General features: G+C 73.8%; 47 protein-coding genes and 1 pseudogene (1 of these 48 cut by a window edge). 35 read left to right on the top strand and 13 right to left on the bottom strand.

The genetic code is table 11. The features are described 5' to 3' along the window. On the bottom strand, positions 1 to 1090 hold the 5' portion of the coding sequence (locus ACZ6Y7_RS31035) for an alpha/beta fold hydrolase (RefSeq protein ID WP_465761264.1). The gene continues 224 nt to the left of window position 1, outside the view; 1090 of the gene's 1314 nt are visible here — the first part of the coding sequence; its start codon is at positions 1088 to 1090; its stop codon lies off the left edge, out of view. A 742-nt stretch (positions 1091 to 1832) separates the two neighbouring features. Here ACZ6Y7_RS31035 and ACZ6Y7_RS31030 point away from each other — a divergent pair. From ACZ6Y7_RS31030 to ACZ6Y7_RS30995, 8 genes are all read left to right on the top strand, one after another. After that, complete coding sequence (locus tag ACZ6Y7_RS31030) at positions 1833 to 3956, top strand: glycogen debranching N-terminal domain-containing protein (protein WP_465761327.1); 2124 nt, start codon at positions 1833 to 1835, stop codon at positions 3954 to 3956. A gap of 229 nt (positions 3957 to 4185) precedes the next feature. After that, complete coding sequence (locus ACZ6Y7_RS31025) at positions 4186 to 4944, top strand: NUDIX hydrolase (protein WP_402223295.1); 759 nt, start codon at positions 4186 to 4188, stop codon at positions 4942 to 4944. Between the two features lie 176 nt (positions 4945 to 5120). Beyond that, positions 5121 to 5441, top strand: a complete 321-nt coding sequence (locus ACZ6Y7_RS31020) for a hypothetical protein (protein WP_465761263.1) — start codon at positions 5121 to 5123, stop codon at positions 5439 to 5441. A 188-nt stretch (positions 5442 to 5629) separates the two neighbouring features. Then, a complete protein-coding gene (locus tag ACZ6Y7_RS31015) occupies positions 5630 to 7156 on the top strand; it encodes an ATP-binding cassette domain-containing protein (RefSeq protein ID WP_465761262.1) in 1527 nt (508 codons plus the stop codon). Positions 7157 to 7159: 3 nt separating this feature from the next. Further along, positions 7160 to 8065 carry a hypothetical protein gene (locus tag ACZ6Y7_RS31010; protein ID WP_465761261.1) on the top strand — a complete coding sequence of 302 codons (906 nt, stop codon included), beginning with the start codon at positions 7160 to 7162 and terminating at the stop codon, positions 8063 to 8065. Between the two features lie 127 nt (positions 8066 to 8192). Further along, on the top strand, positions 8193 to 9125 hold the full coding sequence (locus ACZ6Y7_RS31005; protein ID WP_465761260.1) for a FadR/GntR family transcriptional regulator: 933 nt from the start codon (positions 8193 to 8195) through the stop codon (positions 9123 to 9125). 468 nt (positions 9126 to 9593) lie between these two features. Further along, positions 9594 to 11246 carry an RNA polymerase sigma factor gene (locus ACZ6Y7_RS31000; RefSeq protein WP_465761259.1) on the top strand — a complete coding sequence of 551 codons (1653 nt, stop codon included), beginning with the start codon at positions 9594 to 9596 and terminating at the stop codon, positions 11244 to 11246. A gap of 294 nt (positions 11247 to 11540) precedes the next feature. After that, positions 11541 to 12338 carry a S1 family peptidase gene (locus ACZ6Y7_RS30995; protein ID WP_465761326.1) on the top strand — a complete coding sequence of 266 codons (798 nt, stop codon included), beginning with the start codon at positions 11541 to 11543 and terminating at the stop codon, positions 12336 to 12338. Between the two features lie 219 nt (positions 12339 to 12557). On the opposite strand, the gene ACZ6Y7_RS30990 is transcribed toward ACZ6Y7_RS30995, so the two are convergent. Continuing rightward, positions 12558 to 12788 (bottom strand): DUF7455 domain-containing protein, encoded by a 231-nt coding sequence (locus ACZ6Y7_RS30990; protein WP_395294126.1) that lies wholly within the window; start codon positions 12786 to 12788, stop codon positions 12558 to 12560. 537 nt (positions 12789 to 13325) lie between these two features. On the opposite strand from ACZ6Y7_RS30990, the gene ACZ6Y7_RS30985 reads away from it, so the two are divergent. From ACZ6Y7_RS30985 to ACZ6Y7_RS30960, 6 genes are all read left to right on the top strand, one after another. Then, a complete protein-coding gene (locus tag ACZ6Y7_RS30985) occupies positions 13326 to 15437 on the top strand; it encodes a DNA gyrase/topoisomerase IV subunit B (protein ID WP_465761258.1) in 2112 nt (703 codons plus the stop codon). 154 nt (positions 15438 to 15591) lie between these two features. Beyond that, a complete protein-coding gene (locus ACZ6Y7_RS30980) occupies positions 15592 to 16077 on the top strand; it encodes a DUF1453 domain-containing protein (RefSeq protein ID WP_465761257.1) in 486 nt (161 codons plus the stop codon). A 71-nt stretch (positions 16078 to 16148) separates the two neighbouring features. Next, positions 16149 to 17309 (top strand): sensor histidine kinase, encoded by a 1161-nt coding sequence (locus tag ACZ6Y7_RS30975; protein ID WP_465761256.1) that lies wholly within the window; start codon positions 16149 to 16151, stop codon positions 17307 to 17309. Further along, the gene (locus ACZ6Y7_RS30970) at positions 17306 to 18001 is read left to right on the top strand and encodes a response regulator transcription factor (protein ID WP_465761325.1); all 696 of its coding nucleotides are present in this window, start codon (positions 17306 to 17308) and stop codon (positions 17999 to 18001) included. The genes ACZ6Y7_RS30975 and ACZ6Y7_RS30970 overlap by 4 nt, the downstream gene beginning before the upstream one ends. Before the next feature lie 449 nt (positions 18002 to 18450). Then, on the top strand, positions 18451 to 18801 hold the full coding sequence (locus tag ACZ6Y7_RS30965) for a DUF485 domain-containing protein (RefSeq protein WP_465761255.1): 351 nt from the start codon (positions 18451 to 18453) through the stop codon (positions 18799 to 18801). Beyond that, on the top strand, positions 18798 to 20480 hold the full coding sequence (locus tag ACZ6Y7_RS30960; protein WP_465761254.1) for a solute symporter family protein: 1683 nt from the start codon (positions 18798 to 18800) through the stop codon (positions 20478 to 20480). Before ACZ6Y7_RS30965 ends, ACZ6Y7_RS30960 begins: the two co-directional genes overlap by 4 nt. Before the next feature lie 70 nt (positions 20481 to 20550). On the opposite strand, the gene ACZ6Y7_RS30955 is transcribed toward ACZ6Y7_RS30960, so the two are convergent. After that, the gene (locus ACZ6Y7_RS30955) at positions 20551 to 21237 is read right to left on the bottom strand and encodes a response regulator (RefSeq protein ID WP_465761253.1); all 687 of its coding nucleotides are present in this window, start codon (positions 21235 to 21237) and stop codon (positions 20551 to 20553) included. Continuing rightward, positions 21237 to 22832 (bottom strand): sensor histidine kinase, encoded by a 1596-nt coding sequence (locus tag ACZ6Y7_RS30950; RefSeq protein WP_465761252.1) that lies wholly within the window; start codon positions 22830 to 22832, stop codon positions 21237 to 21239. Before ACZ6Y7_RS30950 ends, ACZ6Y7_RS30955 begins: the two co-directional genes overlap by 1 nt. A 278-nt stretch (positions 22833 to 23110) precedes the next feature. Between ACZ6Y7_RS30950 and ACZ6Y7_RS30945 the strand changes: the two genes are divergently transcribed. From ACZ6Y7_RS30945 to ACZ6Y7_RS30935, 3 genes are read left to right on the top strand one after another with little or no spacing between them, the layout of a single operon-like run. Beyond that, positions 23111 to 23920 (top strand): ABC transporter ATP-binding protein, encoded by an 810-nt coding sequence (locus ACZ6Y7_RS30945; protein ID WP_465761251.1) that lies wholly within the window; start codon positions 23111 to 23113, stop codon positions 23918 to 23920. Continuing rightward, a complete protein-coding gene (locus ACZ6Y7_RS30940; RefSeq protein WP_465761250.1) occupies positions 23910 to 24794 on the top strand; it encodes an ABC transporter permease in 885 nt (294 codons plus the stop codon). Before ACZ6Y7_RS30945 ends, ACZ6Y7_RS30940 begins: the two co-directional genes overlap by 11 nt. 38 nt (positions 24795 to 24832) lie before the next feature. Beyond that, the gene (locus ACZ6Y7_RS30935) at positions 24833 to 25909 is read left to right on the top strand and encodes an ABC transporter substrate-binding protein (protein WP_465761249.1); all 1077 of its coding nucleotides are present in this window, start codon (positions 24833 to 24835) and stop codon (positions 25907 to 25909) included. Positions 25910 to 26016: 107 nt separating this feature from the next. Here the strand turns inward: ACZ6Y7_RS30935 and ACZ6Y7_RS30930 are convergent, their stop codons facing one another. Together ACZ6Y7_RS30930 and ACZ6Y7_RS30925 are read right to left on the bottom strand one after the other, a co-directional pair. Next, entirely contained in the window at positions 26017 to 26919 is a 903-nt protein-coding gene (locus ACZ6Y7_RS30930; protein WP_465761248.1) for a sucrase ferredoxin, read from the bottom strand. 96 nt (positions 26920 to 27015) lie between these two features. Next, positions 27016 to 29466 carry a DNA gyrase/topoisomerase IV subunit A gene (locus tag ACZ6Y7_RS30925; RefSeq protein ID WP_465761247.1) on the bottom strand — a complete coding sequence of 817 codons (2451 nt, stop codon included), beginning with the start codon at positions 29464 to 29466 and terminating at the stop codon, positions 27016 to 27018. 287 nt (positions 29467 to 29753) lie between these two features. Between ACZ6Y7_RS30925 and ACZ6Y7_RS30920 the strand changes: the two genes are divergently transcribed. The 3 genes from ACZ6Y7_RS30920 to ACZ6Y7_RS30910 all read left to right on the top strand — a co-directional run bounded on the left by ACZ6Y7_RS30920 (position 29754) and on the right by ACZ6Y7_RS30910 (position 33989). Then, positions 29754 to 31097, top strand: a complete 1344-nt coding sequence (locus tag ACZ6Y7_RS30920) for a M16 family metallopeptidase (RefSeq protein WP_465761246.1) — start codon at positions 29754 to 29756, stop codon at positions 31095 to 31097. A 20-nt stretch (positions 31098 to 31117) separates the two neighbouring features. Beyond that, positions 31118 to 32482, top strand: coding sequence for a M16 family metallopeptidase (locus ACZ6Y7_RS30915; RefSeq protein ID WP_465761324.1), 1365 nt, complete (start codon positions 31118 to 31120; stop codon positions 32480 to 32482). Positions 32483 to 32795: 313 nt separating this feature from the next. Beyond that, complete coding sequence (locus ACZ6Y7_RS30910; protein ID WP_465761245.1) at positions 32796 to 33989, top strand: RtcB family protein; 1194 nt, start codon at positions 32796 to 32798, stop codon at positions 33987 to 33989. Positions 33990 to 34093: 104 nt separating this feature from the next. Here the strand turns inward: ACZ6Y7_RS30910 and ACZ6Y7_RS30905 are convergent, their stop codons facing one another. Beyond that, positions 34094 to 34375, bottom strand: a complete 282-nt coding sequence (locus ACZ6Y7_RS30905) for an HPr family phosphocarrier protein (protein WP_402223254.1) — start codon at positions 34373 to 34375, stop codon at positions 34094 to 34096. A gap of 242 nt (positions 34376 to 34617) precedes the next feature. Here ACZ6Y7_RS30905 and ACZ6Y7_RS30900 point away from each other — a divergent pair, with 242 nt between their 5' ends. The 4 genes from ACZ6Y7_RS30900 (at position 34618) to ACZ6Y7_RS30885 (ending at position 40047) form a co-directional block, all read left to right on the top strand. Beyond that, on the top strand, positions 34618 to 37419 hold the full coding sequence (locus tag ACZ6Y7_RS30900; protein ID WP_465761323.1) for a bifunctional acetate--CoA ligase family protein/GNAT family N-acetyltransferase: 2802 nt from the start codon (positions 34618 to 34620) through the stop codon (positions 37417 to 37419). Positions 37420 to 37510: 91 nt separating this feature from the next. After that, the gene (locus ACZ6Y7_RS30895) at positions 37511 to 38110 is read left to right on the top strand and encodes a DUF5998 family protein (protein ID WP_465761244.1); all 600 of its coding nucleotides are present in this window, start codon (positions 37511 to 37513) and stop codon (positions 38108 to 38110) included. A gap of 31 nt (positions 38111 to 38141) precedes the next feature. Next, a complete protein-coding gene (locus ACZ6Y7_RS30890) occupies positions 38142 to 39329 on the top strand; it encodes an alkaline phosphatase family protein (RefSeq protein ID WP_465761243.1) in 1188 nt (395 codons plus the stop codon). A 61-nt stretch (positions 39330 to 39390) separates the two neighbouring features. Next, the gene (locus ACZ6Y7_RS30885) at positions 39391 to 40047 is read left to right on the top strand and encodes a thymidine kinase (protein WP_465761242.1); all 657 of its coding nucleotides are present in this window, start codon (positions 39391 to 39393) and stop codon (positions 40045 to 40047) included. A 52-nt stretch (positions 40048 to 40099) separates the two neighbouring features. Here ACZ6Y7_RS30885 and ACZ6Y7_RS30880 read toward each other — a convergent pair whose 3' ends face one another. Further along, the gene (locus ACZ6Y7_RS30880) at positions 40100 to 40843 is read right to left on the bottom strand and encodes a VOC family protein (RefSeq protein WP_465761322.1); all 744 of its coding nucleotides are present in this window, start codon (positions 40841 to 40843) and stop codon (positions 40100 to 40102) included. Between the two features lie 165 nt (positions 40844 to 41008). Here ACZ6Y7_RS30880 and ACZ6Y7_RS30875 point away from each other — a divergent pair, with 165 nt between their 5' ends. After that, a complete protein-coding gene (locus ACZ6Y7_RS30875; protein WP_465761241.1) occupies positions 41009 to 41884 on the top strand; it encodes a sulfurtransferase in 876 nt (291 codons plus the stop codon). A gap of 128 nt (positions 41885 to 42012) precedes the next feature. On the opposite strand, the gene sepH is transcribed toward ACZ6Y7_RS30875, so the two are convergent. Beyond that, the gene (sepH, locus tag ACZ6Y7_RS30870; RefSeq protein ID WP_465761240.1) at positions 42013 to 43092 is read right to left on the bottom strand and encodes a septation protein SepH; all 1080 of its coding nucleotides are present in this window, start codon (positions 43090 to 43092) and stop codon (positions 42013 to 42015) included. A gap of 511 nt (positions 43093 to 43603) precedes the next feature. Between sepH and ACZ6Y7_RS30865 the strand changes: the two genes are divergently transcribed. After that, positions 43604 to 44479: a hypothetical protein gene (locus ACZ6Y7_RS30865; RefSeq protein WP_465761239.1), complete on the top strand. Its 876-nt coding sequence runs from the start codon at positions 43604 to 43606 to the stop codon at positions 44477 to 44479. Here ACZ6Y7_RS30865 and ACZ6Y7_RS30860 read toward each other — a convergent pair. Both ACZ6Y7_RS30860 and ACZ6Y7_RS30855 read right to left on the bottom strand, forming a co-directional pair. Then, on the bottom strand, positions 44476 to 45798 hold the full coding sequence (locus tag ACZ6Y7_RS30860; RefSeq protein WP_465761238.1) for a D-arabinono-1,4-lactone oxidase: 1323 nt from the start codon (positions 45796 to 45798) through the stop codon (positions 44476 to 44478). The genes ACZ6Y7_RS30865 and ACZ6Y7_RS30860 overlap by 4 nt on opposite strands. Before the next feature lie 104 nt (positions 45799 to 45902). Next, positions 45903 to 47171 carry an MFS transporter gene (locus tag ACZ6Y7_RS30855; protein ID WP_465761237.1) on the bottom strand — a complete coding sequence of 423 codons (1269 nt, stop codon included), beginning with the start codon at positions 47169 to 47171 and terminating at the stop codon, positions 45903 to 45905. A 128-nt stretch (positions 47172 to 47299) separates the two neighbouring features. Here ACZ6Y7_RS30855 and ACZ6Y7_RS30850 point away from each other — a divergent pair, with 128 nt between their 5' ends. Both ACZ6Y7_RS30850 and ACZ6Y7_RS30845 read left to right on the top strand, forming a co-directional pair. Beyond that, a complete protein-coding gene (locus ACZ6Y7_RS30850; RefSeq protein ID WP_465761236.1) occupies positions 47300 to 48442 on the top strand; it encodes a ferrochelatase in 1143 nt (380 codons plus the stop codon). 32 nt (positions 48443 to 48474) lie between these two features. After that, entirely contained in the window at positions 48475 to 49293 is an 819-nt protein-coding gene (locus ACZ6Y7_RS30845; RefSeq protein WP_465761235.1) for an inositol monophosphatase family protein, read from the top strand. A gap of 226 nt (positions 49294 to 49519) precedes the next feature. Here ACZ6Y7_RS30845 and ACZ6Y7_RS30840 read toward each other — a convergent pair whose 3' ends face one another. Continuing rightward, entirely contained in the window at positions 49520 to 49705 is a 186-nt protein-coding gene (locus tag ACZ6Y7_RS30840; RefSeq protein ID WP_402223232.1) for a hypothetical protein, read from the bottom strand. Between the two features lie 443 nt (positions 49706 to 50148). Between ACZ6Y7_RS30840 and ACZ6Y7_RS30835 the strand changes: the two genes are divergently transcribed. The 4 genes from ACZ6Y7_RS30835 (at position 50149) to ACZ6Y7_RS30820 (ending at position 54185) form a co-directional block, all read left to right on the top strand. Then, on the top strand, positions 50149 to 50802 hold the full coding sequence (locus tag ACZ6Y7_RS30835) for a response regulator transcription factor (RefSeq protein WP_063349384.1): 654 nt from the start codon (positions 50149 to 50151) through the stop codon (positions 50800 to 50802). Between the two features lie 96 nt (positions 50803 to 50898). Then, a complete protein-coding gene (locus ACZ6Y7_RS30830) occupies positions 50899 to 52200 on the top strand; it encodes a sensor histidine kinase (protein WP_465761234.1) in 1302 nt (433 codons plus the stop codon). A gap of 229 nt (positions 52201 to 52429) precedes the next feature. Then, entirely contained in the window at positions 52430 to 53413 is a 984-nt protein-coding gene (locus ACZ6Y7_RS30825) for an acyl-ACP desaturase (RefSeq protein ID WP_465761233.1), read from the top strand. Between the two features lie 472 nt (positions 53414 to 53885). After that, on the top strand, positions 53886 to 54185 hold the full coding sequence (locus ACZ6Y7_RS30820; RefSeq protein WP_402223227.1) for a DUF4193 domain-containing protein: 300 nt from the start codon (positions 53886 to 53888) through the stop codon (positions 54183 to 54185). Between the two features lie 265 nt (positions 54186 to 54450). On the opposite strand, the gene ACZ6Y7_RS30815 is transcribed toward ACZ6Y7_RS30820, so the two are convergent. Beyond that, entirely contained in the window at positions 54451 to 54900 is a 450-nt protein-coding gene (locus ACZ6Y7_RS30815) for a DUF3093 domain-containing protein (protein WP_465761232.1), read from the bottom strand. A 135-nt stretch (positions 54901 to 55035) separates the two neighbouring features. Here ACZ6Y7_RS30815 and ACZ6Y7_RS30810 point away from each other — a divergent pair, with 135 nt between their 5' ends. From ACZ6Y7_RS30810 to ACZ6Y7_RS30800, 3 genes and pseudogenes are all read left to right on the top strand, one after another. Next, positions 55036 to 55614: a PaaI family thioesterase gene (locus ACZ6Y7_RS30810; protein WP_465761321.1), complete on the top strand. Its 579-nt coding sequence runs from the start codon at positions 55036 to 55038 to the stop codon at positions 55612 to 55614. After that, positions 55611 to 56145, top strand: a pseudogene (dut, locus tag ACZ6Y7_RS30805) (dUTP diphosphatase). The gene ACZ6Y7_RS30810 and the pseudogene dut overlap by 4 nt, the downstream one beginning before the upstream one ends. A gap of 2 nt (positions 56146 to 56147) precedes the next feature. Beyond that, complete coding sequence (locus ACZ6Y7_RS30800; RefSeq protein ID WP_465761231.1) at positions 56148 to 56951, top strand: DUF3710 domain-containing protein; 804 nt, start codon at positions 56148 to 56150, stop codon at positions 56949 to 56951. The last annotated feature ends 299 nt before the right edge of the window (positions 56952 to 57250 follow it).

The following is a 57250-nucleotide window of genomic DNA, read 5'->3' as shown; positions in this document are numbered from 1 at the left end:
GCCAGTCGGTACGGGCGGCGAGCAGCTCCGCGGTCTCCTTCAGCGGGCGCAGCGCCGGGTCGGTGTCGAACATCCAGGGGTAGATCATCTCCCCGGTGAACAGCACCGGTGCGTCGGACTCCAGCGCGGCCCGGGCGTCGAACTGCGGGAACTCCTTGCGGAGCCGCTCGGCCGACCAGGCGGTGCCGCCCTGGTCCGCCGACCGCTGGCCGTAGATCGACTCGTGCAGCACCGCGTACAGCGGGTTGCCCGCGAAGGAGAGCTGGGCCTGGGCGCCGGCCAGGAAGGTGTCGGAGAGCTCGGGCCCGGCCGCCCCCTCCACCCAGGCCTCCTCCAGCAGGTAGTGCAGGGTGCCGGAGCCGCTGCCGCCGCCGAGCAGCAGACCGAGGGCCTGGAACGCCTCGACGGTGAGTACCCCGCCGTCCGGCAGGGTCGCGGGGGAGTCCGCGAGGTGGGCGGCGATCCGCCGCACCGCCTCGACGTCCTGCGGGTACCGGGCGTAGTGGTCCTCGTTCTTGCGGACCACGCGCGGGTAGGCGGCGCGGTAGACGTCGTCCGCGGAGCTGCCGAGGCCGGCCAGGCCACCGGTGATGAAGGCCTCGGTCAGGCCCTCGGGGGCGACGGAGAGGTAGGTGAGGGTGCAGAAGCCGCCGAAGCTCTGGCCGAGCACGCTCCAGGGCTGGTCGGCGCCGAGCAGCCGGGTGCGGATCAGCTCGGCGTCCCGGACGATCGAGTCCGCGCGGAAGTGGGCCAGGTAGTCCGCCTGTTCGCGCGCGCCGCCCCGGCGGGCGAGGGTCTGCCGGTTGGCGGGCGTGGAGCGCCCGGTGCCGCGTTGGTCGAGCAGGAGCACCCGGTAGTCGTCCAGCGCGCGGTCCAGCCAGGAGTCCCGGCCGAGCGGACGGGCGGCCTTGCCGCCGGGTCCGCCCTGGAGGAAGAGCAGCCAGGGCAGGTCGTCCCGTTCGCGGCCGGCGGCCACCACCTCGCGGGCGTACACCTCGATCTGCTCGCCCTGCGGGGCGGCGTGGTCGAGGGGGACCTGGAACACGTGGTCGGTGGCGGCAATCCCGGGCAGCCGGCTGATGGTGGACATGCAACTCCTCGGTCTCTGCTGGTCACAGCACTGGCGTCGCGGCTCACGGGGTCACCGGGTGCGGGGGCGCGACCCCCGCACCGTATCCTGGCGGCGGTCGAGCGCCGGTTCGACCGCCACCGGCCGCGGGGTCGGGCGGCGGACACCGGCCGGAGCCCCCGCGAGCCGCGTCGGCGGACGGCCCGGCAGGCGCGGAGCCGGGCTTCGGCCGCAGACGACGAAGAGCCCGCGGCGGGCGCCGCGGCGGAGGCGGCGCGACCTCCCGGCGGGGCCGGTTCCGACCGGCGGCGGAGCGCCGGGCCGTGACCTGGCGGCCGTGCGCGGCGTTCACCCCGGGGGCCCTGCGCCCGGGCGGAGTCCGACCGGCGGCACGGTACCCGCCGACCCCGGGTGCCGACGGCGTTCGGCCGGATGCGGCGCCGGAGCCCGGTCGCCGCTCGGCCCGGCCGGCGCGCCGGGCGAGGGCCGCGGAGTGCGGGCGGTACCGGCGGGCCGGGGCACCGGGCCTGACGGGGCGTACCGGGCGGCGCGGAGGGCCCGGCGCGAAGGCGCGGAGGCGGTACCGGACCGGTGCCGGGCACCGCTTGGCACGACCCGGCACCGGGTACGGCCAGACACGGCACACCCGCCGACGGGGCACCCCGCCGGCCCGGCACCATCAGCACGCGATCGAGCATGCTCGCGGCCCACCGGCCAGACCAGGCCACCGGACCGCCGAGGGGAGGAGAGTCCGGTGACCGCCATGAGGCCACCACAGGCCATGCCGGCCGAGAGCGTGCTCGGCGCGCCGAGACCGGTCGGGCGTCCCGACCAGGTCCCGCCGACCGGCCCGGGGGGCGCCCCCGCCGGCCCGGGGCGCCCCGCGGTCCCGCCGCGCCCGCAGCCGCCCGCCGTCCACCACGCGGTGATCTGCGTCAACGCCCCGGCGATGGCCGCTTCCGGCCCCGACGGCCAGCTGCGCGGCCACGGTCTGCACGGCTTCTACCGCAACGGCGTCCGGGCGCTCGCCCGGATGGAGCTGCGGCTCGGCGGCATGGAGCCGCTCCCGCTCCAGGGCGCCCTGATCAGCACCGCCCAGGCCCGCTTCCTCGGCGCCGTCCGCCTCCCCGGCGACCTCGACCCGGACCCGGCGCTCACCGTCGAGCGGCTGCGCCACGCGGACGGCGTCGAGACCGTGGTCGTGCGCAACACCGGCGTGCGGCCGGCCCGGCTACCGCTGGAGATCGCCGTCGGCACCGACCTCGGCCCGGTCGCCGAGATCGCCGCCGGACACCGCCCGCCGGACCTGCCGGGCCAGGTGCAGTCCGCCGGGCTGCGCTGGACGGGCCCCGTGCACAGCGCCGTGGTGAGTGCCAAGCCCTCCCCGCACGCCGTGCTGGCCGGCGCCGGGGTGCTCCGCTGGGACCTGGAGGTGCAGCCCGGCGCCCGCTGGTCGGTCGAGCTGCGCACCGAGTTGGAGGGCACCGCCACCGGCCCGCGCCCGCCCGGCGGCCGCGGCACCGGCGTCCCGCTGCCCTGGTCCGAGCCGGAGGTCCGCAGCGACGACTCCCGGGCCGCCCCGCTGGTCTCCCGCTCCCTGGACGCCCTCGGCGCCCTGCTGTTCGCCGATCCGGACCGCCCGACCGACCTTTACCCGGCGTCCGGAGCGCCCTGGCGCTTCGGCCTCGCCCCGGCCGACGCGCTCTGGGCGGCCCGGCTGACCCTGCCGCTCGGCACCCGGCTGGCCGCCGGCACCCTCCGGGCGCTGGCCCGCCGTCAGCAGCTCACCGCCGCCCCGGGCCGCACCGAGGGCCTGCTGCCGGGGGCCCTGCGACACGGAGGCCCGGAACTGCCGCCCACCTGCACCGCGACCGAGGCCACCCTGCTGTTCGTCACCGTGCTGGCCGAATCGTGGCGCTGGGGCCTGCCGCGCTCGGAGGTCGCCGAACTGCTCCCGGCCGCCGAGCGCGCCCTGGCCGCCCTGCGCGACGGCCTGGTGGACGGCTTCGTCACCGACCTGAGCCGCCCCGTCGAGGAGCGCGCCGCGCACCCGGTCGCCGCCCGGGCGGAGGTCCAGGCGCAGGCCCACCGCGCCGCGCTGCACGGCGCCGAGCTGCTGGAGGCCTTCGGCCGCCCGGGCGCCGAGGGCTGGCGGAGCTGGGCGGCCGGACTGCGCGGACGCTTCCGCGAGCGGTTCTGGATCGACGACCTCTCCGGCGGCCGCCCCGCGGCGGGGCTCGCCCCGGGCGGCCAGCCGCTGCCCGCCGTCGCCTCCTCCCTGGTGCACCTGCTGGACACCGGGCTCGCCGCCGACGGCGAGCGGCACGAGAGCCTGCTGGACCGCGAGCAGACCAGGCTGCTCGCCCAGCGCCTGGTCGCGCCGGAGCTGGACAGCGGATGGGGCCTGCGCACCCTCAGCGCGAAGTCCGCCCGCTTCAACCCGCTGGGCCACCGCGGCGGCGCCGTACGGGTCCAGGAGACCGCGCTGGCGATCGCCGGTCTGGCCGACGCCGGTCACGAGAACGAAGCCGGCACCCTGCTGGAGGGCCTGCTCGCCGCGGCCGCCCACTTCGAGGGACGGCTGCCGGAGATGTACGCGGGGGAGCAGCGCACCCCCGGCTGTCCGCCGGTGCCGCACCCGGCCGCCTGCCGCCCGGCGGCGGTCTCGGCGGCCGGCGCCGCGCACGCGGTGTTCGCCCTGGCCGGGGTCCGGCCCGATGTCCCGGGGGGCCGGGTCCTGGTCCGTCCGGCCAGCACCGCCCCGCTCGGCGAGCTGGAGCTGACCGGACTGCGGGTGGCGGGCGAGCCCTTCTCCGTCCGGGTGAGCCGGATCGGCGTGGCGATGGTGGAGGAGGCGTCCGCGGACCTGCAGCTCGTCGCCCGCTGAGGCGGTCGCGCGGCCCCGCGGCTCTGGTGGCACCCCCGCCGGTCTGGTGGCACCCCCGCCGGTCTGGTGGCACCCCCGCCGCGCCGGCGGCACCCCCGCCGACGGCAGGGGGCCCGGGCCCCGGGCCCGCCCGTGCGCGAACCGTGCCGGGCGGGCGGGTCACCGGGCTCGCGCCCGCCCCTGCGCAAGGCCTGTGCTTATCGTCAGAGAGACGACTATGATCGTCGCCATGTCGCGTTACGATCCGTCCGCCTTCCCGCCGTTCGCCGTCACGGTTGACCTGGTGGTGCTGACGGTGCGCGACCACTCGCTCTGCGCCCTCCTGGTCAGACGGGGCGAGCCGCCGTTCCAGGGGTATTGGGCCCTGCCCGGGGGGTTCGTCCGCCCGGACGAGGGACTGGCCGAGGCCGCCTCCCGTGAGCTGGCCGAGGAGACCGGCCTGCGCGCGCACTCGGCGCCCGGCCACGAGGCGGTCGGCCCCGGCGCGGCCGGAGCGCACCTGGAGCAGCTCGCCACCTACGGCCATCCCCAGCGCGACCCCCGGATGCGGGTGGTCAGCGTCGCCTACCTGGTGCTCGCCCCCGATCTGCCGACCCCCCGGGCCGGCGGCGACGCCAGCAGCGCCCGCTGGGCGCCGGTCGGCGAACTCCTCGGCGACAACCCGGCCGACGGCGTCCCGCTCGCCTTCGACCACGGTCTGATCCTCGCCGACGGTGTGGAGCGCGCCCGGTCCAAGATCGAGTACTCCTCCCTCGCGACCGCCTTCTGTCCGACCGAGTTCACCGTCGGCGAGCTGCGCCGGGTCTACGAGGCGGTCTGGGGCGTGGTGCTGGACCCGCGGAACTTCCACCGCAAGGTCACCGGCACCCCGGGCTTCCTGCTGCCCTCCGGCGGCACGACGACCCGTCAGGGTGGCCGCCCGGCGCAGCTGTTCACCGCCGGAGGCGCGACCGTCCTCAACCCGCCGATGCTCCGCCCGGAGTCCTGAGACCCCGCCGGACGGGCCCGGGGTCGCACCCGGCGCGCCGCACTCGCACGGCGCTGCCGCGCGCCGCGTGGCGTCGCCCGCCTCGCGCGGCCGAACGGACCGGCGGCGGGGGCGGCGCAGAGTGCCGGTGGACGCTTCGGCCGCCGGGCCGATCCCTTCCGGCCCGCAGGAGCCCCGTGACGGCCCGCAAAGACCGCGCGCACCGCACACTCCTCGTCGAGGCTCTGGCCGCCGACCATCGGAGCCTCGACGCGACCACCACCGCCACGGAGAAGGAGCCGACCGCGCCCGAGTCGGTCGCCGCCGGGCAGGAGCGGCCGGCGGCCGAGCACGAGCGGCCGGGGCAGCGTGCGGTCGAGGGCCGGGCCGCAGCCGACGGGTTCCGGGCGGTACGCCGAGGCGAGGGCTCCCGCCGCTGCCCCGGCCGCCCGCTTGATCGCGGCGGCCGTAGCGCGCCGGGGGCTGTGCTCACCGCCCCGGAACGGCCGGTCCCGTGAATCGCAGGATCGGATTGTCCCCTGATCGGGTGAGGTGGGCAGCAGGCGGGCCCGCGCCGTTCCCGCAATGCCCGGAATAGCCCTCACCGCCCCCTAATGTGCTGGCGCGGAGCCGTCCGGGCGCAGGCCCGCCCGACAGGGGCGCTCCGCGTCGAGCAGGTCGGCCGAGGGCACGGGAGCAGCCAGCGATGATCCAGATCACCGGACTGACCAGGGTCTACCGCAAGGGCGCCCCGCCCGCGCTACTGGACCTCACCTTCGACGCCCGGCCGGGCATGGTGACCGTGCTGCTCGGCGCCGAGGGCGCGGGCAAGTCCACCGCGCTGCGGCTGATGGTCGACCTCGAACGCGGCCAGGGCGTCACACTCTTCGGCGGGCGCCCGTACCGCCGGCTGCGCCGTCCCGAGCGCGAGGTCGGCGTGCTGCTCCCGGGCCCGGGCGAGGGCGCGGCCGGGCACCCGGGCCGCAGGGCGCGCGGCCATCTGCGGATGCTCGCCGCAGCCGTGGGCGTGCCGACCCGGCGGGCCGACGAACTGCTGGAGCAGACCCGGTTGGCACCCGTCGCCGAGCAGCGGCTGCGCACCTTCTCACCCGGCATGCACCGTCGGCTGGCGCTGGCCGCCGCCCTGCTCGGCGACCCTGGCACGCTGCTGCTGGACGCGCCGACCGAGGGGCTGTCGCCGCGCAACGTCGAGTGGTTCCACTCCTTCCTGCGTTCGTTCGGGGTCGCCGGGGGCACGGTGCTGGTGACCGCCCGCACCCCGCAGGAGGCCTCGCAGCTCGCGGACCGGGTCGTCACCCTGGACCGCGGCCGACTGGTGGCCGACCAGCCGGTCGCGGAGTTCCGCCGGACCAGGCTCAGCCCCGAAGTCGCCGTCCGGGGGCCGCAGATGGCGCGGCTGGCGGACCTGCTGGTCGCTCAGGGCGCCGAGGTCCGCCGGGACGGCAACGTGGGCCTCGCGGTGGCCGGGATCGACCGCACCGAGATCGGCGAACTCGCGTACCGGCACGGGATCCTGCTGCACGAACTGGCCGACCGGGTGGTCGAGCAGCCGGTACCCCGGGCCGTTCTGCCGACCCCCTCGGGCCGCTCCGGCGGGCTGCTGCTCCGCCCGGTGGCGGACGCCGGACCGGGCCCCGCACCGAGCGCCGAAGCGGACACCGGAACGGTCTCCCCCCATGTCCCCGGGCCCGCCCGCCCCGCTGCCGCGGAACCCTCCGCCGTGGAACCCGCTGCCACGGAACCCTCCACCACGGAACCCGTCGTCGAACCCGCCGACTCGGCCAGCGGTGAGCCGGCCGTCGATCCCGACTCCGAAGTCACCACCCGGCAGCGCCGGGTGCCACGCCCCCAGGACGACGCGTCCCTGCCGACCCGTGCCCTGCCCGTCGCCGTGGTCGCGGCGCCCCTCCCCGTCCTGGCCGCGCCCACACGCGGGGCCGGCTCCGCCCGATCCGGCCCGACCGGCGAGCGCGCCGGGACCGCCGGGCCCGCCGAGCACGCCGGGCCCGCCGAGCCGGCGCCCACCGTCGCCGTCGACCGGCTGTTCCGCGACGACCCGGCCCCGGCGGCGGAGTCGCTCCGGCCCGAACCCCCGGGCCGCCGGGAGACCGCCGACCTGCTCACCGACGACACCGTCCGCCTCCGCCGCCTCACCTCGGGCGCGACCGCCGCCCCGGCCCCCGCCACCCCCGACGACCACCGGAGCGAGTGAACCGTGCGTGACCTGGCCTACGAGCTGCGCCGGCTGCGCGGCCTGCGTTCCACCTTGCTGCTGCTGGCCGCCGTCCTGCTCGGCGACGCGACGGTGGCCGCCGTCCTGGCGAGCCAGACCCCGGACGGCCCGCTGGGCGCCGCCGCCGGGGTACGGCTGCTGACCGCCGCCGTCCCGCTCATCCCGCTGCCGTTCGCCGCCCTCGGCGCCGGCGTGCTGGGCGCGCTCTCCTACGGCCACGAGGTGCGCCACCCCGGGTTGCCGGCCTCGCTGGTGTCCTACCCGCGCCGGGTGCGGTTGCTGCTGGCCAAGCTGCTGGTGGTCGGCCCGGTCGGGGCGCTGCTGGCGCTGGCCACCCTGGTGCTGGACACGGCGGCCGTGCACCTCGCGCTGCCGCACGGGGTGACGGTCGCGGCCTGGGCGGAGCCCGCCGCGCTGTCGGCCCGGGTCTCGGCGGCGGTGACCGGCGCCGGGCTGTCCGGGCTGTCCGACCTGCCGGGCGGCTTCGCCCCGCTCGGGCTGGTGGCCGGCCACGGGGTGCCGGCCGCCCTGCTGGCGTTCGTCCTGCTGACGGTCGTGGCCGCCTGGACCGGGGTGCTGACCGCCGCGCTGACCCGCAGCGCCGCGGCCGGGGTGCTGCTGCTGTGCGCGCTGCCGCCGGTGCTGGAGTCCGGTGTCGCCCTGCTGCTGCGCCGGACCGGCCGACCGTGGCCGGTGCGCGCGGCCGAACTGCTGCCGTTCCAGTCCGGCATCGAGTGGGCCTACGGCTGGGTGTACGGCGGAGCGCACGGGGCGGCGGCCGGGAGCGTGGCGCTGACGGACCCGGTGCTGCTCGCGGCGGTCGCGGCCCCCGCGGCCGTCCTGCTGCTCGCCGCCCTGCTCGTCCAGGCCCGCCGCCGGACGCTGTAGGGCCCGCCGCGGCGGGCGGTCGGGGCAGGCGCTGCCCGAAGTACCAAGATCGACCAGCAGTGACCGTAATGAGCGGTTCTTCCTGATAAGAAGTCAATTATCCAGTCACGGTCGATCACCCTTTCGTGTGCTTTTCACGAGAATTCTCAAGCCGCGCCTGCCGATCGCCGACAAAGGAGGCGTGAGTACCCTTGCGCACCCCCCCATGACCCCCGCCCGTTCCGCCGATGGGCCCATCCACGGTTCCGGCGATCTGGACCGCTTCTCGTACGCCGACCGGCCGACCCCGCCCGCGCCCCGCTGGGAGGGCGCCGAGTCCGACATCGGCCGGGTCGGCCGCAAGACCACCAGCAGCCGCGGCCGCGGCCTGCACGGCCAGCTGGTCCAGCAGCTCGGCCAGATGATCGTCTCCGGCGACCTCGGCGCCGACCGTCCGCTGGTGCCGGAGGAGATCGGCCAGCGCTTCGAGGTCTCCCGGACCGTCGTCCGCGAGTCGCTGCGCGTGCTGGAGGCCAAGGGCCTGGTCAGCGCCCGGCCGAACGTCGGGACCCGGGTCCGCCCGGTCGGCGACTGGAACCTGCTGGACCCGGACATCATCGAGTGGCGCGCCTTCGGCCCGCAGCGCGACGAGCAGCGCCGGGAGCTGTTCGAGCTCCGCTGGGCGATCGAGCCGCTGGCCGCCCGGCTGGCCGCCGGTCACGGCCGGGAGGACGTCCAGCAGCGGCTGGTCGAGCTGGTCGAGATCATGGGCCACGCCGCCGCCCAGGCCGACCTCTCCACCTACACCCGGGCGGACGTCGAGCTGCACGGCCTGGTCCTGCAGATGGCCGGCAACCGGATGCTGGAGCACCTGTCCGGGATCGTCGCCTGCGCCCTGCAGGTCTCGGGCGGCCCGGCGATCTCCTGCGAGCGGCCCTCCGAGTCCTCCGTCAGCCTGCACGCCCGGCTGGTCGACGCCCTGGGAGCCGGCGACGGCGCCGCGGGCGAGGTCGCGATGCGGGCGCTGCTCACCGTCCACCCCGAGATCGAGCCCTCCGTCCCCGCTCCCCGGGAGCACTGAGCGGGCTGTTCTCCGACGAGCGGAGGCGCCGGGTCCAGGTGGCCCGCTCCGCCCGGGCCCTCCGGCCGCACCGCGCGGCGCAGCCGGGGGGCCTCCGCATGCGGACGGTCCGCCGGGGGAGCGGGCGCGCCGGCTCCGACGGATGCCCTGATCATGACAACGACCTGCCCGCCACTGCGCGATGATGGAATCCGGCCCGTGGCCGCGGGCGCCGAGTGGTGTGACCCGCGACACGAACGCCATGCGTAACACTTGACGAGTAGCAGCGATGTGTCCTGAGCGGGAGCAGCTCCGGAATACTCCAACATGTCAGAATGCTGTGTTGGTCCGCGGCGCTGCTGCCGTCCTGCAAACCCAGTCCTCAAGCCCGAGTCGGTCGGAATCGACACCGCGCGCCCGACGCGCGATCTCTTTCCCCGCCCTCTCGGGCGGCCGGTACGGGTTCGAGTCCACTCATCGTCCGAGAGGTTGTTCGTGTCGGCCAGCACATCCCGTTCGCTTCCCCCCGAGATCGCCGAGTCCGCGGCTCTGCTGGCGCTCATCGAGCGGGGCAAGGCCCAGGGGCAGATCGCCGGTGACGACGTGCGCCAGGCGTTCGAGGCGGACCAGATCCCGGTCACCAAGTGGAAGAACGTCATGCGCAGCCTCAACCAGGTGCTGATTGAGGAGGGGGTGGACCTCATGGTCAGCGCGGCCGAACCGGCCGGCGCCAAGCGCAAGAGCGTTGCTGCCAAGAGCCCCGCCAAGCGCACCGCCACCAAGGCTGTCACCACCCGGACCCCGGCCGCCCCGTCGGCCCCGACCAAGCCGCCCGTGCGGATCGCCCCGGGCGCCCCCGTCGCGGCTCCGGCCGTCGCGGCCGCCGCCGCGGCCCCGGCTCCCACCGTCTCCGCCGAGATCACCGTCGAGGAGACGGCCGCCGTCGTCACCGAGGTGAAGGCGGTCGCGGCGAAGAAGGCCGCCCCGGCCAAGAAGGCCGCGGCCAAGAAGACCGCCGCGCCCGCCAAGAAGGCCGCCGCCAAGAAGACCGCCACCGCCAAGGCCGCCAAGGGCGGCGAGGAGGAGCTGCTCGGCGAGGAGGAGCTGCTCGAGGACGTGGCGCTGCCGGGCGACAAGGCCGAGGCCGAGGGCCCGGAGGAGGAGTCGGAGGGCTTCGTCCTCTCCGACGACGACGAGGACGACGCGCCGGCCCAGCAGGTCGCCGTCGCCGGTGCCACCGCCGACCCGGTCAAGGACTACCTGAAGCAGATCGGCAAGGTCCCGCTGCTCAACGCCGAGCAGGAGGTCGAGCTCGCCAAGCGCATCGAGGCCGGCCTGTTCGCCGAGGACAAGCTCTCGGCCGCCGACAAGCTCGCCCCCAAGCTCAAGCGCGAGCTGGAGATCATCGCCGAGGACGGCCGCCGGGCCAAGAACCACCTGCTGGAGGCCAACCTCCGCCTGGTGGTCTCGCTGGCCAAGCGCTACACCGGCCGCGGCATGCTCTTCCTGGACCTGATCCAGGAGGGCAACCTGGGTCTGATCCGCGCGGTCGAGAAGTTCGACTACACCAAGGGCTACAAGTTCTCGACCTACGCCACCTGGTGGATCCGTCAGGCGATCACCCGCGCCATGGCCGACCAGGCCCGCACCATCCGCATCCCGGTGCACATGGTCGAGGTAATCAACAAGCTGGCCCGTGTCCAGCGCCAGATGCTCCAGGACCTGGGCCGCGAGCCCACCCCGGAGGAGCTGGCCAAGGAACTCGACATGACCCCCGAGAAGGTCATCGAGGTCCAGAAGTACGGTCGCGAGCCGATCTCGCTGCACACCCCGCTGGGCGAGGACGGCGACAGCGAGTTCGGTGACCTGATCGAGGACTCCGAGGCGGTCGTCCCGGCCGACGCGGTCTCCTTCACCCTGCTCCAGGAGCAGCTGCACTCCGTGCTGGACACCCTGTCCGAGCGCGAGGCGGGCGTGGTCTCGATGCGCTTCGGCCTGACCGACGGCCAGCCGAAGACGCTCGACGAGATCGGCAAGGTGTACGGGGTCACCCGTGAGCGCATCCGCCAGATCGAGTCGAAGACCATGTCGAAGCTGCGGCACCCGTCGCGTTCCCAGGTGCTGCGCGACTACCTGGACTGATCGACAGCGATCGTCGTGGCGAAGGCCCGGAGCCGTACGGCTCCGGGCCTTCGCGGCTGTTCGGGCCCGGGCGCGTCAGCGTCCGGGTGGCGGTTGTCGCTCGTCCGGGTGGCGGCGCGGCGGGAAGTGGTCGCGCAGTGTAGCCGATCACCTACGCTGTGCCGGTTGCCTGCTGCCGAGCCTTCTGGAGTCACGGTGCCGACCGACCCGGACCGCACTGACCTGCCGATCCCCGCCGAGTCCCGGACGGACCCGGCCGTCGCCCGGGCGAACCGCCGCCGCCGGGCCGCCGTCCTGGCGCTGCTCGCCGCCGCACCCGTTCCGCTGGTCGCCTTCGGGACGGCGGCGCCGGCCGCGGCGCAGCGCCGGGTGGTCGGCGGCAGCGCCGTGAGCACCGCCGACCACCCGTGGATCGTGGCACTCGCCAGCCGCCAGCAGTTCGGCAGCGGCCGGTCCGGCCAGTTCTGCGGGGGCGCGCTGGTCAGCCCGACCAAGGTGGTCACGGCCGCGCACTGCTTCTACGACGAGGCCAAGGGTCGAGTGGACCGGCCGGGCCTCAGGGTGATCGTCGGCCGGGACGACATGCGCGGTACCTCCGGCCGGGAGGTGGCGGTGCGGTCGGTCTGGATCCACCCCGACTACTCCTTCGCCGCCAACATGAACGACGTCGCGGTGCTCACCCTCGGTGAGTCCCAGGGCTCTCGGCCGGTGGTCGAGCTGGTCGGGCAGGGCGAGACGGCGCCGTACGCGGCCGGGAACACGGCGCAGGTGTACGGCTGGGGCGACACCAGCGGGCGTGGGGACTACTCGCCCGTGCTGCGCGGGGTGGACGTGTCGATGATCCCGGACCAGACCTGTGCGCACGCCTACCCGGGCGGGCAGGACGGCAAGTTCGACGCCCGGGGCATGGTCTGCGCGGGCGAGGAGAAGGGCGGCAAGGACGCCTGCCAGGGCGACAGCGGTGGTCCGCTGATCGTCGGCGGCCGCCTGGTCGGCCTGGTGTCCTGGGGGACGGGGTGCGCCGAGGCGGCGCACCCGGGCGTCTACACGCGGGTGTCCTCGGTCGCGGACGCGGTGCGCTCGGTGCTGTGAGGGCGGGAGCACCCGCCGTGAGCGTCGCGCTCCGTGGTGCCGCGGTCGCGTCCTGACGCCGCGTCGGGGCCGCTGCGGCCGGCCCGGCCGAACGCGGGGGAACCGTCCGGAGAACGACGAAGCCGGGCGACCGGCCCTCGAAGGGGCTGGTCGCCCGGCTCCCCGGTCGCGCCCGGTGCGCGACCGGACACAGCTCGACGCTGGTGGTGGCGCCCGGGATCAGCGCTCGTCGTCGGCGGCCGTCGCGGTGGTGCTGGTGAGCCGGCCGCTCTCGTCCTGTATCTCCACGGCGATCTTCTTGAGCTCGGGTTCGAACTTCCGGCCGTGGTGGGCGCAGAAGAGGAGCTCTCCGCCGCTGGCGAGTACGACGCGCAGGTAGGCCTGGGCGCCGCAGCGGTCGCAGCGGTCAGCCGCGGTCAGCGGGCTCGCAGGTGTCAGAACAGTAGTCACGTCGCCTCTTCTCTAGCTCGACGAGCTGTCGTACCAGGGTCAACATCCAACCAGGCCGAAAACGTTCCCGCTCGTGGCTTTTCTTCTCTGAGGATTCTGCTGTGTTGATGAGGACGTGCCCCGGGCGCCGGTGGTTCATGCGTGCCGAATCCCGGGATCCGCCCCCGGCTCGAACGCCCGATCGGGATCGGGTTCGAGGTCCGCGTAGCATAATCCTCTGCCAGGTTGGAGCATAAGCCCCGTCCCGGGCCCCGGTAGCCTGCATAACGGCAGTTCCGGAGCCTGCGCCGGGCCCCACGATCCGCCAGGACCGGTGCTACCGGGAGGAGATGGTGCCCCCGGGGCCCGCACCCGGGCGCGGTGCTTGTTCGCGCAGCGCGTACAAGCTGCGCGGGACCTGCCCCTCGTGCTGCGCACCCGGCGGAGGGGTGCGAGCACGCAGGGCGACGGCTGTCGGTGCGGCGTGCTGCACTGGCGTTTGATCCGGATCCGTCCGGAAGTGACCGATGAGACAGACTTCACCGAGGAGAGTGCCGCGTGAGTGCCGAAACGACCGTGCCGTCCGCGCTGCTGGCCGGCGACGACGGTTCCAACTACACCGCGCGGCACCTGCTCGTCCTGGAGGGGCTGGAGGCGGTCCGCAAGCGCCCCGGCATGTACATCGGTTCGACCGACAGCCGCGGCCTGATGCACTGCCTCTGGGAGATCATCGACAACTCCGTCGACGAGGCGCTCGGCGGCTACTGCGACCGCATCGAGGTCGTGCTGCACCCGGACGCCTCGGTCGAGGTGCGGGACAACGGGCGCGGCATCCCGGTGGACGTCGAGCCCAAGACCGGCCTGTCCGGCGTCGAGGTCGTGATGACCAAGCTGCACGCCGGCGGAAAGTTCGGCGGCGGCTCCTACGCGGCCTCCGGCGGTCTGCACGGCGTCGGCGCCTCGGTCGTCAACGCGCTCTCCGCCCGGCTGGACGTCGAGGTCGACCGCAGCGGCCACACCCACGCGATCAGCTTCCGCCGCGGCACCCCCGGCATCTTCACCGAGACCAGCCCGGACGCTCCCTTCGAGCCCGCCAACGGCCTGACCAAGGTCCGCAAGGTGCCGAAGACCCGGACCGGCACCCGGATCCGCTACTGGGCGGACCGGCAGATCTTCCTCAAGGACGCCAAGCTCTCGCTGGAGACGCTGCACAGCCGCGCCCGCCAGACCGCCTTCCTCGTCCCCGGCCTGACCATCGTCGTGCGTGACGAACGGCTCACCGAGAGCGAGCAGATCGAGGAAACGGTCTTCCGCTACGACGGCGGCATCGCCGAGTTCTGCGAGTTCCTGGCGCCCGACAAGCCGGTCTGCGACGTGCTGCGGCTGCGCGGGGAGGGCACCTTCAAGGAGACCGTGCCGGTCCTGGACGAGCTCGGCCACATGACGCCCACCGAGGTCACCCGCCACCTCGGCGTGGACATCGCGCTGCGCTGGGGCGCCGGATACGACACCACCCTGCGCTCCTTCGTCAACATCATCGCCACCCCCAAGGGCGGCACCCACGTCACCGGCTTCGAACGCTCGCTGGCCAAGACCGTCAACGAGGCGCTGCGGGCGAGCAAGCTGCTGCGCGTCGCCGAGGACGACATCACCAAGGACGACGCCACCGAGGGCCTCACCGCCGTCGTCACCGTCCGGCTCGCCGAGCCGCAGTTCGAGGGCCAGACCAAGGAGGTGCTCGGCACCTCGGCGGCCAACCGGATCGTCGCGGCCGTCGTCGCCAAGGAGCTCAAGGCCTTCCTCACCTCGGCCAAGAAGGACGAGAAGCTGCAGGCGCGGGCCGTGCTCGAGAAGGTCGTCGCGGCCGCCCGCACCCGCGTCGCCGCCCGTCAGCACAAGGAGGCCCAGCGCCGGAAGACGGCGCTGGAGACCAGCTCGCTGCCCGCCAAGCTGGCGGACTGCCGCAGCGACGACGTCGACCGCAGCGAACTGTTCATCGTCGAGGGGGACTCCGCGCTCGGCACCGCCAAGCTCGCCCGCAACTCCGAGTTCCAGGCGCTGCTGCCGATCCGCGGCAAGATCCTCAACGTGCAGAAGGCCTCGGTGAGCGACATGCTCAAGAACGCCGAGTGCGCCGCGATCATCCAGGTGATAGGGGCCGGTTCGGGCCGCACCTTCGACATCGACCAGGCCCGCTACGGCCGCGTCATCTTCATGGCCGACGCCGACGTCGACGGCTCGCACATCCGCACCCTGCTGCTCACCCTCTTCCACCGCTACATGCGGCCGATGGTCGAGCAGGGGAGGGTCTTCGCCGCCGTCCCGCCGCTGCACCGGATCGAGCTCACCAACCCCAAGCGCGGCCAGGAGAAGTACCACTACACCTACTCCGACGCGGAACTGCGCTCCACCCTGCTGGAGTTCCAGCGCAAGGGGATGCGCTGGAAGGACCCGGTGCAGCGCTACAAGGGCCTGGGCGAGATGGACGCCGACCAGCTGGCCGAGACCACCATGGACCCGCGCCACCGCACGCTGCGCCGGATCAACCTCGGCGACCTGGAGCAGGCCGAGAAGATCTTCGACCTGCTGATGGGCAACGACGTCGCCCCGCGCAAGGAGTTCATCGTGGACTCGGCGGCCACCCTGGACCGCTCCCGCATCGACGCCTGACACCGGCCGTCCGCGCGGGCCCTCCACCCACGGGTGGAGGGCCCGCGCTCCTTCGTTTCCACCCGTGGTCCACCCCGGCTCCGATCAGCGGGAACGCCGCGGTCCGTAGCGTCGGAGAGGCCAGCAGAAGCCTTCCGTCGGGACGGAGATCCCCATGAGCGCCCTCGCCAACCTCCTCGTGATCGCCGTGGTGGTGGTCGTGGTGGTCCAGCGCCAGATGCGCGTCCAGCGACTGGACACCGAGCGCCGCTTCTGGCTGCTGCCGCTGATCCTGGGCGCGCTCGCGCTGCGCGACCCGCAGATCATCGACCACCGGCACACCGGACTCTCGGTGGCCCTGCTGGCCGCCGGACTGGTCACCGCCCTCGCCATGGGCTCGGTGTGGGGCTGGACCGTCCGGCTCTGGCGGGACGCCGACGGCGCCGTGCTGGCCAAGGGCACCAAGGCCACCATGGCCGCCTGGGGTGGGATGATCGCCGTCCGGGTCGGCCTGTACGGGATCGGCTCGGCGCTGCACGTCCACCAGTCGGGCAGCTCGCTGATGCTGGGCATGGCGGTCATGCTGCTGGTTCGCTCCCTCGTGGTGAACTGGCGGGCCCGGATGCTGGAGCCCGCCGGCCGGACCGCCGCGGTGCGGTGACCCCCGGCGACGGACCGCAGCGATCCACCACCGGTGAGCCCTGGGCCGCCGTGAGCACCGAGGAGGCACCCGTGGCCGGGTGGTACTGGACCCGCTGGCCGTCCCGGGAGGGGCTGGAGCGCGAGGCCGAGAGCCGGCCGCGGCGGGTCCTCACCGTGTTCGGCCGGGCCGTCCTGCTGGTCGCCGTCGGCTGGGGGACCTTCTCCGGCGGCAAGTACGCCGGCTGGGCGGCGGCGGCCGCGGTCGCGGGGCTGGTCGCGACCGTCGGGCTCTGCGCGCTGTACCTGCGCGCGACCCGGGAGCAGCACCCGGCGGCCTGCTACCTGCTGTCCGCCGCCCTGGTCGGCGGCGCGTGGCTCGCCAACTGGGGGCTGGCCTACACGCTGGCCGACTTCCTGTGGATCGGGCTGGCCGTCACCGTGCTGATCCGGCTGCCGCCCGCGCCCGCCGCGCTCGCCGCCGCGGCCGCGCTGGGCTCGTACACGGCGGCCTCCCCGGCGAGCTGGCTCAGCGTCTCCGCCACCCTCGGGGGTTCCGTCCTGGTCGGCTTCCTGCTGCGGCTGGACATCGAGGCGCGCGGCACCGCCCGCCGGCTGCTGGTCCAGGAGCGGGCCGCCCGGGCGGCCGAGGCGGAGAGCGCGGCGCTCGCCGAACGCGCCAGGATCGCCCGGGAGATCCACGACGTGCTCGCGCACAGCCTCTCCGCGCAGCTGGTCCACCTGGAGGCGGCCCGGCTGATGCTGGAGCGGGGCACCGACCGCGAGCAGATCCGCGAACGGGTCGTCGCCGCCCGGCGGATGGCGCAGGACGGGCTCGCCGAGACCCGGCAGGCGCTGTCCGCGCTGCGCGGCGAGTTCACCCCGGTCGGGGAGTTCCTGGTGGAGCTGACCGGCCGGGAACGCGCCCCGCTCACCGTCACCGGTACGCCCCGACCGCTGGCCGCCGAGGCCGCGTTGGCGGTTCGGCGCACCGCGCAGGAGGCGGTGACCAACGTCCGCAAGCACGCTCCGGGCGCCCGGTGCTCGGTCGAACTGCGCTACCTGGACGACGTGGTGGAGCTGGAGGTGCGCAACACCCGGGCACCGCGCGGTGAGTCCGCCGGTGAGCTGGCGGCCAGCGGCAGCGGGTACGGTCTGCTGGGGATGCGCGAACGCGCGGAACTGCTCGGCGGCACCCTGCTGGCGGGCCCGGAGGACGGAGGGTGGCGCGTGCTGCTGCGGGTGCCGGCATGACGGCGGCGGTCACCAGGGTGCTGGTGGCGGACGACCAGACGGTGGTGCGCGAGGGCATCGTGATGCTGCTGGGGCTGCTGCCCGGCATCGAGGTGGTCGGTGCGGCCGGGGACGGCGAGGAGGCCGTCGCCCTGGTGGAGCGGCATCACCCGGACGTGGTGCTGATGGACCTGCGGATGCCGCGGGTGGACGGCGTGGAGGCGACCCGGCGGATCAGGGCCGCGCACCCGGAGACCGAGGTCGTGGTGCTCACCACCTACGCCGACGACGAATCGCTGTTCCCGGCGCTGCAGGCCGGGGCGCGCGGCTACCTCACCAAGGACGCCGGCGGTGAGGAGATCGCCAAAGCCATCGCGGACGTCCGCGCGGGCGCGGCCGGGCTCTCCCCGCAGGTCCAACTCCGGCTGCTGGAGAGGCTGTCGGAGCAGCCGGACCGGTCCGGGCCGCCGGGCGCCCGGCGGCCCGCCGTCCGGCCGGGGGAGCTGCCCGACGGGCTCACTGTCCGGGAGGCGGAGGTGCTGGCGCTGATCGCCGAGGGGCTCTCCAACGCCGAGATCGCCCAGCGGCTGTTCGTCAGCCAGGCCACCGTGAAGACGCACATCAACAACCTGTTCGCCAAGACGGCGGTCCGGGACCGGGCCCAGGCGGTCGCGTACGCGTTCCGGCACGGAATCACCGGTACGCAGCAGTAGTCGGATGAGTGCCTGTCGGATGATCGACCACCTCATCGAGTGAAGGTATCTGCGATGGTCGGAGGGGCTGTTCCGGGGCCCCCATCATGGTTCGGGTCAGAACGTCCGGCCGTCCAGGAGCAGCAGTGCCACAGCAGCAGACGAGCAGTCCCGGGCAGGGGCAGCGATTCGACTGGTGGGCCGCTCCGGCTGCCGCCACCGCCTCCGGTCCGGCCGCCGCGCCCCGCCGAACGGCGGTACCGGGCCAGCCAGGGCAGGGCCGTACCGCATCCGCTTCCCTCCCGGGCGCCGCGTCGGCGTCCGCACCCGCCCGCCCCTCGGCCGCCGCGCCCGAGCCGGTCGTCGCGCCACCTGCGCCATCCGGTCCGCCCGCTCCGCTCGTCGCACCAGCCGCGGCCCCGGCGGCAGGGGCAGCGGCACCGGCGGCAGGGGCAGCGGCATCGGCAGCGGTGCCGGTCCCGGCTGCGCGCCCGGGAGGCACCACCGACAGCACCGAGGTCTACCGGACGGTCCAGGCCAGCGCGGCCTTCCAGGACATCCGCCGCAGCTACCGGTCCTTCGTCTTCCCGACCAGCGGCGCCTTCCTCGGCTGGTACCTGATGTACGTGGCCGCCCAGGCCGCAGCCCCCGGCCTGATGCGCAGCCAGGTGGCCGGCCCGCTCAACGTGGCCTGGCTGCTGGGCCTGCTGCAGTTCGCCTCCACCTTCCTGCTCACCTGGCTCTACGCCCGCAACGCCCGGACCGAGCGCGACCGCGCCGCCCTGGGCCTGCGCTGGGACACCCAGGACCAGCTGCGATGACCGACCGGACCGCCGCGGTGCTGACCACCGCCACCCCGCCGCCCGTCGCCCCCACCGGCGACCACCACTCGCTCGCGATCGTGCTGTTCGCCGTGATCGTGCTGGTCACCCTGGGCATCACGCTCTGGGTCGGCCGCCAGGGCAACGCCGCCGTGGACTTCTACGCCGCCGGCCGCGACTTCACCCCGCTGCAGAACGGCGTCGCCCTCTCCGGTGACTACCTGTCCGCCGCCTCCTTCCTCGGCGTCGCCGGGCTGATCGCCCTGTACGGCTACGACGGCGTGCTGTACAGCATCGGCTTCCTGGTCGCTTGGCTGGTCGTGCTGATGCTGGTCGCCGAGCTCGTCCGCAACGCCGGCCGCTACACCCTCGCCGACGTGCTCGCGCTGCGGCTGCGCCGCCGCAAGGTCCGGGCGGCGGCCGGCGGCGCCAGCGTCGTCGTCACGCTGCTCTACCTGGTCGCCCAGATGGTCGGTGCCGGCTCGCTGGTCGCGCTGCTGCTCGGCACCAACAGCGCCCAGGCCAGGACCTGGACCATCATCGCCGTCGGCGCGCTGATGATCGTCTACGTGACGATCGGCGGGATGCGGGCCACCACCTGGATCCAGATCGTCAAGGCCTGCCTGCTGATCTCCGGCTCGGTGCTGCTCACCGTGCTGCTGCTGGTCCGCTTCCACGGCGACGTGTTCGAGCTGATGCGCCAGGCCGCCCAGCACAGCGGCGCCGGACACCGCTACCTCGAACCGGGCCTCAAGTACGGCGCCACCTTCACCAGCCGACTGGACTTCTTCAGCCTGGGCCTCGCCCTGGTGCTGGGCACCGCCGGTCTGCCGCACATCCTGTCGCGCTTCTACACCGTGCCCACCGCGCGGGCCGCCCGCCGCTCCACGATGTGGGCGATCGGACTGGTCGGCGGCTTCTACCTGATGGCCATCGCGCTCGGCCTCGGCGCCACCGCGCTGGTCGGCTCGGCGGAGGTGCGGCACGCCAACTCGGCCGGGAACACGGCCGTCCCGCTGCTCGCCCTGGTGCTCGGCGGGGGCAACGGCAGCACCGGCGGGGTGGTGCTGTTCGCGCTGATCTCGGCGATCGCCTTCGCCACCATCCTCGCCGTGGTCGCCGGGCTGACCCTGGCCTCCTCGGCGGCCTTCGCCCACGACATCTGGGCCGGCGCCTGGCGCAGCCGCCCGCGCCGGCGCCGGAGCGGAGGCGCGACCGAGGAGAAGGCGGGCGAGCAGCAGGAGGTGGTGGTCGCCCGTTTCGCCGCCGTCGGGATCGGCGCGGCCGCGATCGCGATCAGCCTGTTCGCCCAGCAGCTGAACGTCGCCTTCCTGGTCGGCCTGGCCTTCGCCGTCGCCGCCTCCGCCAACCTGCCCGTGCTGCTGTACAGCCTGTTCTGGTCGCGGTTCACCGCCCGGGGCGCGGTCTGGTCGGTGTACGGCGGACTGGTCCCGGCGATCGTGCTGGTGTTCTTCTCGCCGGTGGTCTCGGGCACCAAGGTGGCGCTGTTCCCCGGCGTCGACTTCCACTGGTTCCCGCTGGAGAACCCCGGGATCGTCTCCATTCCGCTCGGCTTCCTGGCGGGCTGGCTCGGGACGCTCACCTCGCCCGAGCCGGCCGACGCCGACCGCTTCGCCGAACTGGAGGTCCGTGCCCTCACCGGTGCGGGCGCGGCCTGAGCCGTCGCGCCCGGGGAACCCCGGCGGGCCTGGGGCCGCCGGGGTTCCCCCCTGTCCGGGGGCCGGGCGCCTACGCCCGGGCGGCGAGCCCGTAGCGGTGCTCGGGACGGCCGGTGTCGCCGTAGCGCAGGGTGAGCCGCAGCCGGCTGTCCCGTTCGAGCTGCTTGAGGTAGCGCTGCGCCGTGGAGCGGCTCAGCCCGGTGGCGTCCGCGACCTCCTGGGCGGACAGCGGCCGGCCCGCCCGGCGCAGGACGCCCAGCACCAGGTCGGTGGTCGGCGCGGAGTGGCCCTTGGGCAGCGTCCCGGCCGGGGCGCCGGCACCGCGCAGGGTCGCGAACAGCCGGTCCACCTCGTCCTGGCCGGCCTCCCGGGCCGGGGCGGCCAGCGCGTGCCGCAGTCGCGCGTACGCCACCAGCTTCTCCCGCAGCCCGGCGAAGGTGAACGGCTTGACCAGGTACTGCAGCGCGCCGTGCTGCATGGCGGCGTGCACCGTGGAGACGTCCCGGGCGGCGGTCACCATCATCACGTCGCAGGCCACCTGGCGGTCCCGGAGCCGGCGCACCAGGGCGAGGCCGGTCTCGTCGGGCAGGTGGTGGTCGAGCAGCAGCAGGTCCACGGGGCGGCGCTCCAGCGCGGCCAGCGCCTCCCCGGCCGAGTGCGCGGTGCCGGTCACCCGGAAGCCCGCCACCTTGGCCACGTACGCGGCGTGCACGTCGGCGACCCGGAAGTCGTCGTCCACCACGAGTACGTCGATCATCACGCCTCCACGAGCCGGTCGGTGAGCAGGGCCTCGGGCAGTTCGACGGTGAACCGGGCGCCGCCCAGCGGCCCGGCGTCGAGCACGATCCGGCCGCCGGTCCGCTCGACCAGCCGCCGCACCATCGCCAGCCCCAGCCCGCGCGGACGGTGCGCGGGTGCGTCCTTGCTGGTCCACCCCTCCTCGAAGACCTGCTCGCGCAGCTCCTCCGGTACGCCCGGGCCGCTGTCCGCGACCTGCAGCAGCAGCGTGGAGCCGGCCGCGGCCAGGCTCACCTCCACCCGCCCGGACCCGCCCGGCGCGAGCGCGTCCACCGCGTTGTCGATCAGGTTGCCGAGCACCGTCACCAGGGCCCGCGCGTCCACCACCGCGTCCGGCAGGTGCGCCGCCGGTGCCAGGGCCAGCCGGACCCCGCGCTCGCCCGCGACCGCGGTCTTGCCCGCCAGCAGCGCCGCGACGTGCGGGTCCTGCACCTGTTCGGCGATCCGGGCGGCCACCACGGCGTGCGAGCCGGACTGCTCCGAGATGAACGCCACCGCCTGCTCGTGCCGGCCCAGCTCCAGCAGGCCCAGCAGGGTGTGCATCCGGTTGGCGTGCTCGTGGTCCTGGGCCCGCAGCGCCTCGGTCAGGCTCCGGGTGGTGTCCAGCTCGCGGACCAGCGACTCCAGCTCGGTGCGGTCGCGCAGCGTGACCACCGCGCCGCCCTCGGCCGTCGCCATCCGGTTCACCACCAGCACCCGGTCGTCCCTGACGGCCGGCAGGTCGGCGCCGTTGATCCGGCCGGTCAGCACGTCGGCCAGCCGGCCCGGGGGCAGGGCCTCGGTGATCGGGCGCCCGGTGCAGTCCTCGGGCAGGCCGAGCAGCCGGACCGCTTCGTCGTTGGCCAGCCGGATCCGGCCGCGCTCGTCCAGCGCCACCATGCCTTCGCGGATGCCGTGCAGCATCGCCTCCCGCTCCACCAGCAGCGCCGAGATGTCGGCCAGCGCGATGTTGTGGGTGCGGCGCTTGAGCCGACGGGCGAGGGCCAGCGTGGCGACCGTACCGGCGGCCAGACCGGCACCCGCGCACAGCAGGATCCCGGTGAGCATCTTGAGCAGTCGGCGGCGGATCGAGTCGTCGCTGATGCCCACCGAGACCTCGCCGACGATCCGGCCGTCCGCCATCCGCAGCGGCACCTTGCCGCGGGCGGTGCGGCCCAGCGTGCCCTGCTGGATCGCGGTGACGCTGCGGCCGCTGAGCGCCGGCTCCGGATCGGTGCTGACCCGCTGGCCGATCCGGCCCGGGTCGGTGTGCGAGAGCCGGATCCCGTCCAGGTCGGTGACCACCACGAAGCTGGCGCCGGTGGCCAGGCGGATCTGCTCGGCGTTGCGCTGCGCCGCCACCACGTCGCGGGCGTCGGCGGCCCGGGCGATGCTCTCGTCGGTGGCGGTGGCCTGGGCGATCGACAGCGCCCGCTGCATCGCGTCGTGGTCCAGCTCGCTGCTGACCGGGGCCAGGAAGAGCCCGGCCGTCACGGCGGTGACGCCGACGGTGACGACGGTCTGGCTCAGCAGCAGCTGGGCGAAGACCCGGCGGGGCCAGTGCGGGAGCTTCATCCGGGCCTCCTCTCGGCGGCTGCGGGCGGTTCTACGGTGGAGGGTGGGGCCCGGGGGCCGGGGACGGGGGACCCGCGGGTGGGGGGGACGCGCGGGTGGGGTCGGGACACCCTACGTTTCCGGCGTGTTTCTGTCAGCCGCGTCCCCGCAGTTGTAGCGGAAGCAAAACGAGCAGAACACCCCTCAACGCGGAGAAGCCGCACTACGCGGAGAAGGCTCCCGCCGGGGCCGGCCCCGCTCCTACCTTTCCGGGGCAAGCACAGACCCGGGAGGATCGAATGAGCACAACCCCGGCGATCGAGCTGACCGGCGCGACGAAACGGTTCCGTACCCCGTCCGGGGCCCTGCACACCGCCGTCCGCGATCTCGATCTGACCGTCGCCCAGGGCGAGTTCGTCGCCGTCGTCGGACCCACCGGCTGCGGAAAGTCGACCACGCTGACCCTGGTCAGCGGCCTGGAGGAGCCCACCGAGGGCGAGGTCCGGGTGTACGGCGAGCCCGTGCGCGGGATCGACCCGAAGGTCGGGTTCGTCTTCCAGCAGGACGCCGTCTTCCCCTGGCGCACGGTCCTGTCCAACGTCATGGCCGGCCCGCGCTTCCGCGGCGTGCCCGCCGCCGAGGCCAGGGAACGGGCCCGGGAGTGGCTGGGCCGGGTCGGTCTCGCCGCCTTCGAGGACCGCTATCCGCACCAGCTGTCCGGCGGCATGCGCAAGCGCGTCGCGCTCGCCCAGACCTTCGTCAACGACCCGGCGATCCTGCTGATGGACGAGCCGTTCTCGGCGCTGGACGTGCAGACCCGCGCCCTCATGTCGGACCAGCTGCTGGAGCTGTGGGCCGGCACCGGCTCCTCGGTCGTCTTCGTCACCCACGACCTGGACGAGGCCATCGCGCTCGCGGACCGGGTCGTCGTCATGACCGCCGGCCCGGCCACCGTCAAGGAGGTCTTCACCGTCGACCTGCCACGACCGCGCACCGTGGAGGCCGTGCGGCTGGAACCGAGGTTCGTCGAGCTGTACCGCGAGATCTGGGCCTCGCTCGGCGAAGAGGTGCGCATCACCCGGGAGAGAGGAGCGGGTCGTGCCGCTTGAGACCGCGTCCGAGACCGCGTCGCCCGCCGCCGGGGAGCAGCCCCCGGCCGTCACCAGCAGAACCGAGGCCCGCGAACGGGCCGCCCGCAACCGGAAGTTGGGCGTCTACGGCGCCAGGGTCGCGGTCCTGGCCGCCTTCCTCGGGCTCTGGGAGGTCTGCGCCCGTACGGACGTGATCGACCCGTTCAACTTCTCGCAGCCGTCGAGGATCTGGGACCAGATCTGGCAGTGGATCACCCACGGCACCGCGCAGGGCTCGCTCGGCGAGCAGATCGGCTACACCCTCTACGAGGCCCTGACCGGCTGGGTGATTGGCGTCACCGGCGGTGTGCTGCTCGGGATCGCGCTCGGCCGGATCCGTTTCCTGGCCGACGTGTTCGGGCCGTACATCAAGGTGCTCAACGCCATCCCGAGGATCGTGCTCGCGCCGATCTTCCTGATCTGGTTCGGCCTCGGCCCGGCCTCCAAGGTCGCCTCCGCCGTGGTGCTGGTGTTCTTCCCGGTGTTCTTCAACGCCTTCCAGGGCGCCCGCGAGGTGGACCGCAACCTCGTCGCCAACGCCCGCATCCTGGGCGCCGACAACCGCAAGGTGACCCTCCAGGTGGTCATCCCCGCCGCCACCACCTGGATCTTCACCAGCCTGCACGTGAGCTTCGGCTTCGCCCTGATCGGGGCCATCGTCGGCGAGTACATCGGCGCCACCAAGGGCCTCGGCCTGCTCGTGGCGGCCGCCCAGGGCACGTTCAACGCGGCCGGCGTGTACGCCGCCATGACCATCCTCGCCGTCGTCGCGCTGCTCACCGAGGGCCTGCTGACCCTCGCCGAGAAGAAGCTGTTCCGCTGGAAGCCCGCCGACGCGGGCGACGGCCGCTGACTCCCCCCGCCGGTAAGAAGAGAGAGGCACCCCCACCCATGCGCCCCCACCCGACCGGCAGAGCGTTCGCCGCCGCCCTCGCCGCCCTGCTGCTCCTCCCGCTCTCCGCCTGCGCCAACGACGCCGCCACCGCGAGCCACGGCGCGGTCGCCGCCCCGCCGGGGCAGCAGGTCGACGGCCCCAAGGTCAAGATCATGGTCGGTGGCCTGGACAAGGTCATCTACCTGCCCGCGATGCTCACCCAGCGGCTCGGCTACTTCGCCGAGGCCGGCGTCAACGTCGAGCTGATGACCGAGCCGGCCGGCGTCAACGCCACCACCGCCCTGCTCGCCGGCGACGTCCAGGGCGCCGTCGGCTTCTACGACCACACCATCGACCTGCAGGCCAAGGGTAAGAACGTCCAGTCCGTGGTGCAGTTCGCCCAGGCGCCCGGCGAGGTCGAGGTGGTCTCCACCAAGCAGGCCGACGCCCTCAGGTCCGGTGCCGACTTCAAGGGCAAGAAGCTCGGCGTCACCAGCATCGGCTCCTCGACCGACTTCCTCACCAAGTACCTCGCGGTCAAGAACGGCACCGCCGTCAGCGAGTTCAGCCCGATCGCGGTCGGCGCCGGCCAGACCTTCATCGCCGCGCTCCAGCAGGGCAGCATCGACGCCGGGATGACCACGGACCCGACCGTCGCCACCATCCTGGACAAGGGCCTCGGCAAGGTCCTCTACGACATGCGCACCCCCGAGGGCTCGCGCCAGGCGCTCGGCGGGCTGTACCCGTCGTCCTCGCTGTACATGAACACCGACTGGGTGGCGAAGAACAAGGACACCACCCAGAAGCTCGCCAACGCCTTCGTGAAGACCCTCAAGTGGATGTCGACCCACACCCCCGAGGAGATCGCCGCGAAGATGCCCGCCGACTACGCGCAGGGCGGCGCCGAGCAGTACGCGGCGGCGATCAAGGCGACGCTGCCGATGTTCACCACGGACGGCGTGATGCCGCCCGACGGGCCGGGGACGGTGCTCGCGGTGCTCGCGGCGTTCCACCCGGACGTCAAGGGCAAGGAGGGGTCGATCGACCTGTCGAAGACGTACACCACCGAGTTCGTCGGCAAGGCCACCGGCTGAGCCCCCGCCGCCGCGGTCCCGCGCTCACCCCCACGGGCGCGGGGCCGCCCGCGTCACACGCCCCGGATGCGTCACACGCCCTGGACGCGTCACACGCCCCGCCCGCGTCACACGCCCCGGACGTTCAGCACGTCCATCCGCGACGGCGTCCCGGCCGCCTTGCCGCAGCTCTCCGGACGCGGCGGCTCGCTCGCCGACTCGATCACGTCCACCTCCCAGGCCCGGCCGTCCCGGTGCAGCACCCCGACCAGCCAGCGGCCCTCGCCGTCCGGCCGCTGCGCCAGCGTGAGCGCGTCCACCCGGGTCTCGCCGATCAGCTCCCGCACCGCGTGCTCGGCCGCCTGACCGGGGCGGTCCCAGCCGGAGCAGCCCCGCGACCACTGCGGCACCATGTGCCCGGCCGCCGTCGCCGCCAGCACCTCCTTGGCGCTCTCCGCGGTCAGCCGCCCGTACGCGTAGCCGTACGGCAGCACCAGCATCGTGGGGGAGAAGCGGTGCCCGCCCAGGTGGGTCACCTCCCACACCTCGCTGTGCCCGGCCGCCGCCAGCTCCGCCGCGAGCGGACGCCCCAGGAGCGCGCAGCAGCGGTCCCGCCGCCCGTTGGTGCACACCAGGGCCACCGGGCCGCCCACGTGCTCCGCGCCGAAGCCGGTGTGGTCACCCGCGCCCAGCGCCGCGAAGTCCAGCGCCGACAGCTCCGCCGGATCCGCCACCTGTGCCCGGCGCACCCAGCCGCGGCCGGGCACCGTGTGCGCCACGATCACCTCGTGCCGCGCCGTCGGCAGGCAGTCCGCGTGCCGCCCGGGCCGTCGGATCAGCGCCACTCGTACGGCCGTCCCCGCCGTGGCGGCCTCCAGCGCCCGCCCGACCGCCGGGTCCAGATGGCTCTCGGCCAGGGCCTTGGCACCCCACGGCCCGTTCTGCTCCACCAGCAGCCAGGTGGTCGCCACCGCCGCCGTCGCGGCCAGCGGCTCCGAAAGTTCACGCGACACGGTCGCACAGGTGCTCACGCGGGAAAGGCTACCCTCACCGGATCACCCGGCCGTCGAGCCCCGGAGACGACGGAGGGAGGGACGCCGCACGGGCGCCCCTCCCTCCGTCCGCCGTCACGCCGGGCCGGCGACCACGGCGACCGGAGTGGTGACCGGGGTGCCCGAGCCGTCGCGGCGCGGGTCGCGCTCGGGCAGGGTGACCGGGGCGCCCTTGGCCGTGGCGGCGCGCGCCGGGGCGGCGCCCGCCCACGCGAAGGACAGGGCGTCCTCGCCGCGCAGGAAGCGCTGGCAGCGCACCCCGCCGGTCGCGCGGCCCTTGCGTGGGTACTGCTCGAACGGGGTGACCTTCCAGGTCGTCTGCTCGCCGCCCGCCAGCGTGCCCGAGGCCGTCGCCACCGAGACCACCACGGCGTCCGCGGCCGGATCCACCGCCGTGAACGACAGCACCCGCGCGCCGTCGGCGAGCTTGATGCCCGCCATGCCGCCGGCCGGGCGGCCCTGCGGACGGACCTGGCCCGCCGGGTAGCGCAGCAGCTGCGCGTCCGAGGTGATGAAGACCAAGTCCTCCTCGCCGGTGCGCAGTTCGACCGCGCCCACCAGCTCGTCACCCTCCTTGAGGGCGATCACCTCGAACTCGTCCTTGTTCGCCGGCCACTCCGGCACCACCCGCTTCACCACGCCCTGCACGGTGCCCAGCGCCAGCCCCGGCGAGGACTCGTCCAGTGTGGTCAGCGCCAGCACTCGCTCCCCGGCCTCCAGCCGCAGGAACTCGCCCACCGCGGCACCGCCCGCCAGGTTCGGCGACGGCGTCGGCGGCAGGGCGGGCAGGTCGATCACCGGCAGCCGCAGCACCCGGCCCGCGGACGTCACCACGCCCACGTCCGCCCGCGCCGTCGCGTGCACCGCCGACACGATCACGTCGTGCTTCGAACGCTCCTCCGACAGCTCGAACGGCTCGCCGTCCGCGGTGCGCGCCAGCAGGCCCGTCGAGGACAGCAGCACCCGGCACGGGTCGTCCGCGACCTCCAGCGGCACCGCCAGCGCCGCCGCCGGCGCCGCGCCCGCCTCCAACAGCACCGTCCGCCGCTCGGTGCCGAACTGCTTGGCCACCGCGCCCAGTTCGGACGAGACCACGCTGCGCAGCTTGCCGTCCGACTCCAGGATCTCGGTCAGGTCCGCGATCTCCGAGTTGAGCTTCGCCTGCTCCTGCTCCAGCTCCACCCGGTCGAAGCGGGTCAGCCGGCGCAGCGGGGTGTCCAGGATGTACGCGGTCTGCGTGTCCGACAGCGAGAAGCGCTCCATCAGGCGCTCCTTCGCCTGCTGGGCGTTGTCACTCGACCGGATGATCGCGATGACCTCGTCGATGTCCAGCAGCGCCACCAGCAGGCCCTCGACCAGGTGCAGCCGCTCCTGCCGCTTGCGGCGGCGGAAGTCGCTGCGCCGGCGCACCACGGTGAAGCGGTGGTCGACGTAGACCTCCAGCAGCTCCTTCAGGCCCAGCGTCAGCGGCTGCCCGTCCACCAGCGCCACGTTGTTGATGCCGAAGGTCTCCTCCATCGGCGTCAGCTTGTACAGCTGCTCCAGCAGCGCCTCCGGCACGAAGCCGTTCTTGACCTCGATCACCAGCCGCAGCCCGTGCTCGCGGTCGGTCAGGTCCTTGACGTCCGCGATGCCCTGCAGCTTCTTCGCGTTGACCAGGTCCTTGATCTTCGAGATGACCTTCTCCGGGCCGACGTTGAACGGCAGCTCGGTGACCACGATGCCCTTGCGGCGGGCCGTCACCGCCTCCACCGTCGCCGTCGCCCGGATCTTGAACGTGCCGCGGCCCGACTCGTACGCGTCCCGGATCCCCGACAGGCCCACGATCCGCCCGCCGGTCGGCAGGTCCGGACCGGGGACGAACCGCATCAGCGTGTCCAGGTCCGCGTTCGGGTGCTTGATCAGGTGCCGGGCGGCCGCCACCACCTCGGACAGGTTGTGCGGCGGCATGTTCGTCGCCATGCCCACCGCGATGCCCGTCGCACCGTTCACCAACAGGTTCGGGAACGCGGCCGGCAACGCCAGCGGCTCCTGCTCGCTGCCGTCGTAGTTCGGGCCGAAGTCGACGGTGTCCTCGTGGATCGACTCCACCATCGCCATCGCCGCCGCGGTCAGCCGCGACTCGGTGTAGCGCATCGCCGCCGGCGGGTCGTCGTTGCCCAGCGAACCGAAGTTGCCGTGCCCGTCGATCAGCGGCAGCCGCATCGAGAACGGCTGCGCCATGCGCACCACCGAGTCGTAGATCGACTGGTCGCCGTGCGGGTGCAGCCGGCCCATCACCTCGCCGACCACGCGGGCGCACTTCACGTGCGCGCGCTCCGGGCGCAGGCCCATCTCGTTGGCCTGGTACAGGATCCGGCGGTGCACCGGCTTCAGACCGTCCCGCGCGTCGGGCAGCGCCCGCGAGTAGATCACCGAGTAGGCGTACTCCAGGAAGGAGCCCTGCATCTCGTCCACGACGTCGACGTCGAGGATCCGCTCCTCGAAGTCTCCGGGCGGCGGGGTCTGCGAACTGCGGCGGGCCATCGCGGCGGGGCTCCCTTACGTGTCGCTGGCTGTGTGTCTCGGTCGGTCGTCGGTCGGTCGTCGGCCGGTCTCCGCCGTACCGCCGCCGGACCCGTCAACCGGGACGGCCGACAGGGCACGGCGCCCCCATTGTGGACCCTCGCGCCGACACTCCCGGTCAGCGGCCCTCTTCCGCCCCTGGCGAACGACCCGGTCCGCGCGGACACGAACACGGCTCCCGCACGTTGCACCACAATGGGGGACGCCACACGAACCCCCGACATCGACGACGGGAAGGACCCGAGCGCATGGCCAACCCGGCCCCCGCCTCCAGCCGAGGCATCGCCATCACCGAGCACCGCCTGGCCAACGGGCTGCGCGTCGTCCTCTCCGAGGACCACCTGACCCCGGTCGCCGCCGTCTGCCTCTGGTACGACGTGGGCTCCCGGCACGAGGTCAAGGGCCGCACCGGCCTCGCCCACCTCTTCGAGCACCTGATGTTCCAGGGCTCCGCCAACGTCTCCAACAACGGCCACTTCGAACTGGTCCAGGGCGCCGGCGGCTCGCTCAACGGCACCACCAGCTTCGAGCGCACCAACTACTTCGAGACCATGCCCGCCCACCAGCTGGAGCTCGCCCTCTGGCTGGAGGCCGACCGGATGGGCTCGCTGCTCGCCGCGCTCGACGACGCCTCCATGGAGAACCAGCGCGACGTCGTCAAGAACGAGCGCCGCCAGCGCTACGACAACGTCCCGTACGGCACCGCCTTCGAGAAGCTCACCGCGCTGTCCTACCCCGAAGGCCACCCGTACCACCACACGCCGATCGGCTCCATGGCCGACCTCGACGCGGCCACGCTGGAGGACGCCCGCACGTTCTTCCGCACCTACTACGCGCCCAACAACGCCGTGCTGTCCGTCGTCGGCGACATCGACCCCGAGCAGACCATCGCCTGGGTCGAGAAGTACTTCGGCTCCATCCCCGCCCACGACGGCAAGCAGCCGCCGCGCTCCGGCGAACTCCCCGACACCATCGGCCGGGAGATCCGCGAGGAGATCCACGAGGACGTCCCGTCCCGCGCCCTGATGGCCGCCTACCGCCTCCCGCACGACGGCACCCGCGAGGCCGACGCCGCCGACCTCGCCCTGACCATCCTCGGCAGCGGCGAGTCCAGCCGGCTGTACAACCGGCTCGTCCGCCGCGACCGCACCGCCGTCGCCGCCGGGTTCGGCCTGCTGCGCCTGGCCGGCGCCCCCAGCCTCGGCTGGCTCGACGTCAAGACCTCCGGCGACGCCACCATCGCGCAGATCGACGCCGCCGTCGACGAGGAGCTCGCCCGCTTCGCCGCCGAGGGCCCCACGCCCGAGGAACTGGAGCGCGCCCAGGCCCAGATCGAGCGCGAGTGGCTCGACCGGCTCACCACCGTCGCCGGCCGCGCCGACGAACTCTGCCGCTACGCCGTCCTGTTCGGCGACCCCAAGCTGCTGAACGACGCCCTCCCCAAGGTCCTCGACGTCACCGCCGAGGAGGTCCAGGCCGTCGCCAAGGCCCGGCTCCACCCCGACAACCGGGCCGTCCTCGTCTACGAGCCGACCGCCGCCGAGACCGACGCCGACACCGACGCTTCCGAAGAGGAGGGTGCCGCCGTATGAGCACCGACTACGTCCCCGCCATGACGTTCCACCCGCAGCCGCAGCCCGGCACCCCCAGCCCGTGGGCCTTCCCCGCCCCCGAGCGGACCGCCCTCGGCAACGGGATCACCGTGCTGCACTGCCACCGGCCCGGCCAGCAGCTGGTCGCCGTCGAGGTCCTCCTCGACGCCCCGCTCGCCGCCGAGCCCGAGGGACTGGACGGCGTCGCCGCGATCCTCGCCCGCGCCCTCAACGAGGGCACCGACACGCTCACCGCCGAGGAGTTCGCCGGCGAGCTGGAGCGGGCCGGCGCGACCCTGGACGCGCACGCCGACCACCCGTGCATCCGGGTCTCCCTGGAGGTCCCCGCCTCCCGGCTCCAGCGCGGCCTCTCCCTGCTCGCCGACGCCCTGCGCGCGCCCGCGCTGCCCGAGGCCGAGATCGAGCGGCTGGTCGCCAACCGCCTGGACGAGATCGTCCACGAGCAGGCCAACCCCGCCCGGCGCGCCGCCAAGGCCCTCTACGCCGAGCTGTTCGACGCCGCCGACCGCCTCTCCCGGCCCCGCTCCGGCACCGCCGACACCGTCAAGTCGATCGACCGCGCCGCCGTCAAGGCCTTCTACGACGCCCACGTGCGCCCCGCGACCAGCACCGTCGTCGTGGTCGGCGACCTCACCGGCGTCGACCTGCCCGCCCTCCTGGAGAGCACCCTCGGCAGCTGGACCGGCTCGGCCGCCGAGGCCTCGGTGCACGCCCCGGTCGCCGGCGACGACCACGGCCGCGTGGTCATCGTGGACCGCCCCGGCTCCGTCCAGACCCAGCTGCTCATCGGCCGGATCGGCCCCGACCGCCACGACCCGGTCTGGGCCGCCCAGACCCTCGGCACCTACTGCCTCGGCGGCACCCTCACCTCCCGCCTGGACCGCGTCCTGCGCGAGGAGAAGGGCTACACCTACGGCGTCCGGGCCTTCGCCCAGCCGCTGCGCTCCGCCGCCGACGGCAGCGGGCGCTCGCTGCTCGCCATCAGCGGCTCGGTGGACACCGCCTCCACCGCCCCGGCGCTCGCCGACACCTGGACCATCCTGCGCACCCTCGCCGCCGAGGGCCTCACCGAGGCCGAGCGCGACGAGGCCGTGCAGTTCCTGGTCGGCGTGGCCCCGCTGAAGTACGAGACCGCGGGCTCGGTGGCCGGCACCCTGGCCGACCAGGTGGAGCAGCACCTGCCGGACGACTACCAGGCCGAGATCTACCGGCAGCTCGCCGAACTGTCCGCCGCCGCCGCCACCGAGGCGGTCGTCGCGGCCTTCCCGCCGGACCGGCTGGTCACCGTGCTGGTCGGCGACGCGGCCACGATCGCGGACGACGTGCGGGCGCTCGGCATCGGCGAGGTCACCGTCGTCAGCTGACCCCGGTCCCTCCGGCCCGGTGGAGCACCCGCTCCGCCGGGCCGTCGCCGTTCTAAATCCCTTGCGGGCCGCTCGGGTTCCGTGGATAGATGTTCCCCGACGCACAGCACGTGCGAACTGCGACGAACGGGAAGGGAGGCGGTCACCATGCGGGTCGAGCGAGTGATGCGACGACGCTCCCCAAGGCCGTATTCCCCCCGTGTCGCCCTGGGCCTCTGAGCCCCACCCCCGGACTTCCCCGAGCCGCGCCGGGCTCGCTGTCGCGTGGCACCCCATGTCCTCGAACCACTCGACCCCTGGAGGTCGTTCACCCATGTCGTACACCGAAATCCCCGGCGTCCGGGTCCCGATCCGGATGTGGACCGATCCCGCGACGGTCGAGGGCGCGGCCATGCAGCAGCTGCGCAACATCAGTTCGCTGCCCTGGCTGCGCGGCCTCGCCGTGATGCCCGACGTCCACCTGGGCAAGGGCGCGACGGTCGGCTCCGTGATCGCGATGAAGGACGCCGTCTGCCCGGCGGCGGTCGGCGTCGACATCGGCTGCGGGATGAGCGCGGTGAAGACCTCGCTCACCGCCGACGACCTCCCGGACGACCTCTCCGGCCTGCGCAGCAAGATCGAGCAGGCCATCCCGGTCGGCCGCGGCCTGCACACCGACCCGGTCGACCCGGCCAAGCTGCCCGGCTTCCGTACGACGGGTTGGGACGACTTCTGGCAGCGCTTCGACGGCATCGCGGAGGACGTCAAGTGGCGCCGCGAGCGGGCGATGCAGCAGATGGCGACGCTCGGCGGAGGAAATCATTTCATCGAACTGTGCGTCGATACGACCGGTGCGGTCTGGCTGATGCTGCACTCCGGCTCCCGCAACATCGGCAAGGAGCTGGCCGAGCACCACATGGGCGTCGCCCGCTCGCTGCCGCACAACCAGGGCCTGATCGACCGGGACCTCGCCGTCTTCCTCGCGAAGACCCCGGAGATGGCGGCCTACCGCCAGGACCTCTTCTGGGCGCAGGAGTACGCGAAGCACAACCGCGCGGTCATGATGGCGCTCTTCCAGGACGTCGTCCGGCGCGAGTTCGCCAAGGCCGAGGTCGGCTTCGACGAGGTGATCAGCTGCCACCACAACTACGTGGCGGAGGAGCGGTACGAGGGCGTCGAGCTGCTGGTGACGCGCAAGGGCGCGATCCGGGCCGGCTCCGGAGACCTCGGGATCATCCCGGGGTCGATGGGGACGGGCTCCTACATCGTCCGCGGCCTGGGCAACGAGGCGGCGTTCAACTCCGCCTCGCACGGCGCCGGCCGCAAGATGAGCCGCAACGCCGCGAAGAAGCGGTTCAGCACGCGGGACCTCGCCGAGCAGACCGCGGGCGTGGAGTGCCGCAAGGACAGCGGCGTCGTGGACGAGATCCCGGGCGCCTACAAGAACATCGAGAAGGTCATCGAGCAGCAGAAGGACCTCGTCGAGGTGGTCGCGCACCTCAAGCAGGTCGTCTGCGTCAAGGGCTGACCGACGGGCCCGTCCGGCGGAAGGCGGGTCTCAGGGGGCCGAGCACGGCAGATCGGGGTGCCACCGGGGATCCGGTGGCACCCCGATCGGGTGGGTGCGCGGTCTCAGGCCGCGGCGGGGAGCTCGTCGAGGCCTTCGGCGACGAGCTTGGCGAGGCGGTCGAGGGCCTGGTCGGCGTCGGGGGCGTCGGAGGCCAGGATGACCTCGTCACCGCCCTGGGCGCCCAGGGCGAGCAGGCCGAGCATGGAGGCGGCGTTGACCGGGTTGCCGCCGGGCTTGGCGATGGTGATCGGCACGCCGGTGGCCGTGACGGCCCGGACGAAGACGGAGGCGGGACGGGCGTGCAGGCCCTCGGCCCAACCGATGGTGACGCGGCGCTCAGCCATGAGACGTGCCTTTCCGGTGAAGCTGGTCACGGCCGTGCTCGGGGAGCGGGGGAAGCGGCCATGTTGTCTAGACCAGTGTTGCACGCAGCCGACCCCGGTGAGGCGCCGCGTTCAGGAGTTGTGATTGTTTCTTTTCGGGGCATAAACCCCCGGCTTCCGGTTGCGTCCACCCTGCCGTGCGCACGAGCCGGGCGCCATCCGGCCCGCCGCCGGATAACCTGACGAATGTGGACGACTCCGCGGTGGCGAACGCCGAGCAGCAACCGGACTATCCGCAGCACTGGGAGGCCGACATCCTGCTGCGCGACGGCGGTACGGCCCGGATCCGGCCGATCACGCCCGCCGACGCGGGCCGCCTGGTGGAGTTCTACGAGCAGGTCTCGGAACAGTCCAAGTACTTCCGCTTCTTCGCCCCCTACCCCCGGCTCTCCGCGAAGGACGTCCGACGCTTCACCCACCACGACTTCGTGAACCGCGTCGGCCTCGCGGTGGTCGTCCGGGACGATTTCATCGCCACCGTCCGCTACGACCGGATCGACGCCGAGGGCCGCCCCTCCGCCACCGGCACGGACGCCGAGGTCGCCTTCCTGGTGCAGGACGCCCACCAGGGCCGGGGCGTGGCCTCCGCGCTGCTGGAGCACATCGCCGCCGTCGCCCAGGAGCGCGGCATCCGCCGTTTCCAGGCCGAGGTGCTGCCGGAGAACCGGAAGATGGTGAAGGTCTTCACCGACGCCGGCTACACCCAGCGCCGGAGCTTCGCCGACGGCGTGGTCCACCTGGAGTTCGACCTCGAACAGACCGACCGCTCGCTCGCCGTGATGCGCGCCCGCGAGCACCGCGCCGAGGCGCGTTCGGTGCAGCGGCTGCTCACCCCGCGCTCGGTCGCGGTGATCGGGGCCTCCCGCACCCCGCAGACGGTGGGTCGGGCGATCCTGCGCGACCTGCTGGCGGGAGCCCCGGCCGGGTTCCCGATCCACGCGGTGAACCGCAACGCCCGGCCCGGCAGCGAACTGGACGGCGTCCCGGTGCACCGTTCGATTCTGGACATTCCCGGGCCGGTGGACCTCGCGGTGATCGCCGTCCCCGAGGGCGCCGTCCCGGCCGCCGTCGCCGAGTGCGGCGCCCACGGCGTGCAGGGCCTGGTGGTGGTCACCGCCGGCTACGCGGAGACCGGTCCGGAGGGCCGGGACCGGCAGCGGGCGCTGGTCCGCCAGGCCCGCGCGGCCGGGATGCGGGTGGTCGGCCCGAACGCCTTCGGGCTGATCAACACCGATCCGGCGCACCCGCTGAACGCCTCGCTCGCGCCGCGCCTGCCCGGCCGCGGCGGCTTCGGGATCTTCTGCCAGTCCGGCGCGATCGGGGTGGCCCTGCTGGAGGCCGCCCACAAGCGCGGCCTCGGCGTCTCCTCCTTCGCCTCGGTGGGCAACCGCGCCGACGTCTCCGGCAACGACTTCCTCCAGTACTGGGCGGAGGACGAGGCCACCCGGGTGGTGCTGCTGTACCTGGAGTCCTTCGGCAACCCGCGCAAGTTCACCCGGATCGCCCGCCGGCTGGCCGCCGCCAAGCCGATCGTGGTGGTCAAGGGCGCCCGGCACACCGGCAGCCTGCCGCCCGGCCACGCCGTCCCGGCCACCGCCACCGCCCTGCGCGACGCGACCGTCGACGCGCTGTTCGAACAGGCGGGCGTCATCCGGGTCGGCACCATCACCGAGCTGTACGACACCGGCGAGCTGCTGGCCCTGCAGCCGCTGCCCACCGGGGACCGGGTCGCGGTGGTCGGCAACTCGGACTCGCTCGGCCTGCTCACCTACGACGCCCTGCTGAGCGCGGGCCTGCGTCCGCGCACACCCGTCGACCTGACCACCGCCGCGACCGGCGAGAACTTCCGGATCGCCCTCGACGTCGCCCTCGCCGACCCGGCGGTGGACGCGGTGATCGCCGTCGCCATCCCGCCGATCGGGACCTCCGCGCACGCCTTCATGGGCGGCCGGCTGACCGGCGAGGACGATCCGGCGATGGGCTCGGACGACCCGGAGATCGCCGCCGCCCTGCTCGAAGCCGGCCGGCGTGCCCGGGAGTTGGGCAAGCCGCTGGTGCTCGCCCACCTGGCGCTGACCGACCTGCCGGCCCGGCTGCGCCCCGGCGGCATCCCCGCCTACCCGGCGCCCGAGCGGGCCGTGCAGGCCCTCGGCCACGCCGTGCACTACGCGCAGTGGCGCCGCCGTACGGCCGAGGCGGAGGAGACCGCGCGCGTCCCCGAGCTGGACCGGATCGACGAGCCGGGCGCCCGCGCCCTGGTGGCGCGGGAGCTGAGCACCCGGGCCGCCACGGCCGCCCGCACCCAGCCCGGCGGCGCCCGGATCACCCTGTCGGACGCCGCGGCCCGCGCGCTGCTGGCCCACTACGGCATCGACGTCTCGCCGACCCTCCCGGCCCCGGACGAGGCCACCGCCCTCGCCGCGGCGGCCTCGCTCGGCTACCCGGTGGCCCTGAAGGCGACCGCCCCGCACCTGCGCCACCGCCCCGACCTGGGCAGCGTCCGGCTGGACCTGACCGGTGAGCCGGGTCTGCGCCGCGCCCACCGCGAACTGGACGCGCTGCTCGGTGGCGCCGCGCAGGCCGAGCTGGTGGTGCAGCGGATGGCACCGCGCGGCGTGGACACCGTGATCGGCGCCACGGTCGACCCGGCCGTCGGCGCGATCCTGTCCTTCGGCCTGGCCGGCGCGCCGGCCGAACTGCTGGGCGACACGGCGCACCGGCTGGTTCCGGCCACCGACCAGGACGTCGCCGGGCTGATCCGGGAGGTGCGGGCGGCGCCGCTGCTGTTCGGCTGGCGGGGCGCGGAGGCGGTGGACACCGGCGCTCTGGAGGAACTGCTGCTCAGGGTGTCGCAGCTGGTGGACGACGTCCCGGAGATCGCCTCGGTGGACCTCGAACCCGTGGTCGTGGCCCCGCACGGGCTGGCGATCCTGGGGGCGCGGGTGCGGGTCGCGCCCCTGCCCGTCCGCAGTGATCTGGGCCCGCGCGCGATGAGCACGCTGTAACCTTCCTGGGTTGCGCCCTGCCCGGGCGCTGTTGTCCGAAGCTCGGCGCCGCGCCGCCCGCTTCGTCGGCGGACCATGCCAGGATGGAGATATGGCGAAGACCGGTACCACCACCACTCAGGACCTGCGCTCGGCGATCGAGCGCAGCGGCTACTACCCGGCCCTGGTGTCCGAGGCGGTCGAGTCCGCGGTGGGCCCGGAGCCGATCAGCTCCTACCTGGTGCACCAGGAGACGACCTTCGACGCCAACGAGGTCCGCCGGCACGTGACGGTGCTGGTGCTGACCCCGACCCGGTTCGTGGTGAGCCACACCGACGAGCAGTCGGGGGCCGAGGGCAGCCCCTCGGTGCCGTTCGCGACGACGTCGACGGAGAGCGTCCGGCTGGACCGGATCGGCTCGGTCGTGCTGAGCCGGATGGTGGCGAACCCGGAGACGTACACCCCGGGCACGCTCCCGCGCGAGGTGGTCCTGACCATCGGCTGGGGCGCGGTGCAGCGCCTGGACCTGGAGCCGGCCGGCTGCTCGGACCCGAACTGCGAGGCGGACCACGGCTACACCGGCTCGGCGACGGCTGACGACCTCTCACTGCGGGTGAGCGAGGCCGGCGACGGCCCGGAGACGGTGGCCCAGGCCCTGGTGTTCGCCCGGGCGCTGTCCGACGCGACGATCAACAACGGCCCGCGGGTCTGATCGCCGCCCCCACCGCTACGAATCCGGTTCCATGTCCTTCGTTCCTGCCGACGGCTACGACGCCTTCGAGATCCTTGACCCGGCCGCGGCTCCCGCGCCCCCGTACGGCAGCGGTTCGCTGTGCGACCTGCTGCCCTCGGTGGCGGCGGGCCTCGGCGTGCCCGGGTTCACCGCGACGCTGCCGATCGCCCCGGCGGACCGGGTGGTGGTGTTCCTGGTGGACGGCCTCGGCTGGGAGCTGCTGCTGCGCCACCCCGAGTACGCGCCGTTCCTGTCCTCGCTGGCCGGGAGCTCGCTGGGCGGCAGCGGCCGTCCGCTGACCGCGGGCTTCCCGTCCACCACGGCGACCTCGCTGGCCTCCGTCGGCACCGGGACGCCGCCGGGCCTGCACGGCCTGGCCGGCTACACGGTGGCGGTGCCGGGCGCCGGCTACCTGATGAACCAGCTGCGCTGGCAGCCGCCGACCGAGCCGCACGCCTGGCAGCCGTACCCGACGGTCTTCGAGCAGACGCACCGGGCCGGGGTGGCGACCGCGCAGGTCTCCTCCCCGCTGTTCGCCCAGACCCCGCTGACCAGGGTGGCGCTGTCCGGCGGCACCTTCCACGGCCGCACCACCGGCGAGGAGCGGATGGACCTGGCGGCCTCCTGGCTGGCCGAGCACGACCGGGCTCTGGTGTACACCTACGTCAGCGAGCTGGACGGCGCGGGCCACCGCTTCGGCGTGGACTCCGACGAGTGGCGGATGACCCTGGACGCGGTCGACCGGCTGGCCCGCCGACTGGCCGAGCGGCTGCCGCCGCGGTCGGCGATGTACGTGACGGCCGACCACGGCATGATCGACATCGCGCCGGAGGACCGGATCGACTTCGACGAGGACTGGGAGCTGGGTGCCGGTGTCGCCCTGCTCGGCGGCGAGGGCCGGGCCCGGCACGTGTACGCGGTGCCGGGGGCCGCGGCCGACGTGCACGCGGTGTGGAGCGAGGTGCTGGGCGACCGGATGTGGGTCGCCACCCGGGACCAGGCGATCTCGGCGGGCTGGTTCGGCCCGGCGGTGGACGAGCGGGTGTACGGCCGGATCGGCGACGTGGTCGCCGCGGCACGCGGCGACATCGCGATCGTCGCCTCCCGCAACGAGCCCGGCGAATCCGCGATGATCGGCCTGCACGGCTCGATGACCCCGGTCGAGCAGTTCGTGCCGCTACTCGAAGTCCGCGGCTGATCCCCTCCGTTGACTCTTCTGTGCCCGAACTCCCCTGATGTGAAAGGCCTTTGCCCCACCCATGGCTGAACTGGTGTTCTTCTCGGGCACGATGGACTGCGGCAAGTCGACGCTGGCGCTGCAGATGGACCACAACCACACCGCGCGGGGCCGGCAGGGCGTCATCCTCACCCGGAACGACCGCGCGGGCGCCGCGACGATCTCCAGCCGGCTGGGCCTGCGGGCCGAGGCGGTCGAGGTGACGGACGACTTCGACTTCCACGCGCACGTGGTGCACCGGCTCTCGGCGGGTGGCCGGGTGGACTACCTGATCTGCGACGAGGCGCAGTTCTTCTCCGCCGAGCAGGTCGACCAGCTGGCCCGGGTGGTGGACGAGCTGGGCATCGACGTCTACACCTTCGGCATCACCACCGACTTCCGCACCCGGCTGTTCCCCGGTTCGCAGCGGCTGATCGAGCTGGCCGACCGGGTGGAGGTGCTGCAGGTCGAGGCGCTGTGCTGGTGCGGGGCGCGAGCGACCCACAACGCCCGTACGGTCGGCGGGGTGATGGTGGTCGAGGGCGCCCAGGTGGTGATCGGCGACATCTCGGTGAGCGAGGACGAGGTCGGCTACGAGGTGCTGTGCCGCCGGCACCACCGCCGCCGGCTGACCGCCGCGACGGCCCGCGCCTCGGTGCTCTCCCCGGACGTGCTGCCGTTCGAGGAGCAGCAGGTCTGACCCCCGGGTCCGCGCCCGCTACGCCGAGGCCTCCAGCACGGAGAAGCGCCCGCTACGCCGAGGCCTCCAGCACGGAGAAGTGCCCGCCCTGCGGGTCGGCCAGCCGTGCGGCGCGGCCGTGCGCCGTCTCGTGCGGCGCGACCAGGATCCGGCCGCCGAGTTCCACCGCGTGACGGGCGGTCAGGCCGGCGTCCCGCACGGCGAAGTGGGTGCGCCAGCGCGGCGGGTGGCCGCGCAGGTCGGCGCGGTGCCGGATGCCGGCGACCGGCCGCCCGTGCACCAGCAGCGCGCTCTCCTCCGCTCCGGGCCGGACGGTGCGGTCGAGCACGGCGGCGTAGAAGGCGGCGGCTCCCTCGGTGTCGGGGGTGAGCAGTTCGACCCAGGCTGGTTCGCCGGGTTCGGTGCCGGCCTCCCGGCCGAGGTGTTCCTCGCCCTGCCAGAGGCCGAAGACGGCGCCGGAGACGTCGGCGGCGATGGCCATCCGCCCGGCGCGCTCCGCCTGCAGCGGCCCGACGGCGACGGTGCCGCCGCACTCCCGCACCAGCTGGGTAGTGCGGTCGGCGTCGTCCACGGCGAAGTAGGTGGTCCACTGCACCGGGAAGCCGGTGGCGGTGGAGAGGCCGAGGCCGGCGACCGGCGCCCCGTCGAGCTCGGCCCGGACGTAGTCGCCGAGTTGGCCCGGTCCTGGGGTGTAGGTCCAGCCGAGCAGCTCGCCGTAGAAGGCGCGGGCGCCGGACAGGTCGTCGGTCAGCAGGCTGACCCAGCAGGGCGTGCCCTGGGCCAGTCGGAGTTCCACCGCGGGCAATGCGGGCCTCCTCGTGGGTGGTTGGCGCACGGAAACCTCGTGTGCGAGGGTGATGCTTCCACTCTGGCGGGCGCCCAACCCTCGGGCCGCGCGGAAATCGCGGCAAAGTCCGCACAAAGGGCGGCGGGTCGGCGGCGCTGCGCGACAATGGCCGCCATGACCACCTACAACGACGGTTCCCCGCTGATCTCCGCGGCCGAGCTGGCCGAGGCGCTCGCCTCGGCCCGTCCGCCGGTGCTGCTGGACGTGCGCTACCAGCTGGTCGGCGCCGCGCCGGGCGGCCCGACGGCTGCCGAGGAGTACCGGGCCGGGCACCTGCCCGGCGCCCACTTCGTCGAGCTGGACCGGGACCTGGCGGCCCCGCCCGGCGCCCCCGGCCGGGGCGGGCGCCACCCGCTGCCGGACCCGGAGGAGTTCGGCGCGGCGATGCGCGGCTTCGGGGTGAGCGCCGAGCGCCCGGTCGTGGTGTACGACGGCGCGGCCTCGATGGCGGCCGCCCGCGCCTGGTGGCTGCTGCGCTGGGCCGGGCACCGGGACGTCCGGGTGCTGGACGGCGGCTTCGCGGCCTGGCGGGCGGCCGGGCTGCCGGTGACGGCCGAGCTGCCGGAGTCCGCGGCGGGCGACTTCAAGCCGGTGCCGGGGCAGCTGCCGACGGTGGACGCGGACGGTGCCGCGGTCTGGGCCCGCGAGGGTCTGCTGCTGGACGCCCGGTCGGGGGAGCGCTACCGGGGCGAGACGGAGCCGGTGGATCCGCGGGCCGGGCACGTCCCGGGCGCGGTGTCGGCGCCGACGGCCGAGAACGTGGGCCCGGACGGGCGGTTCCGTCCGGCCGCCGAGCTGGCGGCGCGCTTCCGGGCGCTGGGCGCGGGGGAGCGGGAGACCGCGGTGTACTGCGGGTCGGGGGTGACGGCGGCGCACCAGATCCTGGCACTGGAGGTGGCGGGCCTGTCGGCGACGCTGTACCCGGGGTCGTGGAGCGAGTGGTCGAGCGATGACAGCCGTCCGGTGGCGGTCACCGACCAGCCGGGCTGAGCCGTACCGGCTGAGCTGTACCGGGTTGCGGCGTACCGGCTGAGCGTGCCGGACCGAGACGTGCCGGACCGAGACGTGGGGGGGGGGGGGGGGGGGGGGGGCCCCCCCCCCCCCCCCCCCCGCCACGTCTACTCCTGCTTCTTGCGCCGGCTGCCGAAGACGATCTCGTCCCAGCTGGGCACGGTGGCCCGGCGCCCGGGCCGGACGCCGTCCGCCTCGGCCTGCCGGTCGGTGGTGCCGACCAGGCGCTCGCGGTGCGGTGCGACGGCCCGCGGCATCAGGATGTCGGCGTAGGCCGAGCCCGCGCCGACCGCCGGCGCGGCGGCCGCGGCCGGCTCCTCGCTCTCCTCGGCGACCTCGGCGGCCACCGGCTCGATCGGGGTGGGGCCGCCGACGGCGAGGTCGCCGCGGAACGCGGGGACCACGTCGAGCAGGCTGGTCAGCGAGTCCCGGGCGTCGGCGGTGGCCTCCCGCGACTCGCGGACCTCACGGGCCGACATGATGCGGTCGGCGGAGGGCCGGTCGATCATCGGGCGGGGCGGCCGGTCCTGGGGGAGCCGGGCGATCCGCGGAATGAACGGGAAGACCGAGTCCTCCTCGCGCTCGACGTTCTCGCCGATCAGCGCGCGGGCCTCGTCGTCGTTGGGCTGGACCAGTCGCCGGGGCGGGTCGTACGTCCAGGAGGCGCTGCGGCCCTCGCCGTCGGCCCGGTAGGAGAGGACGACCTCCCAGGTGCCGTCGTCGCGGCGCCAGGAGTCCCAGCGCTCGGTGTCCTTCTCGGCGCCGCGCAGCGCGAGCCGCTCGGCGACGGCCTCGCCGAGCTGCGGGCCGGGCGATTCGCCGTTGCGGCGGATGGCGGTCTTGCGGGCGCGCTCGGCCATGAAGGCGCGCTCGGCGAGGACCGGTCCCTCGAAGCGGCGGACGCGGTCGACGGAGATCCCGGCGGCCTGGGCGACCTCCTCGGCGGAGGCACCGGCTCGTATCCGGGCCTGGATGTCCCGGGGGCGCAGATGGCTCTCGACCTCGATCTCGATCTGGCCGAGGCGCGGCCGGTCGCCGCGGATGGCGGCGCGCAGCCGCTCGTCGATGGGGAGGGTGTACTCCGTGCTGTCGGCAGCCTTGAGCACCAGCCGTGTGCCGTCGTTGCTGACGGCCACAACCCGCAGTTCGGGCACGGTTACCTCCCGGGTGGTGCCTGCCGACGTCACCTGCGTCGCTGCTCCCGTACTGAGTGTGGCCTGCCCGCTCGCGACTGGCCACAACCTTGCTGAGTTCCCCGGCGTGTCGGGCTTACGCCCGGGCACGCCGCTGTGGCACGGTTGCCTTTTTGCCACGTCATCCGTCGACGTCGCGCCTGGGTGTCCCGGCCGTCCTCGCACGCGCAGTGATCGCGACGATCCGGGACGGGCGTCGCCGTGCGTGCCCGTTCCGTGGCTCCTCGTCAAGCTGCCGGTGTAGGCGCAGTCGACAAGTCGACCCAAGGCTCAGGCTTTACGAACAGTACTCCATTCGTGGCATCCGAAGGGGCGGCTCGCCGCTCAAGTCTCCCGCGATTCACGGGAATCTCAAGAGCGCGCGCCTCCGATGGCACACCATCGACGGGGGAACGGTGATCATCTTCACACAATCCGGGTGCACGGAACCGCATTTTCGCCCCTTGTGTCCTTCTTTGGGCAAGATGGAGTGGCTTGTTCGAAGAACAGTCGTACGGACCGAGGGATGTCGATGCCGGAACGGAGCCCCGCCGAGGAGGGCGGCAAGGACGAGCGCAGGCGGATCGATCTGAGTGTGGCTCAGGTCGCGGCGAGTGCGTTGGCCACCGTCGTGGGCGCGCTGTTGGCCTCCGAACTGGGCGTGTACGGAACGATCATGGGCGCTGCGGTGGTGAGCGTCGGGGCCACCACCGGGGGCGCGGTGTTCCAGCACCTCTTCAGGCGGACCGGTGAACAACTGCGCGAGGCGGTGGACCGCGGGCCGAACCGGACCGCGAACGCGCTGCGGCAGGTGCCGGTCGAGGACGGGACTCCGCCGCGGCCGCCGGTGCTCACGGCGGAGTGGAACCAGCCGCAGGTGGTGCGGGCGCGTCGGCGGTGGTCCTGGAAGGGCTACGCGGTGGTGTCCGGGCTGGTGTTCGTGCTGGCGATGACGCCGATCCTGGCGTTCGAACTGGCCACCGGGCAGCCGGTGTCGGCGACCGTCACGGGACAGTCCGGCAGCGGCACCTCCCTCGGCGGCTCGGTGGCGCCCAAGTCCTCCCGGCCGCGGGAGGCTCCGTCGGAGCGGTCGGCCCCGGACGGGGAGCGCGGATCGGGCGCCACGCCGTCCGGTGGTGCCTCGGCCCCGCCGACCGCGCGGCCGAGCCGGGAGCCGAGCGGCACCCCGAGCTCCGGGGCGGGGACGGCTTCGCCTTCGGCGGGCGGGAGTTCGAGCCCGTCGGCCGGCGCCTCCCCGTCGGCGGGCGGTGGGAAGCCCACCGACGGGACGACCTCGCAGCCGCCCGTACCGGAAGCCGGGACGGCGCGGACGACGGTGGCCCCGCCGCCCGCCGGGGCCCCGGCGGGCCAGGGCTCGGCGGACCAGGGCTCGGCGGGCTAGGCGCCGAGCACCCGGCGCAGGTAGTCGTTGCCGAAGACGCGCTGCGGGTCGACCTCGTCGCGCAGGGCGGTGAAGTCGCCGAAGTGCGGGTAGACGCCGGCCAGGTACTCGGCGTCGCGGGTGTGCAGCTTGCCCCAGTGCGGGCGGCCCTGATGGGCGGTCATGAGCTGTTCGACGCCGGTGAAGTAGCCCTGGTCGGCGGTGCCCCGGTAGAGGTGGACGGCGATGTACGCGCTGTCCCGGCCGGAGGCGGTGGAGAGCCAGAGGTCGTCGGCGGGGGCGAAGCGCACCTCGACCGGGAAGCTGACCTTCCAGTCGGAGCGTTCGACCAGGGCCTTCAGTTCGCGCAGCACCTCGCCGACGGCCGCGCGCGGCACCGCGTACTCCATCTCCACGAAGCGGACCCTGCGCGGGCTGGTGAACACCTTGTACGCGGCGTCGGTGTAGCTGCGGTCGGACCAGGCGCGGCTGGCGATCGCGGCGATCGCGGGGACGGAGCCGGGGAAGCGCCGGCCGACCCGGCAGGCGCCCTCCCAGACGGTGTTGGAGAGGAAGTCGTCCTCCAGCCACTCCTTGAACCGGGGCAGCGGGGCGGCCGGCCCCTGGCTGCGGTTGTTGCGCTTGGTGGAGCAGCGGTCGGTGTGCGGGAACCAGTAGAACTCGAAGTGCTCGTTGACGGCGGTGAGGTCGTCGAGCCGCTCCAGCACCTCGTCGAAGGTCATCGGCTGCTCGTGCGCGGTGAGCAGGAAGGCCGGTTCGACGCCGAAGGTGAGCGCGGTGATCACGCCGAGGGCGCCGAGGCCGAGCCGGGCGCCCTGGAAGAGCCGGGGGTTCTCGGTGGGGGAGCAGCGCTGCACGGAGCCGTCCGCGAGGACGATCTCCAGGGCGCGGATCTGGGCGGCGAGCGAGCCGGAGTCGCGCCCGGTGCCGTGGGTTCCGGTGCTGGTGGCGCCGGCGACGGTCTGGACCTCGATGTCGCCCATGTTGGTGAGGGAGAGGCCCTCGGCGGCGAGGATCCGGTTGAGGCGGTGCAGCGGGAGGCCGGATTCGACGGTGACGGTGCCGGCCTCGCGGTCGATCCCGCGGACGGCGGTGAGCGCCTGCGGGCGGATCTGGACGCCGTCCCCGGCCGAGGCGATCGAGGTGAAGGAGTGGCCGGAGCCGACGGCCTTGACGGTGCGGCCCTGTTCGGCGGCACGCAGGATCTCCTTGGCCAGTTCCTCCGCGGTGCCGGGGGCGGCGGAGCGGGCCGGCTCGGCGCTCTGGTTGCCGGCCCAGTTGGTCCACCGGCTGCGGGTCGCGGTACTGGCCTGGGGCATTGCGCTGCCTCCTGCTCCGGGGCCGAACGGGTCGGCGCGGTCCGGGGCGGCGCGGCCGCCCTACCCGCGGGTAGGGCCACGGGTAGGGCGAGAGATTAGTCAGTTCACCGTTCGACGTCTACGGGTCGGCCGGCCCCGTCGGCGCCTTCCCCGGCGGGCTGTTCGGCGGCCAGCCCGGCGCGCAGCCGACCGAGTCCGGCGAGGGCGGCGACCACGCCGAGGACGCCGGCGGCCAGCGGCACCCAGTACCCGGCGGCGGCGCCGGAGGCGTCCACCACCCAGCCGCCGGCGGAAGAGCCGAAGGCGACGCCCACGGCCAGGCCGGTGGTGGTCCAGGCCATGCCCTCGGTGAGCTGTGCGGCCGGGACGAGCCGCTCCACCAGGGCCATCGCGGAGATCAGGGTGGGGGAGATGGCGAGGCCGGCGACCAGCAGGGCCGCGCCGGCGGCGACCAGTCCGCCGACACCGTGCACGTTGGAGGCGACGATCAGGATCGGGACCATGCTGAGCGCCATCATCACGACCCCCACGACGAAGCGGGTGGACAGCGGGCTCCTGAGCTTGAGCGCCCCGTAGACGATCCCGGCCAGGCCCGAACCGAGGGCCCAGACGGCGAGGACGACGCTGGAGAGCCCCTTGTGGCCCTGGGCGTCGGCGAAGGCGACGGTGACGATCTCGACCGAGCCGAAGATCGCCCCGGTGGCGACGAAGGTGAGCACCAGGACGACCAGGCCGCCGTTGAGGATGGCGCTGCCGCCGCTGCGCGCGGCGGCCGGGTGGACCGGCGGCTCGGTGCGGCGCTGGGCGGTGAACAGGGCGATGCCGACGGAGAGCGCGATGACGGCCACGAGCAGGCCGGCCTCGGGGAAGAGGTTGGTGGCCAGGCCGATCGCGACGATCGGGCCGACGATGAAGCAGACCTCGTCGACGACGGCCTCGAAGGAGTACGCGGTGTGCAGCTTGGCGGGCTCGTCGCGGTAGAGGTGGGCCCAGCGGGCGCGGACCATGGCGCCCGCGCTGGGCATCACGCCGAGCCCGATCGCGAAGACGAAGAGCATCCACGAGGGCGCGTGGAAGTGCGCGCTGAGCAGCAGTCCGGCCGCGGCGGCGACGGTGAGGGCGGTGGCCGGGAGGGCGACCCGGCGCTGCCCGCGCCGGTCGACCAGCCAGGAGACCGCCGGGCCGAGCGCCGCGGCGGCGATCGCCATGGACGCCTGGACCGCGCCCGCCAGCCCGTAGGACCCGGTCAGCTGGGACAGCATGGTCACGATGCCGATGCCGGCCATGGAGATCGGCAGGCGGGCTATGAACCCTGAGGACGAGAAGGCCAGGGTGCCCGGGGAGGCGAAGATCTGGCGGTAGCTGGACAGCACGGGGGAGCTCCGTGGGGTAAGGAACGAGGCTGGCCAACACAGCTTACGTACCTTGGCAAACAGTATTTTCCGGACACCTGCGTGGCCTCCGCGACGGTCTCCGGCCCCTCAATGGCAGGATCGGTGCCATGTCCGACGCGCGCAAACCCTCCTCCTCCGGCGCCGCCCCGTACGACGCCCTGCTGCTGCTGTCCTTCGGCGGGCCCGAGGGCCCCGAGGAGGTCGTCCCCTTCCTGGAGAACGTGACCCGCGGCCGCGGGATCCCCAAGGAGCGGCTGAAGGAGGTGGGCAAGCACTACTTCATGTTCGGCGGGGTCAGTCCGATCAACGAACAGAACCGCGAGCTGCTCGCCGCGCTGCGCAAGGACTTCGCCGAGCACGGCCTGGACCTGCCGGTGTACTGGGGCAACCGGAACTGGGCGCCCTACCTGGTCGACACCCTGCGGGAGCTGGCCGCCGACGGCCACCGGCGGATCGCCGTGCTCGCCACCAGCGCCTACGCCGGCTACTCGGGCTGCCGCCAGTACCGGGAGAACCTCGCCGACGCGCTGGCCACCCTGGCCGAGGAGGGCGGGCCCGCCCTGCGGGTCGACAAGCTGCGGCACTTCTACAACCACCCCGGCTTCGTCGAGCCGATGATCGACGCCACCCTGGCCGCGCTGGCCCGGCTGCCGGAGGCCGTCCGCGACGGCGCCCGGCTGGCGTTCACCACCCACTCCATCCCGGACACCATGGCCGAGGCCTCCGGGGCCCCGGACGACCCGGCCCGCGGCACACCGGGCGGGGCGTACGTCGCCCAGCACCTGGAGGTGGCCCGGCTGATCGTCGCCGCCGTCGCCGAGCGCACCGGCGTCGCCGACCGGCCCTGGCAGCTGGTGTTCCAGAGCCGCAGCGGGGCCCCGCACATCCCGTGGCTGGAACCGGACATCTGCGACCACCTGGAGGCGCAGCACGCCGAGGGCGCGCCGGCCGTGGTGATGGTCCCGATCGGCTTCGTCTCCGACCACATGGAGGTCAAGTACGACCTCGACACCGAAGCGGTGGCCAAGGCCGCCGAGCTCGGCCTGCCGGTGGCCCGCGCCGCCACCGTCGGCGCCGACCCGCGGTTCACCGCCGCCGTGCGCGAGCTGGTCCTGGAGCGGGCCGCGACCGAGCGCGGCGAGCCGGTGACCCGCTGCGCGCTCGGCGCGCTCGGTCCCAGCCACGACGTGTGCGCGGTGGCCTGCTGCCCCAATCCGCGCGCCCCGCGTCCGGCCGCCGCCGAGCGCTGACCGTCCGTCCCGCCGTACCGGAGGAGAATCCCGTGACCGCCCCCGCCCAGCCCGACGACCGGCTCCTCGACGACCTGCTGGACGTCGCCCTGGACGCGGCCCGGCAGGCCGGCGCCCTGCTGCGCGACGGCCGCCCCGCCGACCTCGGCGTCGCCGGCACCAAGAGCAGCCCGGTCGACGTGGTCACCGAGATGGACCTCGCCTCCGAGAAGCTCGTGCTGGAGCTGATCGGCGACCGCCGCCCGGCCGACGGCTACCTCGGCGAGGAGGGCGCCGAGCGGTCCGGCACCAGCGGGGTGCGCTGGGTCGTCGACCCGCTCGACGGCACCGTCAACTACCTGTACGGGCTGCCGTCCTGGGCGGTCAGCGTGGCCGCCGAGGTGGACGGCCGGGCGGTCGTCGGCGTGGTGTACGCGCCGGCCCGCGAGGAGCTGTTCCACGCCGTGCTGGGGCGCGGCGCCCGTCTGAACGGCCGCCCGCTCTCGACCCGCCCGGCCCCGCCGTGGGGCCAGGCGCTGATCGCCACCGGCTTCAACTACGTCCGGTCGGTGCGGGTGCGCCAGGCCGAGGTGCTGCTGGCGCTGATGCCCGAGGTGCGGGACGTCCGGCGGGGCGGGGCGGCCGCCGTCGACCTGTGCGACGTGGCCGCCGGGCGGCTGGACGGCTACTACGAGCGCGGCCTCGCCCCCTGGGACCGCGCGGCCGGCTGCCTGATCGCCGCCGAGGCCGGCGCCCTCACCGGCGGCCGTCCCGGGCACGGGCCGGACCGCGAGCTGACCGTGGCCGCCGCCCCCGGCGTGTACGAGCCGCTGCAGGAGCGCCTGGCCGCGCTGAGCGCTTGGGCGGACTGACCGGTTCCGGCCGGTGCCGGGCCGGAGACCCCGCTCCGGCTCGGCCGGCCCGTACGGCTCCGAATCGGCTCCGAATCGGCGCAGGACCGGCTCCGGGCCGGTGGAGGACCGGCTCCGGGCCGGCCCGGACATGCGAAGAGCCCTGACATACGGGGGATGCCAGGGCCTGGTTTTTCGCACGGCCCCCGCAGGGCCGCAGGTGCCGGAGGACCGGCGACGGGTCGGATCAGGCAGCGGTGCGGTGACGCTCCAGCACCGTGTCCACGCCGTGCTCGGCGGCGAGTCGGCGGAGGTCGTCCAGCTCGGACTGCTCCACCTCGGCGAGGAACTCGTCCCCGGCCTGGATCGCGCGGTGCAGGTCCTGCTCGGCGTTGGCTATGCGCTGCAGGATTCCGGCCTTGAAGGCGTCCATACGGGCCCCCTTACTGTGTCGGACGTGCACGGTCGTGCGTTCTCCGCCCCGAGGAGGTCCAGCCGGAAAATGCGCCCCGGCCGGCAGGTGGTGGCTCTCCGGTCAGGCGCGGAGACGGCCCTTCGGCCGCTCCCGGTGATGTCCCAGCCCCAGGGCCGGCGCGGATGAACGCACGGCGGGTGGGTGCGATCGACCAGGGGCCAGATCGCGGGTGTGCAGCTGTCCTCCCCGCCGAGGGGGCCGGGAAACCTCCCGGCGGAAGAAATTTGCCGGTGTCACAGTCCAACCGGAGTGGTGCTGACACGAACGGTCACCGGCGCGGCTCCGGGCGGGTTGCCCGAGTGGCAGCTTATCGCTGCTTTACCGCAGGACCAGGCAGGATGGAGGCACCGTCGGAGCCGCGCGTCCGCTTCCGGGGCCGGCCTGGAGAAGGGACAACGACCGTGCGGGTTCTCGTCGTCGAGGACGAGCAGCTGCTTGCCGAGGCCGTCGCGACCGGCCTGCGCCGCGAGGCGATGGCCGTCGACGTGGTGTACGACGGGGAGGCCGCGCTCCAGCGCATCGCGGTCAACGACTACGACGTGGTCGTCCTGGACCGCGACCTGCCGCTGGTCCACGGCGACGACGTCTGCCGCAAGGTGGTCGAGCAGGGCCTGGCGACCCGGGTGATCATGCTGACCGCCTCCGGCGACATCAGCGACCGCGTCGAGGGCCTGGAGATCGGTGCGGACGACTATCTTCCGAAGCCGTTCGCTTTCAGCGAACTCGTCGCCCGGGTAAGGGCGCTGGGCCGCCGTGCGACCGTTCCGCTGCCCCCGGTGCTGGAACGGGCCGGCATCTCGCTCGACCCCGGCCGGCGCGAGGTGATCCGCGAGGGACGCACCGTCCAGCTCGCCCCCAAGGAGTTCGCCGTCCTGGAGGTGCTGATGCGGGCCGGCGGAGCCGTCGTCTCCGCCGAGCAGCTGCTGGAGAAGGCCTGGGACGAGCACACCGACCCGTTCACCAACGTCGTGCGCGTCACCGTGATGACGCTGCGCCGCAAGCTCGGCGACCCGCCGGTGATCGTCACCGTGCCGGGCTCCGGCTACCGGATCTGACCGCCGGGATCCGCCGGACTCCTCCGCGAGGAGGGGCCCGACCCGGGATCCCACCACCCCGCGCCCGCCCCCGGCGGACGCCCCGAGAGGACGATCATGACCACCCCGCCCCCGGCCGGCGGGGCCTCCGGCGCGCCCGCCGGCGGCCCGCGCGCCGTCCCGCCCAAGCCCGTGCACCCGCCGCGCTCGGCCCGCTCCCAGCAGACCTACGTCCCCGGCGACGGCGTGCTCGCCTGGCTGCCCTTCCGCCCCACCATCCGGATGCGGCTCACCCTGCTCTACGGCGGGATGTTCCTGATGGCCGGCGTGGTGCTGCTGCTGGTCATGTACTTCTTCGTCCAGCAGGCGCTCCAGGAGGTCGGCCAGCCGCACCTGCAGCTCAACGGCCCGGGCATCTCGGTGCGGACCCCGGACAACCTCACCCTCACCACCCAGTCCGCACTCGACCAGTGGCTGAACGACTACAAGTCCTTCCAGGCCAGCCAGGCGCTCAACACCCTGCTGCGCAAGCTGCTCACCGTCCTCGTCTGCCTCGCCGTGATCGCCTTCGCGGCCGGCTACGCGATGGCGGGCCGAGTGCTGCGCCCGCTCGGCCGGATCACCCGCACCGCCCGCGACGTCGCCTCCTCCGACCTGCACCGACGGATCGAGCTGGACGGCCCGGACGACGAGCTCAAGGAGCTCGCCGACACCTTCGACGACATGCTGGACCGGCTGGACCGCTCCTTCGACTCCCAACGCCGCTTCGTCGCCAACGCCTCGCACGAGCTGCGCACCCCGCTGGCGATCAACCGGACCCTGCTGGAGGTCCAGCTCTCCGACCCGGCCGCCTCGCCCGACCTGCAGCAGCTCGGCAAGACCCTGCTGGCCACCAACGAGCGCAGCGAGCAGCTGGTCGAGGGCCTGCTGCTGCTCGCCCGCAGTGAGAACGAGCTGACCGACCGCCGCCCGGTGGAACTGGCCGAGGTGGCCGCCCGGGCGCTGGAGCAGATCAGGGCCGAGGCGGACAAGCGCGAGGTCGAGCTGCGCTCGAAGCTCGATCCGGCGGTAGTCGCGGGCAACGGCGTGCTGCTGGAGCGGCTCGCGCTCAACCTGCTGCAGAACGCCATCCGGTACAACACCGCGGGCGGCTGGGTCGAGCTGTCCACCGCCGCGGTGCCGGGCGGCGGCGAGCTGGTGGTCTCCAACACCGGCCCGGTGGTGCCGGGCTACGAGCTGGAGCACATCTTCGAGCCGTTCCGCCGGATCAAGGGCGCCGACCGCACCCGCAGCGACAAGGGCGTCGGGCTCGGCCTGTCCATCGTCCGCTCCGTGGTGCGCGCCCACGGCGGCACCGTCGAGGCCACCCCACGCTCCGGCGGGGGCCTCACCATGCGGGTTCGCATCCCCTCGCCGTAGCGCCGACCGCCCCCGCTCCGTGGGCGACCGTTCCCAGCCGCCCCCGTCAGGCCGTCAAGACGACATAAGGCCTGGCGGGGGCGGCTTGTCATTTCCGGCCCGAGCAACTTACGGTGTCGTAACCTACGCAACCGTAAGTGCGTCGGTCGGCGCCGCCCGCCGACGTCCGCACGACGACTGCCCGCCCAACGCGCCCGTCCCGCGCGTGCCGTCCCCCAGGAGCAAGACCGTGACCATCGCCCCTGTGCAGAGCAGCGCCTCGCTCGGATCGAGCGGCTGGACCGACGCGCGGCTGATCCTGGCCCTCGAAGAGGTCGTGGAGAAGGAGCTCAACCGCCACCTGGGCGTCGCCAAGGAGTGGATGCCGCACGAGTTCGTGCCGTGGAGCCAGGGCCGCGACTTCGACGGCGTGCTGGGCGGCGAGGCCTGGTCGATCGAGCAGTCCCAGGTGACCGCGCTGGGCCGGGTCTCGCTGGTGGTGAACCTGCTGACCGAGGACAACCTCCCCAGCTACCACCACGAGATCGCGACCATGTTCGGCCGCGAGGGCGCCTGGGGCACCTGGGTGCACCGCTGGACGGCCGAGGAGGGGCGCCACGGCATAGCGATCCGCGACTTCCTGCTCGCCACCCGGGCCGTCGACCCGGTGGAGCTGGAGCGGGCCCGGATGAACCACATGTCCGAGGGCTTCGAGTCCGACAACGCGCACAGCATGCTGCACTCGGTGGCGTACGTGGCCTTCCAGGAGCTCGCCACCCGCATCGCGCACCGCAACACCGGCAAGTACGCCGGCGACCCGCTGTGCGAGCAGCTCCTGGCGAAGATCGCCAACGACGAGAACCTGCACATGGTCTTCTACCGGAACCTGCTGAAGGCCGCCCTGGAGATCGCCCCGGACCAGGCCATGCGGGCCATCGCCGACGTGGTCACCGGCTTCCGGATGCCCGGGCACGGGATCCCCGGCTTCGAGCGCGCCGCCGCCCAGATCGCCCTCGGCGGGGTGTACAACCTGCGCATCCACCACGACGACGTGCTGCAGCCGGTGCTGCGCAAGCTCAAGGTGATGGAGATCGACGGCCTGGGGCCCGAGGGCGTGCTGGCGCAGAACGAGCTGGGCGTCTTCCTGGAGGGGCTGGACACGCAGGCGCGGAAGTTCGAGGAGCGCCAGGCCGCGTTGCTCGCCCGCCGGGCGGCCCGCCGCGGCGCCGAGTAGGGCGCCGCGCGGAGCGGTCGGAGTGGGTGGATTTTCCGTGGTTTGCCCCGGAAGATTCTGAACGTGACCAAGCTCACACCGTGTCGCTCCACGCCGTCGGGCAACCCCGGAGAGTGATCACCCGTCCGGGGGTGTCGATTGCGGTCCGTGATCGAATTCCGGCCCCGGGCGGGTCCGCCGGATCGGTCACCGTCCCTGGTGGGCACGGGATTCTCTGAGCATCCGCCTCCCCGGTGCTCACTGTGCGTGGTCGGGTTGCCGGGCCTGTAGAGGGGTGGTGATGGCCCAGCGTGAGGCCTTCGCCGAGCGCGAGGATCACCCCGATGGAGGCCCGGCTGAGTGTCGATTGAGTAACAGGGCTTGAAGTAAGGCAAAATCTCCGCCTCGGGTCGGGCACAAGACCGACCCCCCATGCGTTACGTGCGCTGGAGATACCGCACACACCGCACAACCCGGAGGGGGAGAGCGAAAAATGGCAACCGACTACGACACCCCACGCAAGACCGACGATGACGTCAACGAGGACAGCATCGAGGAACTCAAGGCTCGGCGGAACGACAAGGGCACCAGCTCCGTCGACGTCGACGAGTTCGAGGCGGCCGAGGGCTTGGAGCTCCCCGGCGCCGACCTCTCGAACGAGGAGCTCGCCGTCCGCGTCCTGCCGAAGCAGGCCGACGAGTTCACCTGCATGAGCTGCTTCCTGGTGCACCACCGCAGCCAGCTCTACAGCGAGAAGAACGGCAACCCGATCTGCCGGGACTGCGGCGCCTGAGCACCGCGGCGGTCAGGGCCCGGTGCCCGCGGCTCCCGCGGGACCGGCACACCGCTCCTTCCGGCCCCGGGCAGCGGGGCCGGACGGCAGTTCCGCGGGCGGTCCGTCCGGACGACCCCGGCAGGACGGAGCCGGCCGACGCGTCGGCCGGCACAAAGTCGTAGGGACGGTCCCGCAGCAGCGGAACCGTCCCTCTCCGTTTTTCCCGGCTCTCTCCCCGGGCCCTCAGGTGCTCCGGGGCCGGGGGCTCCCGTGCAGCGCGCCCTCAGGTACGGGCGCCGCGCCGGGCCTCCTCCAGCGCCTCCGCCAGCTTCATCGGCGAGCGGGTCGACAGGTACAGGTACGGCGTCGGGTCGGCCGGATCGCTCACCTCGACCCGCAACGCCGTCGGGACGTAGCTGCGCAGCAGCATGAAGGCGCGCGGATCGGCCTTCGGGCCGCGCCAGGCCGTCGCCTCGGCGGGGCTCAGCGCCTGCGCGCTGCCGAGCGCGTCCACCGGGATCCGGGCCGGTCCGGCCACCAGCGAGCCCTGGACCACGCGGATCCGGGCCGAGCCGTAACTGCTGACCGCGACGGCGCCGGCGGCGATGCCGACCACCAGCCCGACCAGCGCGGCCGGGCCGCTGACCCGAATCAGGATCAGCGCGAGCGTGAGGCCCACCGCGACCGGGAGCAGCCACCAGGAGCGCGGCACCGTGAGGCGTTCGTCGTACATGCCCCCATTGTGGGCGCCCTGACGCCCGGCACGGGACGCCACCCCCACCGGAGGCCTTGCTACCCCTGGGTAGGGTTGGGCGGCGTGACCGGTACGACTGCCCCCGACACCCCCACCGACCGGCCGGCGCCCGCGATGCCGCCGACCCCGACCACCCCGCCGCCGGACGCCGTCCTGCCGGAGCGCGCCCCCGGGGCGCCCGCTCCCGGCACCCGGCTCGGCTCCCACTACGAGCACTGCTTCGGCTGCGGCCCGCAGCACCCCGGAGGCCTGCGGATCGACGCGATCGCCGGCGAAGGACTCGACGTCACCGCCGAGTTCACCGTCCGGGACGTCCACCAGGGCGGCCCCGGCCTGGCTCACGGCGGCGTGCTGACCTCGGCCATGGACGAGACCCTCGGCACGCTCAACTGGCTGTTGCAGGCCCCCGCCGTGACCGGCCGGCTGGAGACCGACTTCCTCTCCCCGGTGCCCGTCGACTCGGTGCTGCACCTGCGCGCCTGGATCACCGGCGTGCACGGGCGCAAGATCTACAGCGCCGCCGAGGCGCGCATCGGCGGCCCGCACGGACCGGTCGCGGTCCGTGCGCAGGCCCTCTTCATCCAGGTGAAGCTGGAACACTTCACCACGCACGGTCGTCCCGAGGACATCGAGAAGGTCCTCGACGACCCGGATCTGATGAAGCGCGCACGAGCCTTTGAGGTGAACCCTTGAGCGATACCCCCCGCCCGCAGCTGGACGTCCTGATCAAGCGCATCGACCCCGAGCTGCCGCTGCCCGCGTACGCGCAGCCCGGGGACGCCGGTGCCGATCTGCGCACCACCGTCGACGCCGAGCTGGCCCCGGGGGAGCGGGCGGTCCTGCCCACCGGCATCGCCGTCGCCCTCCCGGACGGCTACGCGGCCTTCGTCCACCCCCGGTCCGGGCTGGCAGCTCGTTGCGGAGTTGCTCTCGTGAACGCCCCGGGGACGGTCGATGCCGGGTACCGTGGAGAGATCAAGGTGATCGTCGTCAATCTGGACCCGCGCGAGGGGGTCAGCTTCCGCCGAGGGGACCGGATCGCCCAGTTGGTGATCCAGCAGGTCGAGAAGGCCCGCTTCCACGAGGTGACGGAGCTGCCTGGGTCGGCACGCGCCGAGGGCGGGTTCGGGTCGACCGGTGGCCACGCCGCGGTCTAGCATTCCCGCGGCCTCGCAGGAAGCCGAGCAGGTATTCGCATCGGTCTTGGACCGGGAAGGACAGTGACCGTGTTCCGTCGTCGCCAGAAGAGCGAGGACGCTGTCGAGCAGCTCGCCGACGACGCCATCAGCGCCGACGAGACGGCCGATGACGTCGAAGGTTCCGCCGAGAGCGAGAACGTGACCGAGCTGGACCCGGCCGACAGGGTCGGCCTGCCGCCGGCCCCGCGGCCGGACGGTCCGTGGGACCACTCCGAGCTGGAGAACCCCGAGGAGGGACGAGTCGACCTCGGGGGTCTGCTGGTCCCCGGCGTCGAGGGCATGGAGCTGCGCGTCGAGGTCGCCGGTGACGCGATCGTCGCGGCGACCCTCGTGCTCGGCAACAGCGCCATCCAGCTCCAGGCCTTCGCGGCCCCCAAGTCCGAGGGCATCTGGGGGGAGGTCCGGGAGGAGATCGCCAACGGCATCACCTCGCAGGGCGGCCTCATCGAGGAGGAGGAGGGCCCGCTCGGCTGGCACCTCCGCGCCCAGGTCCCGGTGCAGCTGCCGGACGGCACCCAGGGTGTGCAGCTCGTACGGTTCGTCGGCTGCGACGGCCCGCGCTGGTTCCTGCGCGGTGTGATCTCGGGCCAGGCGGCGGTGCAGCCGGAGATGGCCGGGATCCTGGAGCAGGTCTTCCGGCAGACGGTCGTCGTGCGCGGCGAAGCCCCCATGGCGCCCCGCGACCCGATCGTGCTGAAGCTCCCCGAGGACGCCCAGATGGTGGCCGACGGTGGCGGGGCGGCCGCTACCGCCGGCGAGGGTGACAGCCGTTTCGGCGGCACCTCGCTCGACCCGTTTGCCCGCGGCCCGGAGATCACCGAGGTCCGCTGACGGCTTGATCGCCCCCGTCCGGGAGCCCCGGACGGGGGCGATTTGCATGGGGCGGGCCGGTGCCCGTACAGTTCCGGAGTCGCCGCGGGAGACCGGGGCGACAGAGCGGAAAGCGAATCCGACGAAGGAAACTCCGGGAAAACGGAGCGGAAATCGTCTGATAAGCTGGGAACACGAAAGAACGAAGCCCGGAGGGCCCGCTGAAAGGCGGCTCGAAGGAAGCGTCCGTTCCTTGAGAACTCAACAGCGTGCCAAAAGTCAACGCCAGATATGTTGACATCCCCGGCCTCGGTCGTTTG

This window comes from Kitasatospora sp. NPDC053308, from assembly GCF_055585785.1.
Note: the sequence above shows the minus strand (reverse complement) of the source record. Positions and strands in the feature narration are given on the sequence as shown.

Excerpts from the sequence above, each read along its gene's own strand:
- ACZ6Y7_RS31030 (WP_465761327.1), top strand. The coding sequence starts at position 1,833 with ATGAGGCCACCACAGGCCATGCCGGCCGAGAGCGTGCTCGGCGCGCCG.
- ACZ6Y7_RS31025 (WP_402223295.1), top strand. The coding sequence starts at position 4,186 with ATGTCGCGTTACGATCCGTCCGCCTTCCCGCCGTTCGCCGTCACGGTT.
- ACZ6Y7_RS31015 (WP_465761262.1), top strand. The coding sequence starts at position 5,630 with ATGATCCAGATCACCGGACTGACCAGGGTCTACCGCAAGGGCGCCCCG.
- ACZ6Y7_RS30980 (WP_465761257.1), top strand. The coding sequence starts at position 15,592 with ATGAGCGCCCTCGCCAACCTCCTCGTGATCGCCGTGGTGGTGGTCGTG.
- ACZ6Y7_RS30970 (WP_465761325.1), top strand. The coding sequence starts at position 17,306 with ATGACGGCGGCGGTCACCAGGGTGCTGGTGGCGGACGACCAGACGGTG.
- ACZ6Y7_RS30960 (WP_465761254.1), top strand. The coding sequence starts at position 18,798 with ATGACCGACCGGACCGCCGCGGTGCTGACCACCGCCACCCCGCCGCCC.
- ACZ6Y7_RS30955 (WP_465761253.1), bottom strand. The coding sequence starts at position 21,237 with ATGATCGACGTACTCGTGGTGGACGACGACTTCCGGGTCGCCGACGTG.
- ACZ6Y7_RS30950 (WP_465761252.1), bottom strand. The coding sequence starts at position 22,832 with ATGAAGCTCCCGCACTGGCCCCGCCGGGTCTTCGCCCAGCTGCTGCTG.
- ACZ6Y7_RS30945 (WP_465761251.1), top strand. The coding sequence starts at position 23,111 with ATGAGCACAACCCCGGCGATCGAGCTGACCGGCGCGACGAAACGGTTC.
- ACZ6Y7_RS30935 (WP_465761249.1), top strand. The coding sequence starts at position 24,833 with ATGCGCCCCCACCCGACCGGCAGAGCGTTCGCCGCCGCCCTCGCCGCC.
- ACZ6Y7_RS30925 (WP_465761247.1), bottom strand. The coding sequence starts at position 29,466 with ATGGCCCGCCGCAGTTCGCAGACCCCGCCGCCCGGAGACTTCGAGGAG.
- ACZ6Y7_RS30920 (WP_465761246.1), top strand. The coding sequence starts at position 29,754 with ATGGCCAACCCGGCCCCCGCCTCCAGCCGAGGCATCGCCATCACCGAG.
- ACZ6Y7_RS30915 (WP_465761324.1), top strand. The coding sequence starts at position 31,118 with ATGACGTTCCACCCGCAGCCGCAGCCCGGCACCCCCAGCCCGTGGGCC.
- ACZ6Y7_RS30910 (WP_465761245.1), top strand. The coding sequence starts at position 32,796 with ATGTCGTACACCGAAATCCCCGGCGTCCGGGTCCCGATCCGGATGTGG.
- ACZ6Y7_RS30905 (WP_402223254.1), bottom strand. The coding sequence starts at position 34,375 with ATGGCTGAGCGCCGCGTCACCATCGGTTGGGCCGAGGGCCTGCACGCC.
- ACZ6Y7_RS30895 (WP_465761244.1), top strand. The coding sequence starts at position 37,511 with ATGGCGAAGACCGGTACCACCACCACTCAGGACCTGCGCTCGGCGATC.
- ACZ6Y7_RS30890 (WP_465761243.1), top strand. The coding sequence starts at position 38,142 with ATGTCCTTCGTTCCTGCCGACGGCTACGACGCCTTCGAGATCCTTGAC.
- ACZ6Y7_RS30885 (WP_465761242.1), top strand. The coding sequence starts at position 39,391 with ATGGCTGAACTGGTGTTCTTCTCGGGCACGATGGACTGCGGCAAGTCG.
- ACZ6Y7_RS30875 (WP_465761241.1), top strand. The coding sequence starts at position 41,009 with ATGACCACCTACAACGACGGTTCCCCGCTGATCTCCGCGGCCGAGCTG.
- ACZ6Y7_RS30865 (WP_465761239.1), top strand. The coding sequence starts at position 43,604 with ATGTCGATGCCGGAACGGAGCCCCGCCGAGGAGGGCGGCAAGGACGAG.
- ACZ6Y7_RS30860 (WP_465761238.1), bottom strand. The coding sequence starts at position 45,798 with ATGCCCCAGGCCAGTACCGCGACCCGCAGCCGGTGGACCAACTGGGCC.
- ACZ6Y7_RS30850 (WP_465761236.1), top strand. The coding sequence starts at position 47,300 with ATGTCCGACGCGCGCAAACCCTCCTCCTCCGGCGCCGCCCCGTACGAC.
- ACZ6Y7_RS30840 (WP_402223232.1), bottom strand. The coding sequence starts at position 49,705 with ATGGACGCCTTCAAGGCCGGAATCCTGCAGCGCATAGCCAACGCCGAG.
- ACZ6Y7_RS30830 (WP_465761234.1), top strand. The coding sequence starts at position 50,899 with ATGACCACCCCGCCCCCGGCCGGCGGGGCCTCCGGCGCGCCCGCCGGC.
- ACZ6Y7_RS30820 (WP_402223227.1), top strand. The coding sequence starts at position 53,886 with ATGGCAACCGACTACGACACCCCACGCAAGACCGACGATGACGTCAAC.
- ACZ6Y7_RS30815 (WP_465761232.1), bottom strand. The coding sequence starts at position 54,900 with ATGTACGACGAACGCCTCACGGTGCCGCGCTCCTGGTGGCTGCTCCCG.
- ACZ6Y7_RS30810 (WP_465761321.1), top strand. The coding sequence starts at position 55,036 with ATGCCGCCGACCCCGACCACCCCGCCGCCGGACGCCGTCCTGCCGGAG.